This window comes from Nitrospirota bacterium, assembly GCA_040754395.1.
Classification (GTDB): Bacteria; Nitrospirota; Thermodesulfovibrionia; order Thermodesulfovibrionales; family SM23-35; genus JBFMCL01.
Genome location: JBFMCL010000015.1, coordinates 1 through 57,671 on the forward strand (window position 1 = coordinate 1; position 57,671 = coordinate 57,671).

The 57,671-nt window shown below is 50.5% G+C and carries 45 protein-coding genes, 1 tRNA gene, 1 other RNA gene and 1 riboswitch (1 of these 48 running past the window's edge); of the genes, 24 read left to right on the forward strand and 23 right to left on the reverse strand.

Annotation, left to right across the window (positions count from 1 at the left end; translation table 11 throughout):
• Positions 1-235 precede the first annotated feature (235 nt).
• Positions 236-958, forward strand: coding sequence for a response regulator (locus AB1552_08695; protein MEW6053849.1), 723 nt, complete (start codon positions 236-238; stop codon positions 956-958).
• Between the two features lie 15 nt (positions 959-973).
• Here AB1552_08695 and AB1552_08700 read toward each other — a convergent pair whose 3' ends face one another.
• The 18 genes from AB1552_08700 to gatA all read right to left on the reverse strand — a co-directional run bounded on the left by AB1552_08700 (position 974) and on the right by gatA (position 17,617).
• Positions 974-1,222 carry a DUF1232 domain-containing protein gene (locus AB1552_08700; GenBank protein ID MEW6053850.1) on the reverse strand — a complete coding sequence of 83 codons (249 nt, stop codon included), beginning with the start codon at positions 1,220-1,222 and terminating at the stop codon, positions 974-976.
• A complete protein-coding gene (gene thiD / locus AB1552_08705) occupies positions 1,219-1,980 on the reverse strand; it encodes a bifunctional hydroxymethylpyrimidine kinase/phosphomethylpyrimidine kinase (GenBank protein ID MEW6053851.1) in 762 nt (253 codons plus the stop codon). Before thiD ends, AB1552_08700 begins: the two co-directional genes overlap by 4 nt.
• Positions 1,949-3,262: a phosphomethylpyrimidine synthase ThiC gene (thiC, locus tag AB1552_08710; protein ID MEW6053852.1), complete on the reverse strand. Its 1,314-nt coding sequence runs from the start codon at positions 3,260-3,262 to the stop codon at positions 1,949-1,951. The genes thiD and thiC overlap by 32 nt, the downstream gene beginning before the upstream one ends.
• Complete coding sequence (thiE, locus tag AB1552_08715) at positions 3,259-3,960, reverse strand: thiamine phosphate synthase (GenBank protein MEW6053853.1); 702 nt, start codon at positions 3,958-3,960, stop codon at positions 3,259-3,261. The genes thiC and thiE overlap by 4 nt, the downstream gene beginning before the upstream one ends.
• Positions 3,957-4,727 (reverse strand): thiazole synthase, encoded by a 771-nt coding sequence (locus AB1552_08720; GenBank protein MEW6053854.1) that lies wholly within the window; start codon positions 4,725-4,727, stop codon positions 3,957-3,959. Before AB1552_08720 ends, thiE begins: the two co-directional genes overlap by 4 nt.
• Positions 4,728-4,808: 81 nt before the next feature.
• Positions 4,809-5,009, reverse strand: a complete 201-nt coding sequence (gene thiS, locus AB1552_08725; protein ID MEW6053855.1) for a sulfur carrier protein ThiS — start codon at positions 5,007-5,009, stop codon at positions 4,809-4,811.
• Between the two features lie 28 nt (positions 5,010-5,037).
• A riboswitch (TPP riboswitch) is annotated at positions 5,038-5,150 on the reverse strand.
• A gap of 78 nt (positions 5,151-5,228) precedes the next feature.
• Positions 5,229-5,972: a nickel pincer cofactor biosynthesis protein LarB gene (gene larB, locus AB1552_08730; GenBank protein ID MEW6053856.1), complete on the reverse strand. Its 744-nt coding sequence runs from the start codon at positions 5,970-5,972 to the stop codon at positions 5,229-5,231.
• 36 nt (positions 5,973-6,008) lie between these two features.
• Entirely contained in the window at positions 6,009-7,004 is a 996-nt protein-coding gene (locus AB1552_08735) for an NAD(P)H-dependent glycerol-3-phosphate dehydrogenase (GenBank protein ID MEW6053857.1), read from the reverse strand.
• Positions 7,005-7,107: 103 nt separating this feature from the next.
• The gene (locus AB1552_08740) at positions 7,108-8,844 is read right to left on the reverse strand and encodes a glutamine--tRNA ligase/YqeY domain fusion protein (GenBank protein MEW6053858.1); all 1,737 of its coding nucleotides are present in this window, start codon (positions 8,842-8,844) and stop codon (positions 7,108-7,110) included.
• The gene (gene gltX, locus AB1552_08745) at positions 8,841-10,262 is read right to left on the reverse strand and encodes a glutamate--tRNA ligase (GenBank protein MEW6053859.1); all 1,422 of its coding nucleotides are present in this window, start codon (positions 10,260-10,262) and stop codon (positions 8,841-8,843) included. Before gltX ends, AB1552_08740 begins: the two co-directional genes overlap by 4 nt.
• A gap of 97 nt (positions 10,263-10,359) precedes the next feature.
• Entirely contained in the window at positions 10,360-11,754 is a 1,395-nt protein-coding gene (tilS, locus tag AB1552_08750) for a tRNA lysidine(34) synthetase TilS (GenBank protein ID MEW6053860.1), read from the reverse strand.
• 8 nt (positions 11,755-11,762) lie between these two features.
• Positions 11,763-12,068, reverse strand: a complete 306-nt coding sequence (locus tag AB1552_08755) for an HNH endonuclease (GenBank protein ID MEW6053861.1) — start codon at positions 12,066-12,068, stop codon at positions 11,763-11,765.
• Positions 12,069-12,114: 46 nt separating this feature from the next.
• The gene (locus tag AB1552_08760; protein MEW6053862.1) at positions 12,115-12,450 is read right to left on the reverse strand and encodes a YbaB/EbfC family nucleoid-associated protein; all 336 of its coding nucleotides are present in this window, start codon (positions 12,448-12,450) and stop codon (positions 12,115-12,117) included.
• Positions 12,451-12,509: 59 nt separating this feature from the next.
• Positions 12,510-14,183, reverse strand: a complete 1,674-nt coding sequence (gene dnaX / locus AB1552_08765) for a DNA polymerase III subunit gamma/tau (GenBank protein MEW6053863.1) — start codon at positions 14,181-14,183, stop codon at positions 12,510-12,512.
• Between the two features lie 25 nt (positions 14,184-14,208).
• An RNA gene (gene ffs, locus AB1552_08770) (signal recognition particle sRNA small type) lies at positions 14,209-14,306 on the reverse strand.
• A 20-nt stretch (positions 14,307-14,326) separates the two neighbouring features.
• Positions 14,327-14,417 (reverse strand) — tRNA-Ser (locus AB1552_08775).
• A gap of 258 nt (positions 14,418-14,675) precedes the next feature.
• Positions 14,676-16,157 (reverse strand): Asp-tRNA(Asn)/Glu-tRNA(Gln) amidotransferase subunit GatB, encoded by a 1,482-nt coding sequence (gene gatB / locus AB1552_08780; GenBank protein MEW6053864.1) that lies wholly within the window; start codon positions 16,155-16,157, stop codon positions 14,676-14,678.
• A complete protein-coding gene (gene gatA / locus AB1552_08785; GenBank protein MEW6053865.1) occupies positions 16,154-17,617 on the reverse strand; it encodes an Asp-tRNA(Asn)/Glu-tRNA(Gln) amidotransferase subunit GatA in 1,464 nt (487 codons plus the stop codon). The genes gatB and gatA overlap by 4 nt, the downstream gene beginning before the upstream one ends.
• Positions 17,618-17,731: 114 nt before the next feature.
• Between gatA and AB1552_08790 the strand changes: the two genes are divergently transcribed.
• From AB1552_08790 to AB1552_08865, 16 genes are all read left to right on the forward strand, one after another.
• Entirely contained in the window at positions 17,732-20,179 is a 2,448-nt protein-coding gene (locus tag AB1552_08790) for a glycosyltransferase (protein MEW6053866.1), read from the forward strand.
• Positions 20,180-20,181: 2 nt separating this feature from the next.
• The gene (locus tag AB1552_08795) at positions 20,182-21,420 is read left to right on the forward strand and encodes a glycosyltransferase (GenBank protein ID MEW6053867.1); all 1,239 of its coding nucleotides are present in this window, start codon (positions 20,182-20,184) and stop codon (positions 21,418-21,420) included.
• Positions 21,421-21,436: 16 nt separating this feature from the next.
• Positions 21,437-22,291, forward strand: coding sequence for a glycosyltransferase (locus tag AB1552_08800; GenBank protein MEW6053868.1), 855 nt, complete (start codon positions 21,437-21,439; stop codon positions 22,289-22,291).
• Between the two features lie 31 nt (positions 22,292-22,322).
• Positions 22,323-24,629, forward strand: a complete 2,307-nt coding sequence (locus AB1552_08805) for a glycosyltransferase family 2 protein (protein ID MEW6053869.1) — start codon at positions 22,323-22,325, stop codon at positions 24,627-24,629.
• Positions 24,630-25,874, forward strand: coding sequence for a glycosyltransferase family 4 protein (locus AB1552_08810; protein MEW6053870.1), 1,245 nt, complete (start codon positions 24,630-24,632; stop codon positions 25,872-25,874).
• Entirely contained in the window at positions 25,871-26,737 is an 867-nt protein-coding gene (locus tag AB1552_08815) for a glycosyltransferase (protein ID MEW6053871.1), read from the forward strand. Before AB1552_08810 ends, AB1552_08815 begins: the two co-directional genes overlap by 4 nt.
• The gene (locus AB1552_08820; protein ID MEW6053872.1) at positions 26,730-28,154 is read left to right on the forward strand and encodes a glycosyltransferase; all 1,425 of its coding nucleotides are present in this window, start codon (positions 26,730-26,732) and stop codon (positions 28,152-28,154) included. Before AB1552_08815 ends, AB1552_08820 begins: the two co-directional genes overlap by 8 nt.
• Before the next feature lie 41 nt (positions 28,155-28,195).
• Positions 28,196-28,960, forward strand: a complete 765-nt coding sequence (locus AB1552_08825) for a class I SAM-dependent methyltransferase (GenBank protein ID MEW6053873.1) — start codon at positions 28,196-28,198, stop codon at positions 28,958-28,960.
• Positions 28,961-29,191: 231 nt separating this feature from the next.
• The gene (locus AB1552_08830) at positions 29,192-31,336 is read left to right on the forward strand and encodes a glycosyltransferase (protein MEW6053874.1); all 2,145 of its coding nucleotides are present in this window, start codon (positions 29,192-29,194) and stop codon (positions 31,334-31,336) included.
• On the forward strand, positions 31,302-32,522 hold the full coding sequence (locus tag AB1552_08835; protein ID MEW6053875.1) for a glycosyltransferase: 1,221 nt from the start codon (positions 31,302-31,304) through the stop codon (positions 32,520-32,522). Before AB1552_08830 ends, AB1552_08835 begins: the two co-directional genes overlap by 35 nt.
• Before the next feature lie 21 nt (positions 32,523-32,543).
• Entirely contained in the window at positions 32,544-33,395 is an 852-nt protein-coding gene (locus AB1552_08840; GenBank protein MEW6053876.1) for a class I SAM-dependent methyltransferase, read from the forward strand.
• 23 nt (positions 33,396-33,418) lie between these two features.
• Positions 33,419-34,510 (forward strand): class I SAM-dependent methyltransferase, encoded by a 1,092-nt coding sequence (locus AB1552_08845; GenBank protein ID MEW6053877.1) that lies wholly within the window; start codon positions 33,419-33,421, stop codon positions 34,508-34,510.
• Between the two features lie 120 nt (positions 34,511-34,630).
• Positions 34,631-36,760 (forward strand): type II secretion system secretin GspD, encoded by a 2,130-nt coding sequence (gene gspD, locus AB1552_08850; GenBank protein ID MEW6053878.1) that lies wholly within the window; start codon positions 34,631-34,633, stop codon positions 36,758-36,760.
• A gap of 60 nt (positions 36,761-36,820) precedes the next feature.
• Positions 36,821-37,705 (forward strand): PIG-L deacetylase family protein, encoded by an 885-nt coding sequence (locus AB1552_08855; protein MEW6053879.1) that lies wholly within the window; start codon positions 36,821-36,823, stop codon positions 37,703-37,705.
• A 683-nt stretch (positions 37,706-38,388) separates the two neighbouring features.
• A complete protein-coding gene (locus AB1552_08860; GenBank protein ID MEW6053880.1) occupies positions 38,389-39,696 on the forward strand; it encodes a hypothetical protein in 1,308 nt (435 codons plus the stop codon).
• Between the two features lie 334 nt (positions 39,697-40,030).
• Entirely contained in the window at positions 40,031-40,489 is a 459-nt protein-coding gene (locus AB1552_08865) for a hypothetical protein (protein MEW6053881.1), read from the forward strand.
• A 285-nt stretch (positions 40,490-40,774) separates the two neighbouring features.
• Here AB1552_08865 and AB1552_08870 read toward each other — a convergent pair whose 3' ends face one another.
• Complete coding sequence (locus AB1552_08870) at positions 40,775-42,283, reverse strand: VCBS repeat-containing protein (GenBank protein MEW6053882.1); 1,509 nt, start codon at positions 42,281-42,283, stop codon at positions 40,775-40,777.
• Positions 42,284-42,464: 181 nt separating this feature from the next.
• Here AB1552_08870 and AB1552_08875 point away from each other — a divergent pair, with 181 nt between their 5' ends.
• Positions 42,465-43,355 carry a hypothetical protein gene (locus AB1552_08875; GenBank protein ID MEW6053883.1) on the forward strand — a complete coding sequence of 297 codons (891 nt, stop codon included), beginning with the start codon at positions 42,465-42,467 and terminating at the stop codon, positions 43,353-43,355.
• Between the two features lie 77 nt (positions 43,356-43,432).
• Here AB1552_08875 and AB1552_08880 read toward each other — a convergent pair whose 3' ends face one another.
• Complete coding sequence (locus tag AB1552_08880; protein ID MEW6053884.1) at positions 43,433-46,048, reverse strand: PKD domain-containing protein; 2,616 nt, start codon at positions 46,046-46,048, stop codon at positions 43,433-43,435.
• A 368-nt stretch (positions 46,049-46,416) separates the two neighbouring features.
• Between AB1552_08880 and AB1552_08885 the strand changes: the two genes are divergently transcribed.
• The gene (locus tag AB1552_08885; GenBank protein ID MEW6053885.1) at positions 46,417-47,247 is read left to right on the forward strand and encodes a hypothetical protein; all 831 of its coding nucleotides are present in this window, start codon (positions 46,417-46,419) and stop codon (positions 47,245-47,247) included.
• 51 nt (positions 47,248-47,298) lie between these two features.
• Here AB1552_08885 and AB1552_08890 read toward each other — a convergent pair whose 3' ends face one another.
• On the reverse strand, positions 47,299-48,231 hold the full coding sequence (locus AB1552_08890; protein ID MEW6053886.1) for a glycosyltransferase family 2 protein: 933 nt from the start codon (positions 48,229-48,231) through the stop codon (positions 47,299-47,301).
• A gap of 66 nt (positions 48,232-48,297) precedes the next feature.
• Between AB1552_08890 and AB1552_08895 the strand changes: the two genes are divergently transcribed.
• The 3 genes from AB1552_08895 to AB1552_08905 are packed head-to-tail and all read left to right on the forward strand — an operon-like array spanning position 48,298 to position 52,258.
• Positions 48,298-50,049: a hypothetical protein gene (locus AB1552_08895; protein MEW6053887.1), complete on the forward strand. Its 1,752-nt coding sequence runs from the start codon at positions 48,298-48,300 to the stop codon at positions 50,047-50,049.
• Complete coding sequence (locus AB1552_08900) at positions 50,036-51,163, forward strand: acyltransferase (GenBank protein ID MEW6053888.1); 1,128 nt, start codon at positions 50,036-50,038, stop codon at positions 51,161-51,163. Before AB1552_08895 ends, AB1552_08900 begins: the two co-directional genes overlap by 14 nt.
• A 21-nt stretch (positions 51,164-51,184) precedes the next feature.
• Positions 51,185-52,258 carry a methyltransferase domain-containing protein gene (locus AB1552_08905; protein MEW6053889.1) on the forward strand — a complete coding sequence of 358 codons (1,074 nt, stop codon included), beginning with the start codon at positions 51,185-51,187 and terminating at the stop codon, positions 52,256-52,258.
• Positions 52,259-52,324: 66 nt separating this feature from the next.
• Here AB1552_08905 and AB1552_08910 read toward each other — a convergent pair whose 3' ends face one another.
• Positions 52,325-54,052 carry a hypothetical protein gene (locus AB1552_08910; GenBank protein MEW6053890.1) on the reverse strand — a complete coding sequence of 576 codons (1,728 nt, stop codon included), beginning with the start codon at positions 54,050-54,052 and terminating at the stop codon, positions 52,325-52,327.
• Positions 54,053-54,254: 202 nt separating this feature from the next.
• Here AB1552_08910 and AB1552_08915 point away from each other — a divergent pair, with 202 nt between their 5' ends.
• Positions 54,255-55,220 (forward strand): GNAT family N-acetyltransferase, encoded by a 966-nt coding sequence (locus AB1552_08915; GenBank protein ID MEW6053891.1) that lies wholly within the window; start codon positions 54,255-54,257, stop codon positions 55,218-55,220.
• Between the two features lie 5 nt (positions 55,221-55,225).
• Here the strand turns inward: AB1552_08915 and AB1552_08920 are convergent, their stop codons facing one another.
• Complete coding sequence (locus AB1552_08920) at positions 55,226-56,539, reverse strand: radical SAM/SPASM domain-containing protein (protein MEW6053892.1); 1,314 nt, start codon at positions 56,537-56,539, stop codon at positions 55,226-55,228.
• A gap of 2 nt (positions 56,540-56,541) precedes the next feature.
• Between AB1552_08920 and AB1552_08925 the strand changes: the two genes are divergently transcribed.
• Positions 56,542-57,671: the 5' portion of a radical SAM protein gene (locus tag AB1552_08925; protein ID MEW6053893.1), read on the forward strand. It continues 283 nt past the right edge of the window; the window shows 1,130 of its 1,413 coding nt (coding positions 1-1,130); the start codon lies at positions 56,542-56,544; the stop codon falls past the right edge of the window.

Consider the following 57,671-nt stretch of genomic DNA (forward strand, 5'->3'; position numbering starts at 1 on the left):
TCCCTTTTGGCGTTTGAACTCATAATGCAGTCCCTTTCTATGCATGTTTTTTCGGTAACATGCATTATGAGTCAACGATGTCTCCCTAGTCTTTACTTCGGTAACATTTTTTGTGATGCAATTCGCGGGTAGCAGTTCCTCAGTGCAGACAGGTCCGGGTGTGATATAATGCTTCAAAAAGTACTGTTTTCAGGTTGGGGTTGCAGGACCCCTGAAAGGATGTGTTCGAAGATCTATGGAAAAGATACGACTCCTGATAGTTGATGAAACAGCCAAAGCCCGGGAAATTATCCGGTACGCCCTTGAAAACAGTTTTTCGAAAATCGAAATCGATGAAGCATGCAGCAACACGGAAGCAAGGGAGAAGCTGGAAAGCAGATATTACGACCTTATCCTGTGTGACTGGGAAAGCAGGAGCATCAGCGGAAGTGAATTGCTCAAGTGGATGAGGGAACATCCGGAACTGAAGAAGACTTCGTTCATCATGGTGACCGTCAGCAACGACAGGGCCTCTCTCGTTGATGCACTTCAGGCCGGGGCGACTTCGTATCTCATAAAACCGTTCAGTGTTGTCGGACTGGTCCACCGGGTCATTTCAGTGGTCTCACGGCTCGACCGGAGGGTAGCTGAGCGGTTTGTCTCGGACAGTCCCGTCTCGCTTGCTTTTCAGGATCGCCGCCTGGACGGTGCACTCATCGATATAAGCATGAGCGGCTTCCTGGGAACATTCAAAAGAGAGGGTATTTTCCCCCAGATACTTGAAAGAATTGTTATGAGCCTGAGACCTGAGGGCAGTGCAGAAATTGCAGGAATTCACGGGGTTGTTGTGAGAATTCAGTCGGCAGAGACGGACGCCGCATCGCAGTATATCAATATCGCGGTGAAATTCATGCATATCAGTTCTGAAAACGAGAAGGCGCTGCTGCGTTTTTTCGATATGCTGAAACTGAAACTTTAGCGTTCCTGTGACCGGTCACCGGATATTTTTTTCTTTTGCCCTGCATTCCCTGATAACCTCTTCGGGTATCATTTTCAGTGCCAGAACGATCAGCGCCGGCACGATGATAAGGTCGTCGAGGTGACCGATAACGGGAATAAAGTCCGGAATCAGGTCAAAGGGAAACAGTGTGTATCCGACTGCAAGTGCCAGCAGGAATTTTGCCGCCCTCGGTGTCCGTGCATCTCTTCTGCTCTTCCACGCTTCATGAATAATCTGGGTCAGATATTGAGCAACCCCATCCCCCTGCCGGGATGATACGCTTTCCTTATTGCGGTATGGACAAACTCCTTCGCACGCCGTGCTGCTTCGAGGGGACTGTGGCCAAGTGCAAGGAGAGCAGTGGCGGCAGCCGAAAAGGCACATCCGGTGCCATGGTATTCGCCGTGAATTTTTTCGTCTTCGAGGTCATGAAACCCACCGTCATAATAAAGATCATTCGCCATGTCCCGGAGGTGACCACCGGTGATGACGACAGTTTCAGGCCCCATGTCCTTGAGAGCTCTTGCGGCTTCTTCAATGCTGTTCCTGTCTTCAATCGGAATGCCTGTGATGACCGCTGCCTCGTAAATATTCGGGGATATCAGACGCGCCAGAGGGAAAAGCTTTTCCCTGATCGCATCCAGGGTTCCGTCATCGACGAGACTTCTTCCGGATGAAGAGACGGCAACAGGGTCGATCACGAGATTGACGAGGGAATATTTTCTGACTGCATCTGCGATGAGATCAACTACCCACCTGCTGTAAATCATCCCTGTTTTTATCCCGTCAGGCCTGATATCGGCAAGGAGAACATGCAGCTGCTTTTCGAATATCTCCTTTTCCACAGGAAAGATTGCGTCGACAGAGGTGCTGTTCTGGGCTGTAATGGCTGCAACCACAGACAGGCCGTGAATTCCGAATGCCCTGAATACTTTCAGATCTGCCTGCAGCCCCGCACCCCCGGTGGGATCAGAGCCTGCGATGGTCAGAACTGTTTTCATCCTTTTTCCTCAGCGCACGCTCAACTGTCCTGATCGCGCAGAACTCACCGCACATGCTGCACACATCCTGTTCCGAAGGGGGAACCTCGGAACGCAGCCTGCGGATTTTTTCGGGATCGAGGCTCAGTTCGATCTGCCCTTTCCAGTCGAGTTTTTTTCTGTACAGAGCCATGTTGCGGTCACGCTCCCGTGCCCCGGGAACGCCTTTGGCAATGTCTGCTGCATGCGCGGCAATTTTGGAAGCGATTAGGCCTTCCTTCACATCATTAAGATCCGGAAGCCTGACATGCTCTGCCGGTGTCACATAGCAGAGAAAATCAGCTCCTGCAGCCCCGGCAATTGCGCCTCCTATGGCTGCAGTGATATGGTCGTAACCAACGCCGATATCAGTGACCAGGGGCCCAAGAACATAAAAAGGGGCGCCTTTGCAAATCTCTTTCTGGATTTTAATGTTGAGTTCGATCTGGTTAAGCGGAACATGCCCCGGGCCTTCAATGATTACCTGCACTCCTGATTCAAGCGCCCGGTCCCTGAGTTCTCCGATAGTGAGCAGTTCCTCGATCTGGCTCCTGTCTGTTGCATCCTCAAGACATCCCGGCCGCAGACCATCTCCGAGACTGAGGGTAAGGTCGAATTTCCTTGAGACCTCGATGAGCCTGTCGAAATGCTCAAACAGGGGGTTTTCCCTGTCGTTATAAATCATCCATTCAAGCAGGAACGACCCGCCCCGGCTTACAATATCAAGGACCCTGCCTTCATCTCTCAGCCTTTCTACTGCTCTTCTTGTCAGCCCGGAGTGAACAGTGACGAAATCCACGCCTTCTTCCGCATGCCTCTCGATGGCATGGAAAAGGTCATCGACCGTCATCTTCGCGATTGTGCCATAGGTTTCGGCTGCTGCGACAGCCGCTTCATAAATGGGAACGGTTCCGACCGCAATGGGTGATTTCTGCATAAGAAGCCTTCTCATGTCCCGAATGGGGCCTCCGGTAGAAAGATCCATGACAGCATCTGCACCAAACTGAACGAGGAGATCGAGTTTCTTCAGCTCGTCATCAAAAGAAACCTTGTCTTTTGACGTGCCGATATTTGCGTTGACCTTGGTCCTGAGCCCTTTGCCGATACCGGTAGGTCTGATATCATGAAGTATGTTTCTCGGAATAACAGTCAGTCCTTCCGCAATGTCACCGGCGAGCCTTTCAGGGGCTATTCCTTCGGAGAGGGCTGCCTCTTTGATCTCGTCAGTAATGATGCCTTTTTTTGCTGTTTCGATTCTGGTCATTTCAGCACCTTCAGAAATTCTTTTGTTGTTTTCCTGATATCGGCTGATGTGAGGATTGCGGATATCAGGGCGATTCCGTCAGCCCCTGCATCTCTCACTTCTTCTGCCCTGTCAGGCGTAATCCCGCCGATCGCAAAAACCGGCAGGGATGTGCGGGATTTGATCTCACTGATGATCTCGGTTCCAAGGGGCTTCCCGTATTTTTCCTTGGATGCGGTTTTAAACACCGGTCCGAAAGTGATGAAATCTGCCCCGTCTCTCTCTGCGCCTTCGGCTTCATCGATGCGGTGAGTGGAGACCCCTATCAGGAGCCGGTCGCCTGCTATCTTTCTGGCAGCCCGGACAGGCATGCTGTGCTGACCGAGATGCACGCCATCAGCATCGACTGAAAGCGCGATGTCAACCCGGTCGTTAATAAACAGCCGTGCCCTGTATTCCCGTGTAAGGTCTCGTATCCAGACCGCCATGTCCAAGAGTTCTCTCCCTGACAAGTCCCTTTCCCGCAACTGGATACACCGAACACCTGCCTCGAGCGCGGTTTCGAGTGCAAAGTACATTGAGCACTGTGCGCTGAACAGTTTTCTGTTGGTAATAAGATACAGCCTGAAATCGAGGGGAGTATTTTTTGTCCTGAGCAGTTGAGGTGCCCTCTCGGCAATCCGATGCGCGGCTTCTGCTTTACTGCTATATGTCTTCACAGCATACCTTCAATGGGACTGCTCGCTGTAGCGTACAGCTTCCTGGGAATCCTGCCTGCTCTGTATGCAAGCCTCCCTGCAATGACCGCATGTTTCATCGCCTCTGCCATTGCGATCGGATCTTTTGCACCGGCTATTCCGGTGTTTATCAGTACCGCATCGCACCCGAGTTCCATGGCAACGGTTGCATCGGATGCGGTGCCGACACCTGCGTCAACGATTACCGGAGTATTCACGGTTTCCATGATTATCTTTATGTTGTATGGATTGCGGATGCCGAGACCTGAACCGATGGGAGCACCAAGGGGCATGACTGCTGCTGCGCCTGCATCCTCAAGCCTCTTTGCCATGATAGGGTCATCATTGGTATAGGGCAGAACGATGAAACCTTCGCGGACAAGAATCTCGGTGGCTTTCAGGAGCCCCCAGGTATCAGGGAATAGGGTTTTTTCATCTCCGATAACCTCAAGTTTAATGAGGTCAGAAATGCCGGCCTCTCTCGCAAGCCTTGCGTACCTGACAGCGTCGTCTACTGTATAGCATCCGGCGGTATTCGGCAGTATCTTGTATTTTTTCGGATCGAGATAGTCAAGGAGATTTTCTGTTTTCCTGTCCGTAATATTTACCCTCCTGACCGCTACCGTAACGACATCACTTCCCGAGGCCTCGACCGCTTTTTTTGTCTCCTCAAAGTCCCTGTACTTGCCTGTCCCTACCCAGAGCCGTGACCGGAATTCTATGCCTTTGATTATCAGCTTGTCATCCATGTGTTTGCTTCCTTTCTTTTTTCACCATATTCAGGTACATATAACATCATATCGCCTGAATTACTGATCGCGCAGCCTGTTTCAGCCACCTCCCACAAAATTGACGATCTCAACCTTATCCCCTTCATTGAGGCTGAATGTAGAATAGTCTGCTTTCTTTATGATCGAATAGTTCACCTCAACCGCAACACGCCCCGGTTCGATACCGAGCTCATGGAGAAGCCGTGCTATCGTTCCTGCGTCTGCTGATTCAAATATCTCACCGTTGACCGTAAGCCGCATAAAAACAAAAAACCGTATCCCCTGAAGGATACGGCATCCTTCCCATTCCCTACGCCGGCATTACCCGTCTCAGGTTCAAGGGGTCTTTCCTCATGCAAATCAGGAAACTCTCAGGCGTTTAAGCCTCCCCCAGGGTACTGAATTAAGTATAATTCAAGCGTCAGGGAATGTCAAACAACGATAATAATCGGTGAAAAAAACCATGAAAGTCCATAAGGGTTATCCGGCAGCAATAAGGTTGATTTTATGCGCGAGGCAGCCGGCGCCGAACCCGTTATCGATATTCATTACCGCGATTCCCGGGACGCAGGAATTGAGCATTGCAAAGAGTGCGGTCAGTCCCCCGAGATTGGTCCCGTAGCCAACAGAAGTAGGCACCGCAACAATAGGCTTGTCAACAAGCCCTCCCACAACAGAAGGAAGCGCGCCTTCCATCCCTGCAACAACGATAATGACCTTTGCCGAATCAAGCGATTTCCTTGCATCAATAAGCCGGTGAATCCCTGCGACTCCCACGTCGAACACGGTTTCGGTCCTGTTTCCGAGAAAAGACGAGGTTACCGCAGCTTCTTCCGCAACAGGGATATCCGATGTGCCTGCCGAGATGATGAGGATATGTCCCCTTTCTTCCCTGCTGCCATTGACTTCTATCACCCCTGATGAGGGATGAAACGATGCTTTTCTTATCTTCAGCATGCCGAAGATCTCTCGTGTGGCCTTCGTGATCAGCAATCTGCCGTTTTTTTTGTATATCGTCCGGGCAATCGCTGCCACGTCAGACGGTTTTTTCCCGGTTGCAAAGACCACTTCCGGTATCCCCTGCCTCAAATGCCTGTGATGGTCGATCTTCGCGATGGATATGTCTTCATACGGGAGATGCCTTAACCGGTCAAGCGCTTTCTCAGGGCTTATCTTCCCTGAACTGACCGAGTCGAGAAGTTTTCTGATTTTCCTGTTATCCATCGCGGGACCTGAAGTTATGCCCGGTAAGCAGTGCGGTTACCCATAAAACTCGGATTTCAGCGAGCGTTCAAGCAGATCCTTTGCAGCGAAAAACGGATCCTTTTCTTCATGAAGGACTTTGTAGATCTGCTCGATGATCGGCATTTCGACCCAGTATTTCAAGGACAATGCATACGCAGACTCTGCGGTCGCAACCCCTTCCGCAACGCTGTGTGTCTGGCTCAGGATTTCTCTGAGTTTCATGCCCTGACCGAGTTTCATCCCGACCGTGTAATTTCTCGAAAGAGGACTTGTACAGGTGAGCACAAGATCTCCGATCCCGCTGAGTCCCGAGAATGTCCTTTCCTTCGCTCCCATTGCCAGTCCCAGCCTCGTCATCTCGGCGAGCCCCCTCGTAATGAGGGATGCGCGGGCGTTGTTGCCAAACCCAAGACTGTCGGATATCCCCGCCGCAATCGCCATAACATTTTTCAGGGCGCCTCCTATTTCGACGCCGATGATATCATCATGGGTGTATACTCTGAAACTGTTTGTATTGAATATTTCCTGCAGAATGATGCCGGTATTGTTCTGATCTGTTGCCACCGTTACTGCGGTGGGTGATTTCTTTATCACCTCTTTTGCAAAACTCGGACCCGAGAGGACCGCAACGGGATGATCAGACAGCTCTTTCAGTATGGAGGAGACTGTGAGGAGAGTGCCCCGTTCGATACCCTTTGACACGCTGATGATGACCGACTCTTTGCCGATATTCTGCACAGCTTCCCTGAATACCGCACGTGTGTACTGGGCAGGAACCGCATTGATGATATAGCGGGATTTGTTCAGGGCGTCTTTCAGATTGCTCACAGCCCTGATTTCATCCGGCAGTCTGAAGTCCGGCAGGTAGAGACTGTTTACCCGTGTGGCATTGATTTCATCCGCAAGGCCTGTGTCGTGAGCCCAGAGCGTCACTTCATAGCCTTTATCTGCGAGAAGATACGCGAGTGTCGTTCCCCAGCTGCCGGCACCTATGACAGAGATATAGCTCATGACTTCACGTTGTGCTTTGTGCACGGAGCACCGCAAAGGGTGGCAGCCATATGCGGATTCCTGCTGAATGCCATATATTCTCCTGTATTCAGTTTTCTGTGATTTACCCTTGTTTTGATTTTTCTATTTTTGCCCATATATCCCTCAGTGTGACCGTCCGGTTGAATACAGGTCTGCCACCGGATGAATCCGGGTCAGCACAGAAATATCCGAGCCTCTCGAACTGGTAGCGGTTTCCGGCAACAGCATCCGCCAGCGATGGTTCGGCACGGCATCCCTGCAGCGCTACCAGGGATTCAGGATTCATTGCGGACTTGAAGTCCTGCCCTTCTTCCATATCATCCGGATCAGCCTTCACGAAAAGATGGTCATACAGGCGCACCTCTGCTTCCACGGCATGGGCTGCGGAAACCCAATGGAGAGTCGCCTTTACTTTCCTCCCGTCAGGTGCGTCTCCTCCGCGCGTGGACGGATCATAGATGCATCTCAGTTCACGTATCTCCCCTGTAACCTCGTCCTTTACCACGCTGACGCATTTGATGAAATATGCATACCGCAGTCTCACTTCGCGGCCGGGAGCGAGACGGAAAAACTGCTTTGGCGGATCTTCCCTGAAATCATCCTGTTCAATGTAGAGAATACGCGAAAACGGGACTTTGCGCGTACCCATCGCGGGATCCTCAGGATTGTTGATTGCATCGAGTTCCTCAACAAGCCCTTCCGGATAATTTTCGATGACCACTTTCAGAGGCCGGAGTACCGCCATTACACGCGGGACATGTTTATTCAGATCCTCGCGCAGGCAGTATTCAAGAAGCGCCACGTCAACAACGCTTTCCCGTTTGGCGACACCTATCCGTTCGCAGAAGTTCCTGATCGATGCGGGAGTGTATCCCCGCCTTCTCATTCCGGACAATGTGGGCATGCGGGGATCGTCCCATCCGTTTACATAACCGTGTCCCACAAGCTCGTTAAGCTTCCGCTTGCTTAATATGGTATAGCTGAGATTAAGCCGGGCAAACTCGATCTGCTTCGGGTGATAGACCTCAAGCTCAGTCAGAAACCAGTCGTACAGAGGCCGGTGGTCCTCAAATTCGAGTGTGCAGATCGAATGCGTGATCCCCTCGATCGAATCAGAAAAGCCGTGGGCGAAGTCGTACATGGGATATATGCACCATTGGTCGCCGGTCCTGTGGTGCCGGGCTTTAAGAATGCGGTAGAGTACAGGGTCCCTCATATTGATATTCCCGGACGTCATGTCGATTTTAGCCCTGAGGGTCCGTGTGCCGTCGTCGAATTCACCGGCTCTCATGCGCGCGAACAGATCGAGGTTTTCTTCTATCGGCCGATAGCGATAGGGGCTTTCCCTGCCGGGTTCCGTAAGTGTTCCCCGGTAGTCCCTCATTTGCTCTGGGGTCAGGTCGCAGACATATGCCCTGCCTTTTTTTATCAGCTGAACGGCATACTCATACAGTTGCTCGAAATAGTCGGATGCGTAATATATCCTTTCACCCCAGTCAAACCCCAGCCATCTGACATCCTCTATGATCGATTCGACATATTCCGCCTCTTCCTTTGTCGGATTGGTGTCATCGAATCTCAGGTTGCAGAGTCCCCCGAACTCTGCCGCGATCCCGAAGTTGAGGCAGATTGACTTTGCATGTCCGATATGCAGATACCCGTTCGGCTCGGGGGGAAAGCGGGTGTGTACCCTTCTGCCGTAGATGCCGGTTTCGAGGTCCTGTTTTACGATGTCCCTGATGAAATCAGAGGGTTGTGATATGTCCGGCGGGAGTGGATCTGTTTCTTTCTGATCCGTTGTTCCGTTGGCCTTTTTCATGTCCTGATGCGTATCTCCTTTATTGCTTTCTCGAGTCTCCGCAGGGTTTTTTCCTTGCCGAGTATCTCAAGGACTTCAAATATTCCGGGACTTTCTGTCCTGCCGGTCACCGCAACCCTCACAGGCTGCGCAATATTCCCGAGTTTCGTATCCAGCTTTTCCCCGGTTGACACGAACGCCTTTTCTATTTCCTGCGCGGTAAAATAATCCAGGGCCGCGAGAGATTCCCTTATCTGAACCAGATTCGCAAGATATTTCTCGTTCAGGAATTTTGTCCGGGCTTTTTCATTATACTCAATGTCATCCGCAATATAATACCTCAATGAATCTGCGAGTTCTGTCAACGTCTTTGCGCGTTCCCTGAGAGTATTCACCGCCCTTGAAAGCCATTGTGCCTCCATGTCCTGTCCCTCTTCGATAATGTGTTCTCTTATGAGGAACGGCGTTACAAGCGTTGACAGTTTTTCAGGTGAGGAATTCATTATATACTGGCTGTTGAGCCACAGGAGCTTTTCGGGATTGAATACCGCCGAGGATTTCCCGACATTTTCGAACGAGAAATGGCTGATCAGTTCTTCCCTTGAGAACACCTCCTGATCGCCGTAAGACCAGCCGAGCCGCACAAGATAATTGACGAGCGCATCCGGCAGATACCCCGAATCCCTGTACGCGATGACCGATGTCGCCCCATGCCGTTTGCTCAAACGTGCCTTATCAGATCCAAGGATCATCGGGAGATGCGCAAATGAAGGAATCCCGTAGCCGAGTGCCCTGTAGATATGGATCTGTTTCGGGGTATTGTTCAGATGGTCGTCCCCCCTAATGACATGGGTGATTTTCATGTCAACGTCATCGACGACCACCGTAAAATTGTAGGTAGGGGTACCATCAGACCGCATAATGATAAGATCGTCAAGATGGGTGTTTTCGAACACTGCCGTGCCCTTTATCATGTCTTCCACAACAGTCTCTCCCTCCTGCGGCATGCGGAAGCGGACCGCCGGGGTCCTCCCGGGCACCGGTTCCTGCAGGTGCCTGCACCGGCCGTCATATTTCGGCGACTGCCCCTGAGCCAGTGCATCCTGCCTTCTCTGTTCGAGTTCTTCCGGGGTGCAGTAACAGTGGTATGCGTTTCCCTCCTTCAGGAGCTTTTCACAATACAGGCGGTAGACATCAAACCGTTCAGTCTGTCTGTACGGGCCCTCATCCCAGTCGAGCGCAAGCCACTTCATCCCCTCAAGAATCGAATCGATGTATTCGTCGGTCGAGCGTGTCCTGTCCGTATCTTCGATTCTTATGATAAAAGTGCCTTTGTTATGCCGTGCAAAAAGCCAGTTGAAGAGGGCAGTCCTTGCCCCGCCCACATGAAGATGCCCTGTGGGACTTGGTGCAAAACGAACTCTCACGCTATTGAACACAGTTAATCCTCCGCCGTGTAACTGAGTATTACTGCTGCATAGATTATAATCGATACCCGTGCTGTTTTGCCGGCCCGGTGATATACGTGTGAAAGGACTAATCCCTGATTCTCTTTACCTCAAAGGTCAGTACATTTGCGGTTTTTTCTGTTGCCCTGAACCGCTCGTCTCCCCGGTAACCGACAACCCAGATGATATCCTCCCCGGATACCACGAGGGGAACCCTGTCACGCTCGTCTCTCGGGATTTTCATATCGACAAAAAAGTCCTGCAGCTTCTTCCTCTTCCCGAACCCTGCGGGGTAGAAAAAATCGCCGTTTTTTCTCGGCCTCGCTGTCAGGGGGAGGGCCAGTCTGTCGAGATCAAAGATGCCGAAAGACGACCAGAGCCCCTGACGGGCAGACATTTCCTGCACATCTTTTTCCGTGGAGGCATCAAGAAGGATGCCAGCCTCTTTCAGTATGGTTTCTCCCGGGATTGTCAGGGGATAGGTATCCAGTCTGGCAGGGGGTTCGGATGTCAGCACAAGCATCGAGTATTCCTTTATCGCCCTGATGCCTCCGGGCAGATAAAGCCTGTCACCGGGATTTCCATGCTTTATCATCTCAACCATGTCTTCGATATGGATGAAGCTTATGCCCCTCAGGCTCCTTGTTTCATCTACGGCCCTGCGCAGTACCCGCCTCATGATTGCCGTATCCATGATCTCGAATGGCGCAAGGAAAAGCTCAATTCGCGAGGCCGTCTTCCTGCTGATGAGTTTCATCAGTGTTTTGGTGACGATAATCTCAAAGTACCTCTCTTCATCCCTGAATATGGCAGCAGTTTTTGCAAGAGTGCTGATTATATCCTGATTGAATTCCCTGATGACGGGAAGGAGCGAGAGGCGTATTCTGTTCCGCAGGTAGTCGCTCCTGAGGTTCGAAGAGTCGATGACATACTCTATGCCCTGCTGGTCCAGAAATTCTTCCACCTCTTTCCTTTCGACGTCAATCAGCGGCCGGATGATGCTTTTCCGGACCGGGGGAATTCCCGCAAGTCCTGTCGGACCAGCTCCCCTCAGCAGGCGCATCAGGAGTGTCTCTGCCTGGTCATCTGCCGTGTGTCCCAGAGAGATTCTGTCTGCCCTGAGTTCATATGCGGTCTCATCGTATGTTGCATACCGCAGCTGCCGGGCGGCTTCCTGCATGTTGAGCCCCTGAGTTTTTGCGAATGATTTTACCTCGACGGATTTTGCAACAAACTGCAGGTTGAGCGAATCGCAGAGTTTTTTGCAGAACTCTCTCTCTTGCACTGTCTCACCCGGCCTTAAGCCGTGGTCAATGTATACCGCATGCAATGTGAGCTTGTACCGCTCCCTGAGGCCGTTCAGAATATGGAGCATGCATACAGAATCGGGACCGCCAGAAAGCCCTGCGAGGACGGTTTCTCCGCCTGAAAGCATGGAGAATTTCTTTATGGTCGCAGTGATCTTATTGGCGAGGGCCGGCATACGCACTGTTAACACCAGGTGTCGTTATGCAATTCTCTGAGGTATTCCTCCCACTCGATCGGGAGGAGATATTTTTTTTTGTTGTTGCATTCCTTGCAGGCGGGGACAACATTCCCTTTGGAGGATTTGCCTCCGCGGATTATCGGCACCACATGCTCCATGGTGAGTTCCCGGGGATGAAATTTTTTCCGGCAGAAATAGCATATCCCCCCGGCACATTTCCGTTTCCACCACTGCGTTTTCCTTAAACGCTGTGCCAGCAATTTTTCTTTCTTAATCTCTTCCTCGGTGACAGAGGAAATAAACGATCCCATGGAATCAGTCCTGCAACCCTGCATGAAGCATTTCTGATGAGGTCAGCTAAAAGAGTTTCCCCAGGTTGCCGAGCCCGGGCATCTGCAGTCCTCCCGTAAGTTTGGACATCTCGCTGTTCACCATCTCCTGAGCACGCCGCAGCGCCTCATTGACGGCTGCCATGACGAGATCCTGAAGCATTTCGAGATCCTCCGGATTGACCACGTCCTTTTCAATCTTTATCGAGACAATCTCGCCGGCCCCGCTTGCCACCACGCTTACCATGCCGCCGCCGGCAGTTGCCTCAACGGTTTTTTTCTTTGCCTCTTCCTGCATCTCTGCCATTTTAGCCTGAAGCTTTTGCGCCTCACGCATGATATCGCCGAGCATTTTCTTTGACATGTCATCCTCCGTTCACCCCTGACAATCCCACACAAAAAAGCAGGATTCACGGGGATACTCTATTTTGTTCCGTCTGTTATCGGTCCAACATCAACGATTCTGCCGTCGAAAAGATGGAGGACCTCTTTAATTACCGGATCAGCCATCGCCTCTTCCTTGAGATCCTTTTTCCTGATGGTTTTTTTGCCTTCTGTTTCAATACTCAGTGTGACCTGTGTCCCGATTTCTTCAGAGACAAGCTGTTCGATCCGTTTTTTATTTTTTTTCAGCGAATCGGAAAAAACTGCATATCCGCCGTTCAGCGTAAGCACCAGTTTGCTCCCCTGAAGGCTGCACCCTGCCATCGAAAGTTTTGAGGCAAGAGGCGGATCCATTTTTTTCACTACCCTTTCCCATATCTCATCGGTAAGGGATACGTGACATGGCGCATCAGTCGCTGTTGCGTTTGTGTCCCGGCCGGACAAGGGGATGTTCCCGGGTTGTTCAGCCTGCGCTGTCTCCCTGGTCACCGGCTCTTTTCCGGCAGGAGCTGGAGCTGCATCAGCCTTTTTTTTTGCCCCTGAGGGATCTCCGGGCGGCTTCCTTGTGCCTGACCCGGGTTGCAGATATTCATTCAGGTTTTCGAGTATCTCCTTGAGCGGTGTCATTTCCCTGAGAAAACTTGCCTTTAAAAGCAGCATTTCGAAGGCAAGACGTGACGACGAGGCGTTCCTGATGTCAACCTCTGCCCTCAGCAGTTCGGCAAGCAGCAGGGTCAGATGGTCTTCGGATGTCGTGGCAAGAATTTTCCGGATAGTGTCTATTTCCTCTGTGCCCAGATCCAGCACCTCATCCGGTTTCCTGACAATGCTGACCACCAGCATGTTCCTGAGGAACTGGATGAGTTCCCTTGTAAATGACCTGATATCGGTTCCTTTTTCTATGAGTTCGCCTGTAATGGTGATGATTTCCTCCCTTTTACCCTCAATGAGTGCCAGTGAGAGCTGAGCAAGAAGACTGAAGTCAGTAATGCCGAGCAGGTCCTTCACCTCTGTTTCGCTGATATCTGAAGAGAAGGAGATTATCTGGTCGAGTATTGTGAGTGAATCCCTGAGACTGCCGTCTGCGGCCCGGGCGACCATCTCGATAGCCGGACCGGTAATGGTTATTCCTTCGGATTCCGCGATTCTTTTCAGTCTTTCCTTAATCCGGGAGCTGTGTATCCTCCTGAAGGGAAGGTGCTGGCAGCGGGAAAGCACTGTCGACGGGATCTTGCGCGGCGCAGTTGTTGCCAGAACGAACACAACGTGAGGGGGAGGTTCCTCGAGGGTCTTCAGCAATGCATTGAATGCTGCATCTGACAGCATATGCGTTTCGTCAATAATATATACCTTGTACCTTCCTCCGGAAGGGACATATTTGACCCTCTCCCTGAGATCCCGTATATCATTTACACTGTTGTTTGAAGCCCCGTCGATCTCGATGACATCAACAGAAGAGCCGTCTGTAATTGAGGTGCAGAACGAGCATGCGCCGCACGGAGCAGATGTCGGGCCATCCTTGCAGTTCAGCGCCTTTGCGAGTATCCGTGCAGTTGAAGTCTTTCCGACTCCCCGTGGTCCGGAGAACAGGTATGCATGGGCGATTCTCCCCTGATCAATGGAATTTTTCAGGACACGCGTGATAGGTTCCTGACCAATGAGATCATCGAATACCTGGGGTCTCCATTTTCTTGCAAGGACCAAATAGCTCATATCTTCTCCCCTGTCCCTCTTCAGCCTGGGAACGGCTGTCTCCGGCACCCAGGAAAAATGCTTACCGCTGCTTCCTCCCGGATCTGACGGGATTCACATCCACCTGCTGCGAAGGGCCGTCCCCAGGCTGCAGAAAGACAGGATGGCGGAGAGAGTGGGAGTCGAACCCACGGTACGGGTTTAGCGTACACACGATTTCCAGTCGTGCTCCTTCGGCCTCTCGGACATCTCTCCATACACTTCAGTTATATGTCAATAGTACACAGTCAACAGTCAGAACGCGAATAAATAACAGGACACTGTCTGCAGTATCCCAAATCCAGCGGTAAGGAACTCACACGTCTGATACCCAGTTCATTGCGAGTTCCGAAAGCATTCGGGACGTGGCAATCTCACATGAGAAGGCAAGATTACTCCGATACACTCGCAATGCCCGTTCTTATCAGTGGATTTGAGCGTATCTAATACGTTAATGAAAAGGCTGCGATAAAATCAAGGCTGCGACGAAAGCTTTTTCCTGAGCAGATCGTTGACCATCTGGGGATTTGCCTTGCCTTTCATCAGTTTCATCACCTGGCCGACAAAGAAGCCTATCAGTTTTTCTTCTCCTGACTTAAACCTTTCTGCCTCTTTTGGATTTTTTGCAATCACATCGTCAACCGCCTTTTCTATCTCTCCCGTATCGCTTATCTGTACTAAACCCTTTTCTTTTACAATTGCGTCTGCAGTTATTTCCAATGCTGGTAGTTCCAACTTAGCTATTCCTATATTTTCAGCTGTTGTTCTATACATCTCATCTAAAACAGTTTTAGCCATTGTCCAGCTAATTATTTTATTTTCTATTAAGTTGAGTATGCCAACAAGCTGTTTAGGCTTTAAAGGACACTCTTCAATTGATTTATTTTCTGCATTTAATAGTCTTAATAGGTCACCCGTTATCAAATTAGAAACAGCTTTTGGTTGACCTCCGAGTTTCACTGTCTCTTCAAACAAATCTGCAAGTGGTTTTTCTGATATAAGGAAATCAGTATCGTATTCAGAAAGACCATAAAATGAGACAAAGCGCGCTCTTTTTACATCCGGGAGTTCGGGGAGGGCCGACCTTATCTCCTCGATCCATTGCTGATTTACCGTAATAGGGACAAGATCGGGTTCGGGAAAGTACCGGTAATCATGCGCTTCTTCCTTTCCGCGCATCGATTCCGTGATACCTCTCGCCGAGTCCCACAGCCTTGTTTCCTGCAAGATCCTGCCGCCGCTGTCCAGAACCTTTATCTGTCGTTTGATTTCATAGTCAAGCGCCTTTTCCACAAACCTGAACGAATTGATGTTCTTGATCTCTGCCTTCACTCCCAGCTCTTTCTGACCGGCCGGGCGGAGGGATATATTTGCGTCACACCGCAGCGAACCCTGCTCCATATTTCCGTCGCAAACCCCAAGGTACCTGAGGATGGCCCTGAGTTTTTTCATGTATTCGACAGCTTCCAGAGGACTCCTGATATCAGGCTCGGACACGATTTCCATCAGGGGAACCCCGGCCCTGTTCAGATCGACAAAGCTGTAATTGCCGGCGCCTTCATGAATGTTTTTTCCTGCATCCTCTTCCATATGAATCCGCGTGATGCCGATTCTCCTGGATTTCCCGTCTGCGATTATTTTGACATGCCCGTCCTCACAAATCGGCAACTCGTACTGGCTTATCTGATATCCTTTCGGAAGGTCGGGATAAAAGTAATTCTTCCTCGCGAACCTGCTGTACGGCGATATTCTGCAGTGTGTGGCAAGTCCGGTCCTGATCGCGAATTCAAGCGCCTTTCTGTTCAGCACGGGAAGCACGCCCGGCATCCCGATGCATACAGGGCAGGTCTGGGTATTCGGCCCGGCGCCGAATGCAGTAGGACATCCGCAGAAGATTTTGGTGGCGGTGAGCATCTGCGCATGCACTTCGAGGCCGATTATTGTTTCATATTTCATAGGGAAGGCTTTCTCCTGTGCCAGACGGTGCTCTGCTCATAGGCAAAGGCAAGCTTTATGATGGACTCCTCGTCAAAATGCTTCCCGATAAACTGGAGCCCTACCGGCAGATTGTCTGAGGTGAATCCGCACGGAATGGAGATGGCGGGTACCCCCGCAAGATTCACCGATATCGTGAAAATGTCGGACAGGTACATCTGGAGGGGGTCAGAGGTCTTTTCGCCGATTCTGAATGCAGCGGTAGGGGTTGTCGGGGTCACGATTGCATCGACATCCCTGAAGACAGCCCCGAAATCATCTTTTATGCGCGTCCTCACCTGCTGCGCCTTCCTGTAATAGGCGTCATAATATCCTGATGACAGTGCGTATGTGCCGAGCATTATCCTTCTTTTTACCTCTGCGCCGAAACCCTCTGCCCTTGTATTCATGTACATCTCCATGAGGTCTTTCCCTTCAGACCGGAGACCGTATTTTACCCCGTCGTAGCGTGCAAGATTCGATGAAGCCTCTGACATCGCAAGGACGTAATACGTTGCCACGGCATATCCGGTATGCGGCAATGATACCTTCACGGGAACAGCCCCGAGCGATTCGAGCTGCTTTACCGCTTCCCTGACAGCTTCTTCAACTTCCCTGTCCATCCCGTCAATAAAATATTCTTCAGGTATCCCGATCTTCATTCCCCTGATATCCTTTCCGAGGACTGCGGTAAAATCCGGGACCGGGACGGGAGCAGACGTTGAGTCACAGGGGTCATGACCGGAGATGATGTTCATTAACACCGCTGAATCCCTGACATTCTTTGTAATCGGGCCGATCTGGTCGAGTGAGGATGCAAAGGCAACGAGACCATACCGTGAAACGCGTCCATAGGTCGGTTTCATGCCGACAACCCCGCATAGCGCTGCAGGCTGCCTGATCGATCCACCTGTATCCGATCCGAGTGCCGCGATGCATTCGTCAGCTGCGACTGCTGCCGCAGAACCGCCGCTCGACCCTCCCGGAATCCTCTCAGGGTCCCACGGGTTCTTTGTCACATGCAGACCGGAATTTTCTGTTGATGAGCCCATCGCGAACTCATCCATGTTCGTCTTCCCGATCAGGATGTACCCTTCCCCGGCAAGCCGTGATGTTGCCGTGCTTTCGTAGGGAGGGACAAACGTATGCAGTATTTTCGATGCGCATGTTGTTGGTATGCCTTTTGTACACATGTTGTCTTTGATGGCAAGGGGAATGCCTGTCAGCTGTTTGCTGTTCAGTGCCCCGGACTGAATCGCGTCCTGGGCTTTTTGTGCCGTTTCCATCGCTTTTTCTCTTGTGAGGGTAACGAACGCACGGACCCGGTCTTCAACAGTATCGATTCTCCTGTAGACGGAAGCAACAATATCGGGAACCGATATTTCCTTCCTGTCGAGCAGATCCTTCAGTTCAGTGATAGTAAGTGTGCACGCCTCATGCATACCTGTCTTCCTTGAAAGGTTATTTTTGATCTTGCTATTATAGTGCATATGGTATGCCAATGTGTATTTACGTTGCTGCAGAATGTCTGCAGCAACTTATGAAGAAGTCATTCCATGCATACTGAACAGCCTTCAGTCTCGATTATCGTAAGGATAAAACACAGTCCGAAACTCCTTCAAAGGGCCTTAAAAAGTATTGCGGCACAGACGTTCAGGAAGATAGAGGTCGTGCTTGTTGATGACGGGTCCTTTATGCTTGCTGAGGATGAGATGCAGGGGATCCTTGGGCATATTCCGCTCAGCCGTGTCAGATGTGAAAAGGACACCGGGAACACTCATTCGGGGAATACCGGTATCCGGCGTGCCAGAGGGAAATACATCGGTTTCCTTGATGATAAAGACGCGTTATACCCTGAACATGTTGAAGTGCTGAGAAACCTTCTGGCCGGCAGTGATTACAAGGTAGTCTATGCAAACTGCGAGGCGGTATCTCTCTCGTGCGTTCCCGGTACAGATGCGTTTGATGAGATATCCGAGGGGAGCCAGGGAATGTGGGGGCCTTCATCCGATGTGAGACTGTTTGAGGATGCGGTTCCATTGTCATCGATACTCTTTGACAATGATATTCTCAGGAGCAGCGGCGGGTTCGATGCAACGCTCGGAATGTTCGAAGACTGGGACCTGATTATCCGCATTTTTTCCCTGACGCCTTTCTATCATGTAGCGGCAGTCACTTCCAGATATACGCGGGAGATCAGGGATTGCGGGCTTCCCGCGACAGATCCGGACCAGCTCAGGTCCGCGTATATCAGGGTGCTGGAGAAGCATACAGAGAAGATCACGCCGCACACAATATATTCTTATCTGACGTGCAAGGAAGAGTTCAGGCGTGAACAGGAGAGGCTCATCAGAAGCCTTGAGGACGAGCTGTTACGGCAGAAGAAATATCTCGGCCATGCAGGAAGTGCACCGGCGGATTCCGGACCTCCCGGTGATCAGATGTCTGCTGTCGGACACCTCACCGATATCAGGAAGCAGCTGGATGAAAAAAACAGCTATATTGAAGAGATCCACCGGAGCCTCGGATGGAAGATGCTGATGTTTTACCGGCAGAAAATAAAGACTTTTGTGGCTCCTGAAGGGACAAAGCGGCAGAAATTCTACCGTCTTGCGCTTGCCAGCATGCCCCTGCTCAGGGAAAAGGGGGCCCCCTTTGTCTTCAGAAAAGCGAAGAACGTGCTGCGCCGGCTGAGGGCTGAAAAAAATATAGAAAAGGAACAGTACCATATCCCCGCGATTCATGATGAAATACCCGGCACGGCAGATGTCAGGGTATCTGTGGTGATTCCGACAAGAAATGCAGGCAGAGACTTCCGTTATACCCTCGAAAAAATATCGGGGCAGAAAGGCATCAGGGAGATTGAACTGATCATCGTCGACTCAGGCTCTGAGGACGGCACCCTTGCGCTGGCAGAGAGGTATGGCGCACGTGTCTTTTCGGTGAACCCGTTTGACTTCAATCACGGGGCTACCAGGAATTTCGGAGCTGAAAAAGCGTCGGGGGATTTTCTGGTATTCATGTCGCAGGATGCGATACCGATTGGTGACCTCTGCCTTTTCAATCTGATCAGCAAAATGCATCAGGACATGGGGATCGCCGCCGCGACCTTAAAACAGGTCCCGAGAAGCGACGCAGATCTGTTTTCATGCTGGCAGCTCTGGTTTTATAACGACAGGCTGCTCAGATATTCGGAAGACTTTGTTGCGGCCCTGAACACCGCATATCCTGAAGGCGTTTCCCCCGAAGAGAAAAGGAGACTCATGCAGATAGACAATGTCTTTTCCTGTTTCCGGAGAGAGGTGTTCAACAGGTTCAGATTCAGGGAGATTGCATATGCAGAGGATCTGGACCTCGGCAGGAGACTGATCGAAGGCGGGCATAAAATACTGTTCATGATTTCATCGGGCGTGATCCATTCCCACAACAGGCCTGCTGAATATTTTTTCAGGAGAGGATATATTGACACAAGGACACTGCTTCAGCTTCTCCGCCATGAACCGATCAATTGGGAAAATGTCGGGATTACCTCGGTCGAGCAGATGCTGGCATATCTCTATTCACTGTACAAGAGGGTGAACTACTCGATGGAGGAATTTGCATTTTCCTCCGGGGACGGATATCCGCTTGACCAGTTGATATCAGCAATCAAAAGCCAGATTCAGGATACCCGGAATCCCCTCGTTCTTCGCGGAGAACCGGGGATCGACAGGCTTTTCACAAGATTCTTCTCGGGGAGTTTCCATCAGAACGGAAAAAGCATGCCGGCAGGGGATGATATCCTTATGCATCAGTATTTCATGTTTCTGGACAGTTTCTCTGAATATCTCACCGGAAGCAATATGCGAGTTGTTCCGGGAAACATGAAAAAGGAACTGATCGAGACATTGTATAAACTCTTTGCCTGGACATCCGGTGCAACTATCGGGAATTTCATCGCCTTTTCGGAAAGCAGGGGGGAGTCCTACCGGAACTCCTATGTGGAAACGATACTGGGGAACTGAGCATGAACATACTTTATGTAGTCAATGATTTCTTCCCGATGTATTACGGAGGCGTTGAAAGATATGTCCTGAATATCAGCAAACAGATGCAGAAATCAGGACATGCCGTAAAAGTCCTCACCTACGGGATGGATGACAGAACCCGGGGATACGCCTCGAAAGGGAAGATACTGCATAAACAGTATACATATGAAAATATCCCGGTGATATCAGTCAGACATCCGGATATCCCTCCTGATATCGGATTCAGAATCGGTGACGACATGATTGAACATGACCTCTTCGGGATCATTCAGCAGGAAAACGCGGACGTCATTCATGTTGCCCATCCCATGAAACTGAATCCGGTGGTCAATATCGCTTCAGAGCTGCATATCCCGTCAGTGCTGACGCTGACTGATTTCTGGCTCCTCTGCCCAAGGGGGAGGTTTTTCAAGCCGGACTATTCCGCCTGCAATTCCCCCATGAACGGCGTGAAATGCATCAGGGAATGCGGGATAGACTCCTCGGTCACCGAGCGGTACAAAAAGGCCGGGGAGATATTCCGGAAGGCTGCAAAAATAATCGCCCCTTCACGGTTCATTATCAGGGTTTTTGAAAACAACGGCTGGGACAAGGAGATCGCCCTGGTCAGGCATGGTTTTGCGCATGGCTGTGCTCGGGAAGCTGCAAAGAAACGCACGCGTGAAAACGGGTCCGTTGTGTTCGGGTATACAGGGCTGATCACAAAATTCAAGGGGCTTGACCTTCTGGTCGAATCGTTCCGGAACATCAGGAACAGGAACATCTCTTTGTATATCTACGGGGATATTTATCAGGAATGGGTGTGGGAACGGACTTTTTACGAGGATCTGGTGCAATCCGCTCAGGGGGACAGCCGGGTAAGGTTTATGGGGAGATATACCCATAACGACCTGCCGGAAATATTCAGTACGATAGATATCAACGTAATCCCGTCCACCACACTCGAAAGCTACGGGCTTGTCGTTACCGAAAGCATCTCGTACAATGTCCCGGTAATCGTCTCTGATATTGTGGGAAGCGCATATGAATATGTGTCAGACGGCCTGAACGGATTCATTTTCCCTGTGAATTCTCCCGGGCAGCTCGGGCAGATCATGCAGCGCATTGCAGATAATCCGCGGCTGATCGATTCATTGCGGGATAATATTGTGCTTCCGCCCCGGATCGAAGAGGAGGCCTTCATGCTTGAAGGTATTTACAAGGAATTGGTCCGTTGATTCATTACGCAGGATTATGCCACAGATATCAATTATAATCAGGACAAAGAATGAAGAGGATTCCGTCGGGATGACCCTGCAGGGCATTTTCCGTCAAAAGGGAGACCTTTCTCCCGAGGTGCTCGTCATAGACTCGGGTTCTACGGACAGGACGCTTGAAATCGCGGGCACCTATCCGGTAAAGATCATCACCATCCCACCTTCAGATTTCACTTACGGGCATGCGCTCAACCGGGGCATCAGGGAATCTTCAGGGAAGATTGCCTGTCTTCTTTCCGCGCATTCCGTTCCCGAGGGAACAGAATGGCTTGCTGAACTGGTGAAGCCGATAACAGGTGGAACTGCCCATGCCACGTATGGCAGGCAGATTCCTGTGAAGGGGGTAAATCCTTTTGAGGAAGTATCCCTCAGCAGGCATTTCCCTGAGACCGAACGTGCTGCGGGCAGGGTGCCGTTCTCGAATGCAAACTGTGCCTTTCTCCGGCAGATGTGGGAGAAGGTGCAGTTCGATGAGAAACTGACGAGCTGGGAGGATTACCTCTGGTATATTCTCCTGAAAGATTCCTATACGTTCAGGTACTGTCCGAGGGCGGCTGTTTCCCATTCGCATCCTTTCTCTGTCAGGGATATTGTGCAAAGAAGGTATAATGACGGCATGGCATTCAGGATGATAAAGGATACCTACGGGATAGATGTCGTGGAAGACCTGTATCCGGGCATGACCGCCAAACTCAGGATGTTTCTCTCAGACATGGCAAGTCATGCAGTTTTTTTCAGTAAGAAGGGGTACAAAAAATATATTCTATTGATACCCGTTGTGAGGATATGCGCATATTTTACTTATTGGAGGGGCTTCAGATCGGCAGGATGAAAAATCCGGACAACTTCAGGATGCAGAGATAATGCAGCAGGAAAACCTTCTGGTTTCCATCATAGTAAGGACAAAGGACCGGCCGGCACTGCTCAGGCGGGCACTGAAGAGCATCGCTGCGCAGACATACCGTCCGATAGAGGTTGTCCTTGTGAACGACGGCGGATGCGATCTCGATGTCGAAGAACTGGGGCGAATCCTCGGCAATGCTTCGCTGAACTATATCAGGCTCCGCGAGAACAGGGGAAGGGCGCGTGCAGGGAATACGGGCATCGAAAACGCCCGGGGAGACTATATAGGCTTCCTGGACGACGACGACGAATTCTACCCGGAACATATTTCGACACTCATGTCTTTTCTGAAAGACAGCGAGTATCGTATTGCGTATACGGATTCACTCATGGTGTACGCAAGATATCACGACTCTACCGGTGAGATGGAGGTGATGCGGAAGGAAGTAATGTTCTCTCACGATTTTGATTTTGACCTCCTTGTCTTTGAAAATTATATCCCCCTGCTGTGCCTGCTGTTTGCGCGTGAGACTGTCCTGAGCGTGTCTGGTTTCGATGAATCGTTCGATCTCTATGAGGATTGGGACATGCTTATTCGGTTGGGGGAGATTCAGCCCTTTCATCATATCAGGAAGACAACAGCAGAATACAGCCAGTGGAGTCTGACGTCCCAGATATCACAGTGGAACATGGATTCGGATCTCCTGAAACAGGCCTGTCTCAGGGTCCTGAACAAGCATCTTCACAAATTCACTGCATTGAGGATTCATGATCATCTCTCAAGGAGCCTCGTCGTGAAAAAGCTCGAGCAGAGGATCAACCAGTTACGCGAAACAGAAAAAGAGGGGCAAAGGCTTGAGGAGTTGCTGCAGGCAAAGGAACAGCTTGTCAGCGAGATAATGAATACCAGAGGCTGGAGGCTGTTGCAGCACTACAGGCATATCAGGGATGGGTTCCGTGCCCTGTATTCCGGGAAGACGCAGGGAAATCTCCTGCTGAAAGGGCTGAAAACCCTGAAAACGCAGGGACTGAAAGCACTGGTGTTCAAGATGAACAAGAAACTGCTCTTCTCCCAGTCGATAAAACAGCCGAATCCGGTCGATTTCTCTTCCCTGCCGGTCCGCAGTGTTTCCGGGTCCGATATCGTACACCCGCTTGAGTCAAGGATATCAGTCATCATTCCTACGAAAAATGCAGGCAGGGACTTTGAATATATTCTCCAGAAAATATCCCGGCAGGAGGGAATCAGGGAGATAGAACTTCTTATCATTGACTCAGGTTCCGGGGACGGGACTGTAGACATCGCGAAAAAATATACTGAACACGTCTTTCAGGTCAGCCCTGATGAGTTCCACCATGCGAAGACCCGCAATTTCGGCGCTGAGATGGCAACAGGCGAATTCCTCGTATTTACCGTGCAGGATGCCATTCCTGCAGGGGCACAGTGGCTGTATAAACTTGTCTCTCCTTTGTCCGCTGGAGAGGCATCTGCGGTTTCTGCGCGGCAGATTCCACGCTCGGACGCGGACCTCTTTGCAGGCTGGTCATACTGGGACCACGACCTCCGGTATCTTGGAAATGACCGTGAAAGAATCTCTCAGGTTACACCTGAAGCATTCCTGAAACTCTCTCTTCAGGAGAAAAGATCGCTCGCCTGTCTGGATAATGTATGTTTGGGGATTGCGAAAAAAACATTTGATACATATCGGTTCCGTGCCGGGTATGCGGAAGATTTTGAACTCGGCATGCGGATGATCAGCGAAGGGCACCCTCTCATGTTTCAGTCATCGAATGCGGTCATCCATTCCCACAGCAGGCCGCCTGTCTATTATTTCAGGCGAAGCTGTGCAGATACGCTCATCATGGCGGACATTCTGCAGACAGAGCATGAGGAGATCGATGAAGAATCAGTTACGGGGGCGATCAGCTATTGCTATGCAATACTGAAAGCGGCTATCGACGAATTACACAGAGACCGGAATCTTCCGACCAATCCCGAGAAACTGGTTCATGTCCTGCTGAATCTCCTCTATGACAAGATGACCTGGTTCAATCCTTCATGGCAGAACATCTGTGGAGATCAGCTTCTTGATGAATATTTCAGAAATATCAGGCCTGGATCAAGGAAAGAGATCGTGTCTGAACTGTATTCAGAAATGGCGGGCAAGCTGTACCGCTTCTCTCAATTCATGAGGGCGTATGCAGACATTCAGCCTTTCGGGGAAGACTTCACTGCCTGTCTTTACAAGATATTCAGTGTTACAGCCGGAAATTTTCTCGGCAGACATTCTCAGATACAGAGCAAATCCCTCTGCGGGGGTATTTAAATGAGGATACTTCTTGGTGTGCACCAGTTCTTCCCAAAATATTACGCAGGTACGGAACGATATGTGCTGAATCTCGCACGGCAGTTCCAGAGGTTTGGCCACCAGGTAAAGGTTCTGACTTATGCGTTCAACGAAGACGGGCACTTCCAGAAAGGCTATTCCCCGAAGATGTACAGGAAGGAATATTCATACCAGGGAGTACCTGTTGTCGCGTTAAAGCATGCGCATCAGCCGGATGACCACAGTTTTCTTTTCAATTTTTTCGATGACGAGATATACAGGGAAGTGAAGATGATGCTCGAACGCGATGATCCCTATGATATCTTCCATTGTGCCCATCCGTTCCGTATCGCTTCTTCTGTCCCCGCTGCCAGGGAGACAGGGTGCAAGGTTGTTGCCATGATTACGGATTATTTCCTGATGTGTCCGCACGGAATCATGCTCCGTCTCGACAACACCCTCTGCACCGGTCCGGAAGAAGGAAGGAATTGCAGAAAATACTGTTTCAGCAGGGTGACTGCACACACCTGGCAGAAAAGGATGGCCCAGGCCCGTGATGTGGTAAGTCTCTGTGATTGCATGCTTTCGCCTTCCCGTTTTCTCATCGGGCTTTTTGACTATTCCGGTGTCATCCCTGCCAGCCACTTTGCTCTGTCGCGGCACGGGTTTGACTATGCACTGAAGCAAAACTGGGTGTTAAAGGAACCGGGAAAGACGATTACCTTCGGCTACATCGGTACGATACAGTATCATAAAGGGGTACATATCATGCTTGAAGGTTTCAGCAAGTGCAGTGCACCACAGATCAGGCTGCAGGTCTGGGGCGGTTGTTACGGAGATGAAGGCTACCAGAAACGAATCACGAAAATGGCGAAAAAGGACCCGCGCATCGAAATCAAGGGCCCTTACGACTATGAACGGATCGGAGAAACGCTCAGGGAAATCGACGCTGTTGTTGTTCCCTCCATATGGTATGAGAACGCGCCGCTTACCATTCTCTCAGGGCTTGCCTTCGGTATCCCGGTAATCACCTCTGACATCGGGGGAATGCGCGAGATGGTTGAGGATGGCAAGAACGGATTTATCTTTAGGGTTGGCAGCCCTGACAGCCTCGCAGAAAAAATGAAGCTGATTGCGGAAGAGCCCGGGGTCCTCTCCTCAATACGAAAAACCGCCGGTTTCCCGATCCGGATTGAAGAAGAAGCGCTGAATGCTGAGATGGTGTTCAGGGGGCTGCTGCAGTGACAGATATCCGTAATCCCTCACTGTCGGTCGTGATCCGTACAAAAAATGAAGAGAAACATATCGGCGAAGTTCTCGCACGTTTGGGCGAGCAGGTCTATGAAGGCCGTACAGAAGTAGTACTCGTGGATTCTGGTTCCTCTGACGAAACCGTGACTGTTGCAGACCGTTTTGGCTGCCGAATCATACATATGAAACCCCGGGAGTTTTCTTTCGGCCGTGCATTGAACAGGGGGATCATGCAGGCAGCGGGAGAAATTATTATCTTCCTCAGCGGCCATTCTGTTCCTGCAGGAAAAGACTACTTCAGTAAGATGGTAAAACCTTTTGCGGATCCTGAGATGGCAGCGACATTCGGCAGGGATATCCCCTGGCCCGATGCCTGTCCTTCGCAGGCGAGGGACATTCTCAACCACTTTCCAGACTCTGACCTTGAGGGAAGCAAATTCTCGAATGCGAATGCAGCGGTGAGAAGGAAAATATGGGAGCAGGTACCCTTCGACGAACAGCTGACTGCGTGTGAAGATCTGCTCTGGGCACAAAAAGTGATGGGTCTCGGGTACAGGATTACATATGTTCCCGGGGCAAGTGTCTATCATTCACATACTGCATCACCTTACTATATCTTCAGGCGATATCTCAGGGAAAGGAGTTCGGTCAGGAAGATACTCGATCTTCCGGGCCTTGCGATCAAAGACATTCTGAAGAACAGCTTCTGGCATATCAAATGCGATTTCCGGTTCGTAAGGGAAAGATCTTATGGGTTCCGCTGGTATTTCCACATACCGCTCTACAGGCTGTCCCAGGAGATCGGGCTCTATATAGGAAGCAGACGCGCAGAGCAGGGGAGGGGGTCGGTTGGATAGCACGCGCAAGAAAATCCTGATGGTCATTCATTGTTTCCTTCCCGAATGTGTGGGAGGTACGGAGTTTTACACCTATAATCTGTCCAGGGAACTGAAAGCGCGGGGATTTGACGTATGCATCCTTACTGCGTTTGACGACGGCAAAGCCGGGAGGTACGAGCTGCAAAAAACAGAATTTGAGGAATTAAAGGTCATTAGGGTGATGAATTCCCCTTACCTTGCAAAGACTTTTCTCGATTATTTCATAGATCCTAACATCGATAGTATTTTCAGGAGGATACTGAGTGAGGAAAAGCCCGATATTATCCATTTCCAGCATATTCCCTATCTCTCCGGCAATCTGCCCGAAATAGCTCATCAGATGGGTGTCCCCGGCGTGTTTACCCTGCACGATTACTGGTACATGTGTTACAGAAGCCAGCTGATACGTCCGGGCCTCGGTACGTGTCCTGGTCCGTCGGGAGGACTGTTTTGCGCCTCTTGCCTCGATGCCGCGCCGAACGGCGCCGCCCCGGACTTCCGGTTACCGCTTCTGCAGAGGGTCCTTGAATGGCCAATGGTGAGGAAACTGAACCTGAAGGATAAAATCCCTCCTGACATGAAGGCAAAACTGAAAAAACTCCTGCTGCGGCAGACCCCTTCTGTTACGCACGAAACAATCCAGAATCCTTACATTGTGACTATCCTTGAAAACAAATACCGCCTCGATTTCTTTAAGAGGCAGCTTGTATTCCCGGATTTTGTGTTAAGCCCTTCTGTCCACCTGAAAAGAAGGTATGAGAGCGAGGGGTTCAGGGAGATTGTGCATCTGCCACTCGGGTTCTACCGCGTGAAAAAGGTGGAGATTCTCCCTTTCGCCGGAAAGCTCAGAATTGCCTATCTCGGGAATCTCATGCCGTTCAAGGGGCCGGACGTGATACTCCGGGAACTTTCGGGACTCGAAGGGGAAAAACAGAAAATGCTCGAACTCAATTTCCACGGCAGAATGAACGATAAGGAGTATTTCAAAAGCATAGAGGAACTGGCAGACAGATTTCCGCAGGGTGTCGTAACCTTCCATGGGGGATACAGAAGTGATACGGATCTGCATGGAATTTTTTCACACAATCACCTTGTCATTTTTCCCTCTCTCTGGGAGGAAAACTACCCGCTGGTGGTGAGAGAGGCGTTGCTGCACGGGGTTCCTGTCATTGGTTCGAAGCTCGGAGGGGTGCCCGAGGCGATCGAAGAGGGCATCAACGGGTTTGTCTTTGATCCCTATAAGGAAGGAGATCTCCGAGAAAAAATCTCCGTTATCCTCGGAAATCCCGGCATGATTGAAACACTCACCAGAGGGGCGAGAGATACAAGGATCGAGAGCATGGAAGATCATGTGGAGAAGATGCTCGGGATTTATGTAAAGCTTATATCATCGTAAATAGGGAGTCTTTCTCTTTTATTGCGTAGGGGAGTTTCTTGATGGCGAATGAGGAATCAGTCGTGAAGAGAGTAATGAAGTATTTCAGGAAGACTGTGCCCGGGTCTACTTTAGAAGATATTGGCGAAGAAATAACAGACGAGCAAAGGGCCATATGGGAAAGAAGCCAGGAATTCGAATTCAACTTTTGGGTAAACCAGTGGACAACCACACATGCTCAGCGAGACGGACAACAGTTAAGTATTGAAGAAATTATATCCGCACGGCAGAAAGCGGGAATTTGGTTGCTGCAGAACTTTCATATCCCAATTTCAGATGACTTGACCAGCGAGATATTCGCCGGGACTGTCCTTGAAGTTGGTTGTGGACCGATCGGATTCTTTGAACAGTTCCCCGCGGTCAAGGTGCTTGGAATAGATCCTTTAATGGGACAGTTCGCTGCGCACCTTTACTATTCTGTACTCGGAGCCCGGAATAACTATCTGTATGATGAAACTCATATAAAGGAGCTGAGAGATAATGAATTTGATTGGATTGTATGTTCAAATGTGCTAGATCATACCGAGAACTATAAGTTTATGTTACGAGAGATGATAAGAGTCGCAGATAAGAGAGGAGTGATTCTTCTTGTAACGGATTGCCGAAACAAAGGTGAGCTTGGTCATGCACAAGCTTTTAGTGCTGGCCAGATACTTGATTATGTAGTAAGGCATGGATTTTTTGTTGAATTCTGCAAAATTGTTTATCCATTGCATGCCGGGGAAGATGCTGTTAGTCTGTTTGCAAAAATTAGACAAAGAAATTAATCGGGAACTTTTGACATAAAAAAATATATTATGTTAAGGAAAGTTCTTTATACATTGTTTCCTGACAAAATCTTAAGAATCCTTATGACGCATGAAATAGACAATTCTTGTCTTGTAAAGTAACGATTGCATATCGCTTCTCTCCTCACAAGGCATTACTTAAGAAAGCGATTAATTCAGGCATTTAATGAATAGACGGTGGAAGTACTAAAGAATTAAGATAAAGAAATTATGCAAAAAGACAATCCCCTTGTTTCCATCATAGTCAGAACCAAAGACAGGCCGGTGCTTCTGAAACGCGCGATATCAAGCATCGCGCATCAGACATACAGGCCGGTTGAGGTAGTGCTGGTCAACGACGGCGGATGCGATCTCGATATAACTGAGCTGAAGTACCTCCTTGGCGATATCGCACTGAACTATGTGAGGCTGGAAGAAAATACCGGCAGGTCTCATGCTGCCAATGTGGGCATAGAGAACGCACATGGTGCACATATCGGATTCCTCGATGATGACGACGAGCTTTATCCGGAGCATATCAGGGTGCTGATCGACACGCTTGCAGATGACGAACTGAAGATCGCCTATACCGACGCCGAGATGGTCTTCACCTCGCTTGAAGACGACAGGATAGTCGAAGTATTCAAGTATGTCTACTATTCGCACGACTTCTCGCCCTCTGCGCTGCTCCTGCAAAATTATATCCCATTAATGTGCCTTCTCTTCCCGAGGGAAGTGTTTAGTGAGATAAGGTTTGATGAGACGTTTGACATCTTTGAAGACTGGGTCTTCCTGGCAGATCTTTCGCGAAAATACTGGTTCAGGCATATCCCAAAGGCGACTGCAAAATATATCCAGTGGAGCGACGATTCACAGATCAACAGAAGGGCACTGTCGGAGGATTTCAGCCGGGATGCGTATATCAGGGTTCTTGACCGGAACTTTCAGCAGATTTCCTCTGAAGCAATCTATACCTACTGCGTGCATAATGCAACAGAGCGACAGAAATGCCTTGATGCGCTTATCCGGAAGGAAGCAGACTATTTCAGGGCAAAGATGGAACTTACCGATGAACTCATGAAGCTGAAGTCCGAAAAAATAAAGCTTGAACTCCGGATACAGAATCTTGTGCGTGATATAAAGCAGGCAGAGGCAGAGAAAACACATGCCCTGAAGGAACTGGCCGGGGCCAGGGACCGTCTCGGGGAAATATCCGGGAGCCTTAGCTGGAAGATGATCGAGCGTTATAGACGCCTCAAGGAAAGGATTGCTCCCTTCGGCACCATGAGAAGAGGAGCCTACGACCTGCTGCTCAAGAGCGTGAAGGTGCTCAGGACTGAAGGCATCCCCGGCTTTTTGATGCGCGCGGGAAGAAAAAACCGCAAAATGCTGAACAAGGCCAGATTCCGCCTCGGAATCAAGAGAAGACGACCGCTTCATGCTTCAGCAGACCCGGGTGCATATGAGATGTGTGATTTCGGGCAGAAGCCTGTGCAGATAATCATGCCGGTGTATAACGGCTATGACTGCCTTGTGGACTGCATCGACAGTGTGGTAAGAAATACGGATCTTAACCTGCACAGTCTGGTGCTTATTGATGACAGGAGCCCTGATGAACGGGTGCGGGAGTATCTCCGGCAGATTCGCCGCGAAAGGAACGGCAGAAATATCCATGTCATGCATAACCGGAAAAATCTGGGGTTTACGAGAACTGTGAACAGGGGGATGGAACTGACGTATGAAGACGTGATTCTCCTGAATTCCGATACGATTGTGACAAAAAACTGGGTTGAGAAGCTGCAGCGGGCTGCGTATTCAACGCCTCGCATCGCTACCGCAACGCCTCTTTCGAACTATGTGACGATCAACGGCATCCCTGAGCCTTTCAGATACAATGTAATCCCACAGGGAATGAATATTGATGACTTTGCCGCCTTTCTGGAATCGGTTTCTCTCCGCTATTATCCTGAAATCCCTGCCGGGGTGGGTTTCTGCATGTACATCAAGCGCTCGGTGCTCGATGTGATGGGATATTTCGATGAGAAGAAGTTCGGAAGAGGCTATGCAGAGGAAACGGATTTCTGCATGAGGGCGATGAAAAAAGGCTATGCCCATGTTATTGACGATGCCACGTATATTTATCACATCGGCGGCGTGTCCTTCGAATCAGTGAAAGACCCGGAGATTCTCAGACAGAAGAACATGATGATAGAAAAGAACCTGGAAACCCTCAGAGAACTCCATCCGGAATATTCAGGCCTTGTTGCACGCGCGCTGAATGAAAGTCTTCTGCCGATGCATGCATATATCAGATTAAGAATGAAATTAACGGAGGAGATGAGTGAAGCTGCTCTACGTGATAGATCAGAAGCCTGACGGATATCCGGGAGGGATTGAATATCACCAGCTCGATCTGATCGGATATTGCGCCGGCAGGGGTATCCCGGTCTCTCTGCTGTTCCCTGAGCAGAAATCCTTATGCCTCAGGAGTTACAGGGATGGCGGGGTTGAGGAAACACGGTATAAGGGCGGAAAGCGCGATGATCACAGGCTCAGGGACCGGGAAACAGAAGAAATATTCAGAAAAATATTACATGAGACAGATACGGATATCGTCCACTTCCAGAGCATCCGGACACTGCCGCTGTCTCTTATCGAGGCCGCAAAACACGCCGGGAAAAAAGTCCTTGTCAGCATCCACGAATATTATTTCTGGTGTATCAACTGCATCATGCTTGCACCCGATTTCTGCTGGTTTGAAAAGGACACGAAAAAATGTGCCGAATGCCTTGCGAGAGAAGGTCCCACGGTTACGGAAGGCTATATTGAGGAAAGACGACAGTATATTAACGCCCTTTTCGGGATGATCGACAGGGTTATCACTCCGTCTTTTTATGTCCGGGATGTCTTTCTCTGGCTGTACGGGGGGCTGACGGAAGACAAATGTTCGGTCATACAGTTCGGCGTTGACAGGGGAATCCTGCAGGACGGCAGAGAAAAACCGGCAAGGCCGGCAAACGGCATCCTGAATCTCGCTTTTCTGGGGAATTTTCTGCACTACAAGGGAAATAAGGCTTTTCTCGCACTCGCAAATCATTACCAACATTCTGATTCGCTGCGGTTCAGCATCATCGGCAATATTTTTGATTTCGGTTTGATCCCTTCCCATGCCAACCTTTCGGTTGCCGGGGGGTATACCAGAAACAATGTGGTCAGGAAAATACAGAAGGTCGATCCGGACGTGATCCTTCTTTTTTCGAACTGGCCGGAGACGTTCTCATATACTCTCTCGGAAGCGATAGCGGCGGGAGTCCCTGTGATTGCCACGGACGGTGGAGCGCTCAGGGAAAGGGTATCACGGGAATCAGTCGGTTTTCTTGTGCCGGTCGAAAATCCTGTCCCGAGGACTGTCGAAATCATCGAGGATCTGAGGCTGAATCCCGGTGTGATCGACTTTTTTAAAGAAAAGGTGAACACCGCAAGGACGAGACTGAAGACAGTGGAGGACATGGCTGAAGAGATGTTCAGGATATACCAGTCACTGCTTCAGCGGACACTGTAAAAAATCTGACGGAGATTCTGTATGGACCACGATCCGAAAGGTGAGTTTTCTTTTCCGCCGGGGCATTACTATTCGCCTGTCCCCTCGCTGGAAGAAATACGGATGCGGGAAAAAGAGATATTTTCCCCGCTGCCGGCCGAGATTCCCGGCATTGACCTGAATGTCGAAGATCAGCTCCGGCTGCTTGCCGGGTTCAGGACCTATTGCAGGGAGTTCCCGTTCGGGTTTCAGAAGAAGGAAGACCTGCGGTTTTATCTCGAAAATCCGAGCTATGGCTATTCCGATGCGGTAATCCTGTATTGCATGATCCGTCACTTGAAGCCAAAGAGGATAATCGAAATCGGCTCAGGTTTTTCGTCATGCATCATGCTGGATACCAATGAGATCTTCATGGGGAATGAGGTCTCCTTTACCTTCATTGAGCCATATCCCCAGTTGCTGATGTCGCTCGTGAGGGAAAGGGACAGGATGAGGTTTCAGGTAATTCCAAGAAGACTCCAGGAGATCGATACAGAGATATTTGCGGAGTTGTCCGCTTCAGATATCCTTTTCATAGACTCCACGCATGTCTGCAAAATAGACAGCGATGTCAACCATATCTTTTTCAGGGTTTTGCCGCATCTCAAATCCGGGGTATACGTTCATTTCCATGACATCTTTTACCCTTTTGAATATCCCAAAGACTGGGTCTATCAGGGGCTGGCATGGAACGAGGCCTATGTATTGCGGTCATTCCTCCAGTACAATCAGATTTTCAGGATAAAGTTTTTCAACACATATATGGCGATTTTTTATAATAAGGAATTTGTTGATGCCATGCCGATTCCGCTGAATCATATCGGAGGGAGTATCTGGCTTGAGAAGGTGAGATGAAATGAAAAATTGGATGCCCGGGTATGATGGGTAAGGCAGGGTCCGCGCTTTACCATGCGCTGCGCAGGTTCGCAGGCCGTCAGGATCAGAAGAAAAACAGCCATGAAAAGGATAATGCTCCGCGTCCGCATTCTTCCCTGGAGGGAAATGCATCCCGTGAGCCGCAGAAGACAGGATGCGCATTTCATGACGCGGCAAAAAGGTGGCTGACCGGCAGGCGCGGAAATTTCAGCAATCCGTTTTTTATCCTCCTCAGCTACCTTGTCTCAATGGAAGAACGCTTGCGGGATATTGCCCCTGTCTCATGTGACGAGTATGAAAACTATTTCAAAAAACGGTGCACAGTCAGGGAGTTCCCTTTCGAGATTCCCTTTGGCCCGGTCGAACAAACCGGAGACATCATGCAGTTCATCAGCAGATTCGATCACGCATATCTTTCCAGAATGGTGCAGTCGGTTTTCATAGGGCTTATTGCCTTCCTGGTTCGCAGCAGGGGACGAATCGACCTCCTCGACTTCGGTGCGGGCCAGACCTGCGGCATGTACGGCGAGAGCGGGAGATTTCTGTTTACGGAGGGGAAGGTAAATACCGATGCCGTCTCTTTCTGGGCTATCGACGACCTTCATGAGCCAAAGGGGTCTGTCTTCAGGAAATCACGGTACAGGCAGTGCAACATCCTCTCGTTCGATCCGAGGGAAAAATTTGATCTTATCACAGGACATCACGTCCTCGAGCACTGTCATGACTGGAGTGCCGTTGTCGGGCATGTGGCAGGACTTCTGAAGAAAGACGGATATCTGTACCTTTCATTCCCGCGTTTCGGCGGGTTCTATGATACCGTCTACCGGCTGATGTCGCCACTTGACCACTGCGCCGATTTCGATCTGCACGCATTGGAAGCTGTTGCCGGACGCGCCGGACTCGAACCCTGCCTTTCCGATGTCTATGTGGACCCCAACGGCAAGTTCGACTGGATCTGCAGCTTCTATCCGGAACTGGTGGACAAGCAGATCGCCGACTGTTTCTATGACCTGTGCGTGGGTATTGATGCGAAGCTGCTTCTCGGATATCATCATTACGGACATTATGTGGTTTTCAGGAAGGTTTCCGGTTGAGCACGAAAGCCTGCAGGAGGATGTTATTGCAGGAGAAAATGTGTTAAGCTATGACGTTGACAATACCTCATAAATGCTTTAATGTTACTTAGATTACTGCAGGTCCGGAAGGAGGCGTGTTTGAGACTCAGGGCATACATGGTGTTCCTGTGTATTTGCATGGTGTTCGCAATGGGTATGGTGATTCCTGCTTTCGCACAGGATGTGGGGCAGGGAGCAGGAGAAGCCATCAGCGATGAACAGCGAAGAATAATCCAGGACAAACAAAGACAGATAGAGTCTACAATCCAGGAAAAACTGAAGAAACGGCCGCTTGGCAAGGAAACCCGGCAGGGGGCACCGGGTTCAAAACCGGTTACCAGCATTCCTACAGAAACGGAAATGCAGGAAGTTCCTGTTGCAGAACCGCAAGAACTTGAGCAGCAGGAAGAACAGCCTTCGCCTTCAGTCCGGGTTGAGACCAACGAGGAACCTGCTCCACCGGTAAAGGAACAGAAGCAGCCAGGGAGGCCGACCGTCAGTTTTTTCTTCGACGATGCGGATGTATTTGAGGTCGCACAGACCATTTTTGCCGACGTGCTCAGGGTGAATTACCTTATCGATCCCCAGGTCAAGGGCAGGGTGAATTTCCGTACTGTTACCCCGATACCGAAAGAGGAGGTCCTCCCTGTCATGGAAATAATCTTCAGGCTCAACGGGATCGGGTTTGTGGAAGAAGGCGGGCTCTACCGGATAATTCCGTTGACCGAGGTATCGAGGGAGCTGATCTATTCCCAGATAGGCAAAGTTCCTGAAAAAGTCGCGATCGAGATGTTCACCTTCAAGAACCTCGACCTCAAGGAATCCATGCCTGATATCGAGAACGCACTGGGGTTGCACCTCAAAGGCGGAACTGTCAGGATCGTCCCTATTTACCGGCTGAATTCCCTAATTGTCGTTGCATCAGCCAAGGAGCATCTTGAATACATACGGAAGTGGGTCGAGGTATTCGACAGCATGTTTGCGGTGGCAAGGCCCAAGATATTCGTGTACCCCCTCCAGAACAGCAAGGCAACGCATATCGCCTCGCTCCTGCAATCTATTTTTACCGGCAGCGCGCCTGCGCAGACCTCAACGACATCATCAGCAAAGACAGAACAGCCAAAATCGCCTGGCCAGCCGGCAGCACCTGCCCCGGCGCCTGCAGCACCCAGAACCGGCGCTGCAGCCACTGTGACGGGAGGGGGGGCATTTGTCGGAGCAGAGACACGGGTTTTCGCCGATGAAATTACGAATTCGCTTATCATCCTTGCAACACCGGCTGATTATTCGTTCATAGAGGAGACAGTCAGGAAACTGGATATCCTGCCGAGGCAGGTCATGATCGAGGCGCTTGTGGCAGAGATCAAACTTACCGATGACATGAGTTTCGGGCTTGCATGGTCGCTGAAGACCGATGTCAACATCAGCGATCTGAAGCCTTTTAATAAAGATATCAACCTTAGCGGGCAAATGGGGCAGAGGCCGTCTGTACTGTCCGGTGACGGCGCTGCAACCCTGTCCGGCTCAGGCTTTACATTCCTTGCAACCGATCCGTCAGGCATTGTACGTGCGCGCCTCGAAGCCCTTGCAAATGACTCGAAGGCAAAGGTGCTGGCGTCACCGCATATCCTTGTGCTTGACAACCGCGAAGCACGTATTCAGATAGGCGACCAGGTCCCGATCGCAACGTCGGAGTATCAGGTTTCAGGCTCTGACACTTTTCAGAGGACGATCCAGTACAAGGACACCGGCGTGATTCTCAGGGTGAAACCGCAAATCAATGAGGGTGGCCTGGTAACGCTCGACATATCCCAGGAGGTGTCGAACTTTTCCCTGCAGACTATTCTGGGATCCGATCAGGTCGTGATCAGCAAACGTGAAGCTGACACAAACCTTATTGCCCAGGACGGCCAGACGATCGTGATCGGTGGGCTGATACAGGAAGACAGCTCAAAATCAAAAGAAGGCATTCCTTTCTTGAGCAAGATCCCGATTCTCGGCTATCTTTTCGGGAATACCACGGACAAATATACCCGGAGAGAACTCGTCATCCTTCTTACCCCGCATGTCATCAGGAATCAGAAAGAGGCGCATGAAATCACCAAGGGGTATGTCAAGCGGCTCAAGGGGGCTTCCGGGGAAATTCAGAAAGAGGACCTGATTAAGGAGCAGCTTACCAGAGACGGATTGCTCCTCGAAAGAGGAAAGAAAGAACAGGGCGCCAATTAACACGCGCAGGTATCCTTTCAGCGTTGTCTCTTCGTATCGGATGATTATCCTGTCCTGAACATGCTGCTTGAGCAAGACCTTATTCCTTATGATGTAGCTGCACCACCCGGACAGCGGTCGATTGTCCTCGCGCCGCATCCTGACGATGAATCTATCGGCTGCGGGGGCACTATCAGGCTTCTCGTGAATGCGAAAAAATCCGTCAAAGTAGTGTTCCTTACGAGCGGAGACAAGGCAGACCCGTCACACAAGCTGTCACGCATTGTCCACCACGGGATGCCAGGTGCAAGGAACACCGGAGGGCTGACGGAAAGTGATCACCTCCCGCGGTCGCCCTTTCACGGAGAAGGGACGGAAGGGTCTGCGCCGATATCGCATCTGACCGGGTATGCCCTGCTGAGAGAACAGGAAGCAGAAAAGGCGCTGCACGTCCTCGGCGTGTCTGATTATGAATTCCTGCGATTCCCCGACCGCGAACTTCACCGGCATTATCATGATGCAGAAGACAGGCTGTCCCGGATTTCTGCGGAATACAGGCCGGATGCTGTGTACAGTCCCTCCGTGATCGAGCTGAACCCCGACCACCGGACAACCGCCTCGCTTGCGATTGCAATGCACGGCAGGATGGCATCGGAAAAAGTGCCCGCGCATTCCCTCCCGGTGAGACTTCTGTTCTATGAGGTGACATCTCCGCTCAGGCCGAACCTGCTGGTTGACATTTCATCCGCATACCGTGCGAAGAAAAAAGCGATCAGGAAATATGCATCGCAAATGAAACTCATGAATTATCTCGATTACATCACCGCACTGAACATGTTCAGGACCCTTACCGTTCAGGGAGTGCGGTATGCTGAGGCGTTCTGGGTCTCGGACCTGCCGCTGACCGGTGAAGCAATCGCCGGCTGGCTTACGTATCAGAAGAAGACAGAATACCGTGCTCCCTGACGGGACACGGGCATTTCATGCTCCACGCAGCGGGACATAGCCGAAGCAAACACGGAGCCAGATTCCTCACTTTGTTCGGAACAAGCTTCGCGCAATCTCGTCTTATCATCTGAGATTGCCACGCACCTTTCAGGTGCTCGCAATGACTTTGTTATCAACCGTTTGAGTTACTTATAGCTGGATCTGTGAGATGTGCGCATCTTCACCGCTTCAGGATGAGCGTGAAGAAATGTAGCAAAAAATCCACAACATGAGCCGCAAAAACTACAACACAGACGCCATGCACGCGGTAAGTTCACGGAAATCAAGCGATCTCTGTCTGGCGCATTTTTTGCTTATCATCTTTAATACATTTGTTTTTTCGAAAAAACTTGACAGTTCTCAAATGATGAGTTTATACTTCATAACTACAGTATGAGTAAGGAAAAGTTAATAAAAAAATGCTTGACAAAGGCAACTCCTTTATTTACAATTTACGCAAAAGAAAAAAGTTCTTTGAGCACAGGGAGTTAATTCATAGTTATTAGCTATCATTGATAGCACTTAAAATTGTCGAGATACTACGAAAGTGAAGGAGGTGATAGGTAACGGCAACATAGCAAAAGATTGTATGTTTTTCGTTTTGCTGGTCTTAGCCCTTGGCTAAAAAAAATTAATCGCGGTTATAAAAAGGAGGTTTAAAAGTGAGAAAACTGATTTTAGCATTAATGCTCAGTGTTCTGCTCTTAGGGTTCGGTTCAGCAATGGCTGCAACGTCATCCATTGACAATGTTCCCGGGGGCGGCGGATTCAACTACTTCCATGCATCAGCAGCAGGTGACACAACACTGTTCAACCTTCAGAACGTTGACACCACTGCAATTCGCGTACACCTCACCCTGTATGACACAAACAGCAACAAAATCATCGACTTCAGCATCCCGCTTTCAAACTGGGACAACTGGGGCTGCTCAATCACCGGTGACGGCACCAACATCACCATCACCCCGCAGACACCGTGCTATTATGTAGGCGCAAACAACGGCTGCTTCCCGCCGGTTACCGTTGCATTACCGGCAGGCGCTGACGGACTTCAGGCCGGTTACATGAGCTTCGTGGTTTCCGCTGGTGACTCAGCATTTTATGGTGGTAACCTGAACGGAGATCCGAGGGATGAGCTTATTCTCCCGTTTGCCGCAACAAGATTATATGATGTAATCGCAGGCAGGGTTGCACTTCTCAACCCGACCGCGGGCAGCGCAATCGCCATGAATTCAACAATGCTTCAGGGCTATGTGAACATCTTCAACGCTCCGGGTCTTGTTGAAGCAGCCGCGGGTGTCGCAGGCGGCTGGGATTCAATCGCTGATGTCGGCGTTCCGTTCTTCTGGAACTGCGATGCAGACATTGCAGACACATTCCCGTCTCATGACGATCCGCTGATCGGTGTCAACATCGATTCATGGGAAATCATGCTCACCAACTGGGCAACATGGTCACTTATCGCTGATGACACCAACGCAGGTGGCGTCGGTGACACACTCTATCAGGCAGTCGGTTCCCCGACCTGGTATGTCGGAAGGTACAATGAAACCCCGGGCACTTCCACAACCGTGCTCATCACCGTATTCCCTGCCAACAGCGGCGGATTACCGGTTGCGTTCAGCCCGGCATGCGGATTCAGCTCAAGGACCATTACCTCATTCTGCTATGATGACAACGAGCTTCCGCTTTCAGACGCAGTAACACCGCCTGAGGTGGGAAGAATCGCATTCGGCCCGGCAGTCAACGCGATCATCGTCCCCGGGACATCGGGTGAGTGCAGACTCCTCGTAGACGCTCCGCTTCTCGGTTTCACCTACACAGAGGCTGGAAACTATGCTGACCTGTATCCTCTCTACAAAGTGGATCAGCTGATCAACGCAGCAGACAGCTTCTTCCTCGTGACCGGTCATGCACTTGATCCAACGACCACAGAGGTTATCGAGATCGGCGTACAGGAAACCTACTAAACCGTAATCTCATACTGAATAAAAAGCCCCCGGCAACGGGGGCTTTTTTTATGGCCTGAACCGTGCTGAAAGAAAAAAAGAAATTTTCGTCACCGGGGCAAACTTCTTCTTTCAGCCATTTTCGGGGTACCGGTTGTTTCACCACAGACACGGATGCAGACTCGGTATCTCCTTGAAAACGCGCACTGCGTTCCTGATATAATAATTACAGCAGGATCCGTACCTGTGAATATTGTGTATGCCCCGGCCTGACGATGAGGCCGATACTGAAAAATTTTTCTGTCGCATTGCCGGAATACTTATACTGAAACGATGCGGAGTATCGTCAAGCAATATGAATCACGCAAAAGAGGAGGAAAAAGACTTGAGGAAAATACTATTGATGGTGGTGTCGGTTGTATTCCTTTTTTCATGTGCAACGACAGCAAAAAATCCGCAGGGTATCTCGAACCTCAGGGAAAGGGTTGAGGCATTCTACAAGGCAAGGGTGGCAGGTGATTTCAGGGAAGCATTCAGGTACGAGCATATGCATATCACGAACTTCCCGGAAAAAAACTATATCGCCAATGCTGCAAGATCTCCCATGGAATACCTCGAGGCAGAGATACTCTCGATCGATCTGAAGGAGAGCCAAGACGAGGCAATGGTGAAGATGAGAATAAAATTCAGGCTTATGCCGATGCAGGGCTTCGAGAAGTTCAACCAGATACAGGACCGCACGATAGAGGAGAAGTGGGTATTTAAAGAGGGAAACTGGTACCACGTGATAAAAGGTGTGGCGAAAGAGTGGTAAATGCCATCATGTATTGTATTGATACGTGAGATTGCATGCTGCGTGCGCGGGCGGAATATTCCATGCGCCTGAACGTGGAACACGACAAGACTGTTTCGGGTATCACCCCGCATTGACAGCAAAAAGAGAATGAACGGGAGGACCTGCTTCTTTACCGCATTCCTTGCCAAAAAAACGCCGGAGTCTTTTCATGAGCATATCTATTGTTTCGGCAATTATACATATGAAACTTCTTGAATGCGGTCATCCCCCGGCTTGACCGGACAATGACGACTTATTACGTATTTACTTGCCGGGCGAATTATGAATCGGCGAGAAAATTGTGAGGGATTCCTCATGTACGTTCGATATGATGATGGACGGGTGTTCCTCCGGCGAGAACCGGCAGGTGTCCAGATATATGCCCTGACCTTCTGACTGCAGGGTTTCCTTGAGGAAGAAACCCTCCCTGCTGTTCAACCATATCTGAATCATGCTTCTCTTCTCGACCGGAAGTTCTGCGGCAAACGCAACAACGATGTCCGGGAGGCCGTCTCCGTTTAAATCATCTGATACGATACGAACGGGGACTTTCCGCCGGGTTTCAAGGTGACCTTTCTGGATCAGCATTCCTTCCCTGTTCTCGAAGAGATAGATATTGCCGTCGCGCTCACTCGATACGGCGACATCAGGGAGCTTGCGGTCAGGATACCGTAATACCGCAATCGAAGAGAGTGCATAGCCGAGCTCATAGGGCAATTCCGGCTCAACCGGGACTGATACAAAATCAAATTCTCCCTTCCCGTTGTTTATGCCGAAGAAAATGGAATCGAAGACATATGAAGGTGAGAGGATGTCAGGGTGCCCATCTCCGTTCATATCCGTGATGACTGCGTCCTTGAATCCATTGTCGAGGGCCTTAATGCGTCTTGCATACCGCCATTTCTGTGAACCGGGAATATATTTCCCTGAACCAGGTGAAGTATCTTCCATCTGCTTCAGCTGATCAGGAGAAATCGTGGTAACTTCCTCTGTCGGAGGCGGAACGCTTCTGAGGTCTTCCCTGTTGGGCCTTGCAGGCTTCTCTGCGCCTGGCTTCTTGACCGCTTCTGCAGGGGATTTTTCTTTCTCGAGGACTTTCCTGTCTGTTGCGCCGACAGGCGGTGTAGTATCAGGTGATGCCGTGACGTCCAGTCTGTGGCGGGGATCTTCAATTCCGGGCATAAGATTGATGCGGTGGGCGGCAAATTGCAGATCCCCCCTGTTCATGACAATGCTGATGAACGGTTTCTGGAGAGAAGTGATTACGAGATCAGGAAGTGCATCGCCGTTGAGGTCCTGGCTTTCGATATGCCATGAATACAGCAGCGCCTGGATATCGAGGTCATGCCGCGAAAAAGTTCCCCTGCCGTCATTCAGAAATACCGGGCCAACCTTCAGCTCAGTCAGGGGGATAAGGTCAAGGTCACCATCTCCGTCAATATCGGCGGCAGTGAGAGAGGTATTATGCGGGAATGTGGCATAGGTTGCAGGGGCTGTAAACCCGCCGCTCCTGTTGTTCAGGAGCACTGCAAGCGCCTGCTTTTTGAGCGCCACCGCGATGTCATTGAACCCGTCGCTGTTCAGGTCGGCACAGACAGGATCAGTCGGCCTTGCTCCTATATGATAGTTTTTCATGGTATACTGCGAACCCGCTGCAGGCAAGGGTTGAGCACCGGGTGCAGGCTCAGGGGAAGTCCCTGTGGTGCGGAGTGCGCAGGATGCAGCAGGGAGCAGCATGAAGACAAGCAGCAACAGCAGCAGAATATTTTTCATGATTTTTTTCATAACGTTTTAGTATAATTTCAAAAGAGACATTTGTCAATTAACTTCTGCATAACGTCAACGCGCACGAATTGCCGTTTCCCGCGGGGGAAGACCCATGGAACCTCCGTAAAAAAACACTGTCACCCCGGGGTTGCCCCGGGTATTTTATTGTGAATGAAGGAGGACATTAATGTTCAGATTCAAGTTTTCGTTGTCTGCTGCATCTGTGCTGTCCGTTCTGCTGATGGTATGCTGTTTTTCGATTGCGGGTGCGGAAGAATCCCGCATTGCGGCAAAGGTGGGAGATGAAATAATCACAGAAGATCAGTTGAGGGAATATATGGCTGCTACGAATATGGGCAGCTCGAAACCGGCGACCGAAAAAGAAGCCCTTGAAGACCTGATCACCAGAAGCATCATGTATCAGGAAGCGAAGAAAAAGGGGATAGACAGGAAGAAGGACGTACAGGAACAGCTCGCGAAAGTCGGGAGGAATATTATTATCCAGGCACTCATGAAGGAGGAGGCGGTCTTTACCCAGCCGGTCACCGAAGAGACTGCGCGGGAACTGTATGAAAAGAACTGGATGGATTCACGGTATCCGAGATGGGTGAAGCTGACCATATTCAAGATAACCTACAAGGACAACAAATTGGCGAAGACGGCAGAGGAATATGCAGGGAGCATCCGCACCCAAATAAAGAGCGAGGAGTTTGACAGGGACCCTGAAGAGGCCATAAAGAAGCTCAGGGAGAAAGCCCCTCCCCCTGACGGTATCGCCATCACCGCTACACAGTACAAGAAGATATTCCTGCTGAAATTCAGGCAGGTCCCCGTGGTAATCGAACAGGAACCGCTGAAGATGAAGGTGGGCGAGACGAGTGATCCTCTCCCCGTCCCCCAGCATCCTGAGGTCGTGCTGATCAATCTTACCCATGAATATCCGCAAGAGGAACTGCCGTTCGAGAAAGTGAAAAGCGATCTCGTGTTCTCAGGGGCATGGCTGCTTCAGAAGGAACGCATGAAGCAATACCTGGAGACGCACCGGAATGAGTATAACATCGAGTACCTGCTGAAATAGCTATTTCTGTCGATCAGTAGAGAGGAAGAAGGGAAAAGTGAAGGACTTTTCCCTTCTTCTTTTTTTGAATACAGACACTAAGGGGTAACGGTAAAAGGCTTTTCGTTGCTCCTGCAGCCGATCGGCCCTTCAACCCAGACCGGTCCGCTCGTTGCCCCTGCAGGCACCTTTGCCACCAGCTGCCACGGACTGGTGTACGTTACGGTTGCCTGGACACCGTTAAAGAATACCAGATATGGTGAGGCAAAAGATCTCCCGTAAATCGTAATGGTCTGATTTACCTTGCCTGATGTCGGATTCAGAAGTGTAATAAGAGGAGGGTTCGGACAGGTCTGTGGAGCCTGCACGGTGATGTAATTGGTTCTTGTTAAGGTATTCGACCCGTTCGCATTGGTAGCGGTAAGGGAGACGGTATAGGTGCCGGGATTGTTGTAGGTATGGGACGGGTTCCGGAGCGTTGAGGAGCCACCGTCACCGAAGGCCCATGCCCATGAGGTCGGACTGCCGGTCGAGGTGTCGGTGAAGTTTACTGTAAGCGGCGCGGTTCCGGTAGTAGGACTTCCCGTGAAATTGGCCACAGGAGCAGCCGGAGATGAAACCGTAATGTACCCGATCTTGGTCTCTGTGTCAGACCCGTTCGCATTGGTAGCGGTAAGGGAGACGGTATAGGTGCCGGGATTGTTGTAGGTATGGGACGGGTTCTGGAGCGTTGAGGAGCCACCGTCACCGAAGGCCCATGCCCATGAGGTCGGACTGCCGGTCGAGGTGTCGGTGAAGTTCACTGTAAGCGGCGCGGTTCCGGAGGTCGGGCTAGCGGTGAAATTGGCCACAGGAGCGGGCAGAGTACCGATGACGGTGAAGGGCTTTTCATTACTGATACACCCTGCCGGCCCTTCAACCCAGACCGGTCCGCTCGTTGCCCCTGCAGGCACCTTTGCCACCAGCTGCCACGGACTGGTGTACGTTACGGTTGCCTGGACACCGTTAAAGAATACCAGATATGGTGAGGCAAAAGATCTCCCGTAAATCATGATGCTCTGGTCCACATTGCCTGAGGACGGATTTAAAAAGCTTATGTATGGTGGTTGCGCACATGCAAGCACCGTAATGTACCCGGTCTTGGTCTCCGGGTCAGACCCATACGCATTGGTGGCGGTAAGGGAGACGGTATAGGTGCCGGGATTGTTGTAGGTATGGGACGGGTTCCGGAGCGTCGAGGAGCCTCCGTCACCGAAGGTCCATGCCCATGAGGTCGGACTGCCGGTCGAGGTGTCGGTGAAGTTCACTGTAAGCGGCGCGGTTCCGGAGGTCGGGCTGCCGGTGAAATTGGCCACCGGCGGAGTCTCTGTACCGGCCGCAGCAAGCAGGTCTATCCTCGGTTTGATGATCGCATTCCGCCAGTCTGTGATTGGCACACCCGAACTCGTCATCCTGTTGACGATCTGGTCAGGGGTCTCGGAAGGATAGGCGCCTGCACCTTTCAGTACCGCAATCGCTCCCGCGATATGGGGTGCTGCCTGAGAAGTTCCGCACATGGATATCCCTGCTGCAGAGATGCTGCATCCGGGCGCCAGCATGGTGAGAAACGATGCGCTGTTAGAGAAACACGTCACCTTATCAGCGGCAGTCGTAAAATCGGTGCAGTTTGACCAGAATTGCGGTCCCACGTTTGCGTCATATACTGCTCCGACAGATACTGCTGCAGGTACACAGCCGGGAGATGCGATTTGGTTTGTGTATGCATTATTTCCCGAGGCGATGGAGGATAAAATCCCTGCAGACCTCGCGCTCGCGACCGGGGCCGCAAACACATCGCTACCGCAGGGGGTGGTCGATCCCCCGCCGCCCAAACTCATGTTAATCGCCACGATATTGTAGGTCGCCTTATTTGCGATGCACCAGTTAATCGCGTTGATAATGTGATTCGACCATGCGCTGTTCCCGCTGAACACATCAAGTGCGATAATGCGGGTGTCAGGCGCCACGCCAAGGCTTATCCCTGCCACATTTGTACCATGATAGGGAAATACATCACGCTGCCCGTCATTCGGGGCAAAATCCTGCGCATACACGACCTTGCAGGTCGACGGTACCCCCGGGCTGGTGCAGCTTCCAAAGGCTGTGCGGGTATAGTCAACCCCGGTGTCAAGAATTGCCACTGCGGTTCCTGTACCGACACGACCGGATGCGGCTACCTGCGGCTGGTTAATTAAGGGCAGGCTTTGTGACAAAAAATGTCGGTAGGGCTGATTTTCATATGCCCGTATCACATCAGGGTTACTGAGAAGCTGATTCAGACTCTGCAGAGACCTGAACTTCAGGAACATCATCGGCAGATGGCTGTAATCCATGAGGACTTCCACGTCCCCGGGCGGCAGGGAACTCAGAACTCCCTGTTTTATTTGATCAAAATTCGATGCCTTAAAGGCGAGTATCTCGGGGATGTCCTCTGAAACGCCATATGCCTCCTTCAAGAACGCTGACTGCTTCAGGACCGGCGCTTCATTGAAAAGCACAATAAGGTCCTGGCTGCTCCCGAATGCAAGACTGTCAACTGCCGACTGGGGCACCTTTTCAGGGTTCTCCAGGGGATGAGCCGTCACATTCGATGAGAGAAACATGCAGGCGATCATCATGACAAGGACGACCAAATACCGTATGCCGCACTGTTTCGCAAATTCTCCTGATCTCATCGTGTACCTCCTTTGAGTGAATGATAAATATCCGTGACCGGAATTTCTCTTATTAGTATAGCAATAAGCATTCCACTTCTTCTGAATATTTTTGCACACAGTGTGACAGAAAAAGCACCTCCGGCATCACCCGCTGTAATGACATTGTGCAGTTTTTTTGTTGACAGTGGATGCGTTTGTTAATACAATTTTTATAGAAGTACGGCATTGCAATAAATTCCGGTTATCATGGCAGAGATCTTATGCAGAGGTTTTCTCATCTTAAATGTGCAGGGAGGTGATAAGAACATCGTAATCTTCTGAAGTTCAGACAGGGCGGGGGTCTTTTCCACACACTATACCAACCAACAATAACAAGGAGGGGAATAATGGTCAAGAAAATCTTTTTGCTGATTTCTGTTGTGTGCGTAATGTCCTGTATCATGGCGCTGCCGTCTCAGGTTTTGGCAAATGGTAATGGTTTCTGTAACGGGGATTTCGAATACGGGGATCTTGATTGCTGGTCCGGGCAAGGTGATATCGGGGTTGCTGACTTCAATGTCATCACCGGTGCATATTCCGCGTATATGACGACTGCACCCGGTGAAATGAATAATGGCTTCAGTGCACAGGCCCTCCTGTCAGGAAATCCTGCCTACAACTTTCTCTGCAGCTGGATGGAGAGCGGTCACGCATATCCGGTGAACGTTCCCCAGGCAGTGAACGTGAGCTTCAAGGTCCGCTACAAGACGGATGAAAGTCCATGGAATACCGGGTGCACTGATCCGTTTGAGGTGAAGCTGGCGACCCCGGACGGCACAATCGAACTGGTCGATATCCAGACAGACGGCATTTCGCCCGGCCCGGGAGCGACAGTGAAAAATCTCGCGACAGGCGGGTTTATCAGACCGCCAGTGCTGCCGCCGTTTACCTGTGAAGAAGAGCCGGTGGGAGCATTGCAGAATGGTCTTTTTGCCTGCGAGACACCTGTGTTCGAGGTGAAGAAACGGCTTGCCTACTCGAGCTGTGAACCCGTATTCCTTACCCTTACCATTTGCGACCGCTGTGATGACATTGTCGACAGTGCCGCGTTTATCGATGATGTCCAGATTACCTTCGAGGACAAGCCCGGAATTCTCTTTACCTCACCCAGTTTGACCGGGGGGCAGCCGATTCCCTGCGAGATGTACGATTCCACCTGGATCAAGAAGGGCCGGTAACGACCGTTCAATCGCTGAAAATTGAAGAGGCCGCTTCATGCGGCCTCTTTTTTATTCCCCTGATCTTATTTCTTCCGCAATAACAAAGGAAGGACGGTGCTTTACCTCTTCGAATATCCTCGCGATATATTCTCCGATGATACCGAGGCCGATCATAAGGATGCTGCCTATGAAAAGCATAATGAGGATTACTGTGGTGAACCCTTCAACAGCCCTTCCGCTCAGCTTCACATAGACCGTTTGGGCCCCGAGCAGGAAACTGAAGATGAACGTGAATATGCCGAGCAGGGTCACGATATGCAGGGGGAGTGAGGAAAACGAGGTGAGCGCGGTGACTGCGAGGTCAAAACGCTTGAGGAAAGAAAAGCGGGGTTTGCCGGTCTCTCTCTCATCAGGGCTGAAAGAAATCCGGGCGGTTCTGAATCCCAGATACGGAATAAGAGTCCGGAAAAACCTTCCCTTTTCGTGCAGTGACAGGTAGGCGTTGATCACCTTTCTGTCAAGCAGTTTGAAATCGGTGTCTTGTCTGAGGTCGAACCCCGAGACCATCCTCAGTGTGCGATAAAACAGCATGCTGCCGAATCTGTTCAGCGCCGACTCCCGCTGGCGCCTGATCTTGACACCCTCAACAACCTCATACCCGCCATTTTCCCACTGGGAAAGCATCTGCGGCAGAAGGTCAGGCGGATGCTGGAGGTCTGCATCCATGACGATGGCAGCGTCTCCCCTGGCACAGCTCAGGCCTGCCTGAATAGCCGCCTCCTTTCCGAAATTGCGGGTGAAACGTATCGCTCTGATAAGAGAGCGGGTAGATGAATACTGTTTCAGAAGTTCCCATGTGTTGTCCCGTGAACCATCGTCAATAAGGATGAGTTCATGAGAGTACCCTGTTGCAGAGAGGATTCTGGAGGTATTTTCCATCACATCCCGGATGGATGCCGCCTCATTGAAGACTGGAATTATGACCGATATTTTGATTACCATAGCATTGACTGTGTGTACCCATTATATCACAGCAAAACAGCACTGGACACATGAGAAGCAATTGAGATGAGAGGTGAAACAGGGAGAACCGGAAAACTGCTCCGCGGGGGCGCGGGTATTCTTCTCGCATCTTCGGTAATCGGGATGTTGTATGTCCCCCTGCTGTCCGGATATTTCTCTTCAGACGATATGTCATGGATCTGGTTTGCCGCAACGAAGTCGGTCGGCGAAATTTTGTTCAGCCCTGAAGATTACCGGGCAATAGGCTCAAGTAATTTCACTCCCATGCTCGGGCTGTCGTTCAAGCTCGACTGGATTCTTTCCGGAATCGATCCCCGCGGATACCTGCTCCATAATCTCTTCGCGGTGGTCGCTGCAGGGACTGCCCTCTTTATGGTGTTGCGGCTGTATGCCGGGCAGCTGACCGCGTTTGCCGGAGCAGTACTGTATCTGCTCAATCCTGTCGTGCTGTCGGTATACAGCTGGTCTTCGACGAGGCATTATAGTGAGGGCATGTTCTTCGCCCTCCTCGCAGTATATGTTGCCATCAGGGCGGAAAGGGTCGGCAAAGTCTCTGCTGCCGGCGGGATTCTGTACCTGCTGGCAGCATTATGCAAGGAAATATACATCCTGCTGCCCGCAGTGATATTCATCGTCTGCAGGGGCGGGTTCATGCAGAGGGTGAAAGCGACACTTCCGATGTGGACCGGCCTTGGCGTATACGCGGTATGGAGGGTGGTGATGCTCGGCGGAACCGGAGGCTATCCGTTTGGGGGCGTTACCGGTATCAGGGATGTGGCCGAAGGCATGGGGAATTCCGTGCATGTCCTTTCCGTGTTTCTCTTCGGGAATTTCTCTCTCCTGTTTTTTCCGTTGATCGGGATTATTCTGATAACTGCCGGCCGGAAACAGCTCCTGCAATCTGCCGGTATCGCCGCGGTTCTTTTTCTCCCGATCGTGCCGGTGCTCAGCCTTATCGATCTGAACCACTCATGGGCAAGATACTTTTTCCATCTCTCCGTGTTTCTCACGGTCTCCGGTCTGCTCTGGGGCAATACCATGCTTCGGCAGCGCGGATGGAAAGGCATCATGGTCGTCATTCTGCTCATCATTACGGTCCCGGTTTTTTTGCTAAGAGGTTTTCATTTGAAAAACCTCCTGAGCGAAGGGAGCAGCATTTCGAGAGCTGCGGCGGAAGAGTTTATCTTTTCGGAAAAACCGTATGTCGTATCGCGTCAGCCGGTATGGTTTTATGACGGGCTGAGAGATATCTATCAGTACCTGTTTCACAGGACAATACTTACGAAGGTTATCCCCGAAGAGAATCTGCAGAGCTATCTGTCTGAGGAGAGAAAAGAAGAAATTGCGCTGTCCGGTTATTCTCTGCCTGTGACAAAGGCGCAGGATGTCAGGCCTGATGCCATAGGCGGCAGAATGAGTGTGGAGGGATATCGATTCACCTGGGACTTTGATGGATATGGGGACGGAACGTATCTCATTATCATGGGAAAGGAAAGCGGTCTTTATACGTTTGGGACACCCGTAAAACGCAGAGGGACATATCTGTTTGGCAGGTATTATCCCGGAGACAGACCACAGGTCTTCTATCTGAGGGCCGTGTACAGGTCACCGGACGGGTGGGAAGCACTCTCCCCCGAATTCAGCATTGAGATACCGGGAGACCGCAGTATCAGACTGCAACGGAACGAACAGATGGGCAGTCTGCCGGATACCATGACAGGACGGCATCCTCTGGCATGCCTCCTTTTTCTGCAGTATCATTCTGTGCAGGAAGCGGGTCAATATGGCGGCGTCTGAGCAGCAGAGCAGAAAACTCTACTCTCTGGACTATGCGAGAGGTGTTGCGGTGTTACTGGTTTCGACCGGCCATTTCTTCGATCTGCATCCATCTGCGTATGAGTCTGTGAATATCATAAGAAGATCCATCTCATTTTCCGGACTCCCCCTGTTTTTCGTCCTGAGCGGTTTCCTGCTGACACGACAGATGGTGTTTTACCGGGAAAAGTATGCCGGGACAGGCCGCGCGGGTCTCTGGAAGATGTTCTTTATGAATCGGCTGCTGAGGATATACCCGGCATATCTTGTTTCCCTGCTCGTCCTGGGAATGCTCAACGCACATTCCCCCTTCGATATCCTTACCCATGCCTTCAACATCCACAATTTTTTTGTGGACCATATCATGTCCATCAATCCCGTGTACTGGACTCTTGCGGTCGAATTTCAATGGTATCTTGCATTCCCTTTTCTCTTCATCATGTTTTCGGCGAAAAGGAGTCTGTTCAGGGATATGATGCTGCTGCTGTTTCTGTTCTCTCTCGGGTTTCTGTGGAGGCAATATATGATCAGTCAGTTCCTGCACGGACTTATTTCGTATGATGAGCTTTTTCTGTTCGGACACGGCCAGCTTATCGCTCATGCCTTTGCCTTTTGTCTCGGGATCGCACTCTTCTATTTCTTCATGCATACGGAAAATCGTGCGCACCGTTCTGACGGGATCGCATTGTCCGCAGGTATCGTGCTTTGTCTGATCGGCGGATCCATCACCCTGTGGGGACTCGAAAGTCCTTCAACTATGTACGGTGTGCACCTGAACCTCGGTTCTTTCTTTTTTCTGCCCCTCGGCTCTTGTCTCATGCTGTACTATATGGTGATGAATGAACCCCGGTTCACCGGAGGGAAAAAATATTTCACTTCTTTTGTGAAATGGATAGGGATAATAAGTTACAGCTTATACTTATGGCATTATCCGGTCATACTGAAGCTCCATGGCACGTCGCAGAATGTGGTACTCGACTTTATGGTCGCGTTTTCTGCCGCAATCGGGTTGTCAGCGGTTTCGTATTTGGTGATCGAAAAGTATTTTATACAGTTCAAGCGGGTTTTTATGCGCAGGCTTTTGGCGAAAGATTGAGATTGCTGGTATCGTGACGATATGGGAAAAGATATTGGGGAACTGAATAGGGGCACGGGGATTCTTCTCCTGTGTCCTTCCTGTCATGCGCACCTTTCCAGGGACGAAAGTGTTCTTGAGTGCGGCGGATGCAGGCGAAAATACCATATTTCTGAGGGTATCCCGAATTTTCTGAAGGACTCTGAACAGGAGGCGGTCATTTTCTATGAGAACTGGCACAGAGATCCGCATAAGGTATACAACCTGAGCGGGATAGGCAGGGTGATAAAGGAATCTCCATGTATCAAAAAATATTCCCGGTTTTTCAAGTATCTGCTTTATACCCAGTTCAAACGCGAGAGATTCTTCGGGACAGTAGCAAATATGCTCAGGAGGAGGTATCGTGAACCCCGTATACTTGATCTGGGATGCGGCGGCGGTAACCCCGAGTTGCTGAACGCAGGCGTTCTTTACGGAGTAGATTATTCTCCGACCAGCTTGAAATACAGTCTTGCAAGGCAGTCGTATGCGATGCTGATAAACTGCAATGCAGCGCAACTTCCATTCGAGGCAGAAACATTTGATTGTCTGGTGAGCAGCGATTTCATCGGGCATGTCCCCCCGCAGGAGAAGGAGAAATTGTTCTCCGAGATGAGCCGGGTACTGAAAAAGGGGGGACTATGCGCCCATGTGATTGAGACCGACAGCGACAATTTCGTAAAGGAGTTTGCAAAGAAATATCCTGATTTGTATCACAGGTATTTCATCGAAGGCATAGGGGGACATTATGGTCTCGAGATGCCAGCCGTCGTCCTGCAGAGATTTCGTGCGGCGGGGCTCCAGCCGCTGAAGGTCAGAAAATACTATAGCTATATATGGGATATCGAATCATTTATCGCACTCTTTGACAATGAATACCGGAAAAACTCCTTTCTTTTGCGGGGTGTTCTCTCCTGCTACAAACTCCTCTGCAAAAACATCACTACGAAGGTAATCGCGACCATGTTCCTGGGGTTCTTCTCTTATCTGACGGATCTCGTAAGCCCTCTGAATAAAGCGGAGGGAATAATGGTCATATGCACGAAAATAACCAAAGATACTCTGTCCTCAGGATAATCAGAAAAAATCATGAATACTATGGGATAGGGCGGAACTTTCCGGGGGGATACTCTCCTGATCGGGTCAGGGCCGACCATGCTGCTGCAGCTGAAGTTCTGTGTGGTGAAGGTGCTGGCCCATCCTGAAGACCGTTTCCTCCTTGAAGCGATAGAAATCACTGACGTTTTCCCGGTAGATGTCCATCATCTCCCTCGCATATTCCGTACGGAGGTTGATATACAGATTAAAAAGCTGGAGGAGAACCCGGGGATTCGCAATTCCCCTGAACCTGCCGGTCCCGAGATCCAGCCTGAGCGAATCAGGGTTCATGGCGTCAAAGACGGTTCTGTGTACAATAACGACCGCAGCCTTGTCAAAATAGGCAAGCTTCCAGTCAGGAGACTTCAGCAACCATGAGATGATCTCGATCTCCTCCAGCCCGATGAGGGCAGTCCTGAAGGGATATGCGGAGGAGAATCTTTTCAGGTTCTCAGGGGTCAGATCACTCCTGATGCGGAGCCAGACCGGCAATACCGTATTGACATATGGCCCGTAGCGGGGATCGATAAATACCTTGTAGTCTGGGTGCATGGTCCATATCATATACCCTCCGGTAAGGTAATCATTGAATACAGGCCCCGGGAGTTTATTATTTTTGATGAACATAACCTCTTTTGCGGGGATAAATTCTTCCATACGGGAACCAAACCATGACCTGCTGCTGTATGCCGCATAGTAGCTGAAAAAGATTCCCGACAGACACATCACCAGGAGAAGTACGGTCGCCTGAGATCTCTTCCCGCAATCATCAGGACAGGATTTCTTCAGCAGGAATACCATCGAAAAGACCCACAGCAGAGGAAAGAAGATGCTCGCACGGGCTCTGCCCATGCCGATAAAAAAAAATGTGAGATTGGTAATCAGGAGCGAAAACTCAAAATGCCTCTGCTTCCTGCACTCCTGTATGAACGCGAGCAGAAAAAAGGCAAGCATCGTCAGCATGGACCATGCGCTTATCATAGGTCTGAAGGCATGGATCTTCGGAAAGAGCACCTGCCAGAGATCAGAATACGCCTGCAGGTGCGCTGCAAGGCCTATGTATTCATCTGATGTCAGGTAATGAAACAGGGCAGCATGATACGAGATGCCGTGGGGATTTGCGAGTGTTGCAAGGTAAGAGAGGATCACTGTGATCCCGAAGCACTGCAGCAAACTTTTCGGCAGGGCTTCTTTTTTTGTGAGGAAATAGCTGAACAATTCCCCGCACAGCGTCAGGGTGATGAAGAACAGGCCAAAGATGAACCCGCCGTGGGTATTCACCCATATCAGAAAAAGCACAGGGTACACCGGGAAGAGATTCTTCCTCCCTGACCTGGAATAGAAATAGACAAATACGGCGAACGAGAAAAACAGTATGGTGAACAGTTCAGGCTTGATGATGGTGACTGTTGGTGCCATGACCGCAGCAACGAGCATCAGACCGGCAACATGACGAATATCGGGGGCGCTGCCGATTGCCTTTGCATAGGAGAGAACAAGTCCTGAGACAAGAAAGAGGATCAGCCACATCATGATATACAGTCCTGTTACCGAACCAGCCTGATAAACAATATACAGGAGAGAACTGCCGATCCAGGTGACATACTTCCAGCCGGTATCCACAGGTGTCCAGGAAAACTGCGTGTGGTCGATATGCCAGGTGCGGTCTTGCATATATTGTTCCCCGTATTTCAGATGAAACCAGAGGTCGTAGTCGTAATCGATTGAAGCATAGTAGAATAATACGGACAGCAGCAGCAGTAAGGCCGCCATCCGGGTTATGCCTTTGGTATGAAAAACAGAGAAGAATTTGTGTGGCAGTGTTTGTCGAGGTTCCGCAGGACTTTTGCCTTCAACAGGAGATGAGGTGTCTGCAGAAAGCGAACGGACCCGCTTGCTTTTTTTCGACATGAACTAGTATAAAGAAAAGGCCCGCAATTGTCATGTAATTTAAAGCAGTTGCAGAACGTATAAGATGCTCAACAGGAAATTTGTCATAAAAAAATATGGTGAGGAGGATATCCCCGGTATCCTCGAACTCTTTTCCCTGTCTTTCGGGAAGGAGGCATCGGAGGAGTGGTTTGTATGGAAGTACGCGAGGGCTCCATGGTCTTCAAGGGGGTATGTGGTGCGGCATAATGGCATGGTAGCCGCGTTTTACGGGGGACTGCGGTTCAGATTCATGTTTCGCAACAGGGAACTGTGGGCATACCAGTTCTGCGATGTGATGACGCACCGGAAATACAGGACGAAACTCTTCGGAAGAAATCCGCTTGTAATCGAAATTGCAAAAGTCTTCGATAAGGAGAATGCCATGGACTTTGCCTTCGGGTTCCCCTCCGAAAGGCATGCCCGCCTGCAGACAATGATGATGGGCGCGACTTCCTACCGGCGTCTGACGGTGTTCAGAAAAGAATTGTCCGTCGTCAGCCGTTTCTCCCGGGTGCGGTGCAGGGTCAGGATTGGATGGGATACCATCAATGATGCCGAAACAGACGCATTGTGGGAAAGGTCTGCACGCGCCACGGAACTCTCGATAGTAAAGGACAGCGCGTTCCTGCGATGGAGATACAGGGAAAATCCGGCCGGGGAATATCAGGCGGTTGTCTTTAAAGGGCTGTTGTCCCGGAGCATAAAGGCGTTGGCGGTGATAAAAATTACCGGGGAAGAACTGCAGATCGCGGACTTCCTGCTGCCGGAGCAGGGCATGCACGGGATTTTCCTGAAAGCGGTGGAAAGAATCGCCGCAGACCGGCAGGTGAAAGCCATTGTCACATGGGCGAACAGCAGTGAACCGGTAGCCCGCTCCCTTATTGCATCAGGATACCGCGCACAGGAGGGGATTCCCTTCGGCGTAAGGATTATTGATGAAGCGAAGATGCGGGAACAGGATTTCTATGAAAAGTACTCTTACCGGATGGGGGACTATGATGCTTCCTGACAGTCTTACTCTTCCAGGAACCCGAATTGCACGCATTTTGCACAGATCAATCCCTCATATTCGGATTTCATGAGAAGCCCGGTTCTGTGTCTCGAATCTTTCATATGCGCTGACACCAGCTTCCGGGCCAGCCGGTAACGCGGGCTGTTCCATGCCTGGCGGAAGGTCAGCGATTTCCCCTTCGGATCAGGACGGCATATCGCAAAATCCCACGTTTTTTCGAAGACGCCGCAGCACGGAGAGACAGAACCGTCCCAGTTGACCACGGTGGAGTTCCAGAGCCACCTGCATGTCTCCTGGCGCGTTCTTGACTCCGGAGTTATTTCGTATGCATACCTGTTATATTCCGGATTTCCGGGAAGCCATTCTTTCATCTCCGTTACCCGTTCATGCAAGGGAAGCAGTAATTCCTTTCCCATTGAAGTCCTCATCGGGGACGGGAAAAACTGCATGCCCAGTTGTGCGGCCATGTCACGGGCCTTGCCGATCTCCGCTTCATTATAGCGGTTGACCAGAAATTGCCAGATAAGCAAAGGTGAGTCCTGATCGTTTTCCCTGTATGCGTTCAGCTTTTCGATGTTGCGCAATACTTCCTGAAGGTTCCCATCCCTCCGGTACCGTTCATAGCTTTCCTGGGTCGCCCCGTCCAGAGATACGATGATTATGTCTGTCCCGGATTCAACCAGTTCCCGCGCAGTCTCATCAGGAAGATAATTCAGGTTGGTGCTGAGGCCGGTAACGGTATTGTAGTGTTTCGCATATCTGATCATGGACGGAAGGTCGGGGTTCAGAAGGGGTTCTCCCCAGTTGCAGAGGTTTACGGCAAACAGGTATGGACCGGCTTCATCCAGAAGCTTCCGGAATGTCCCGATGCCCATCCTTCCTTTAGGACGGGACTTCGTATCCTGCCAGGTGGGGCAGAGGGGACATTTGAGATTGCAGACATTGGTCGGGTCAATGACCATATAATACGGATAACTTCTCAGGATACTCCTGTGCATCTTCATCTCGAATTCATTAAGCAGAAAGTTGTTTACCTTCCTGTGCAGATACGCGTTGTTGCCTAGTACTTTCTCCAGCAAGGGATGAATCACCGGAGGGAATTTCGCGAAGATATTTTTTTCAAATAGTGATGTCAGCACCGTCATTCCAGGGATTCCTTTTTTGCTCCCAAGAGATTTGCCCGTCAGCAATTCGCTCTGCATGCCTTTCATGCACAGGCTGAGCGCGGGGCATTTTTTAAGGTAGCTGTTACGGACATATTTGTCAACGACAGCGGGTTTGATTATGATGAAATCCGTTAGGTAGAATAAAAGCAAATATGAAGATACTCCTGATAAACCCCCCGCCCTTCGATCACGGGGAAAACAGCCGTTTTCTTGAGAAGACGCCGATACAGACATATACCATGCCCCTCGGCCTGGGATATATCGCCTCATACCTTGAAAGAGGGGGCTGCGATGTGGAGCTTGTCGATGCATATGCGAAGAACTATTCCCATGAAACACTCGGAAAGATCATCAGCGACCGGAAACCCCGCATCATTGGCATAACCTGCCTCAGCGACCAGCGCGCAAGCTGGTTCAGGCTGGTCGGTCTCATCAGGGATATAGACAGTTCCGTGAAGATCGTCCTTGGAGGTCCGCACCCGACGCTGATGCTCAGGCAGGTGCTGGGCACTCTGCGTCCTGATGCTGTGGTTATCGGGGAGGGCGAAGAAACCATGCTGGAACTCGTGAGGGCATGGGGAGAGAACAGGGATATCCGCAGCGTGAAGGGAATCGCGTACATGAAGGGTGACGAGATCATTGTCACGGAACCCCGTGAGCGGATACCCGACCTCGACAGCCTCCCTTTCCCGGCATATCACATGGTGGACCTCGACGATTACCGTGGGTGGGATTTCATGAGCGGAATATACCACATGTTCGGGCTCGAGAAACCTCCGAAATATGCAACGATATCGACCTCGAGGGGATGTGTCGGTAACTGCGGGTACTGTTCTGCCCCGCTCATCTGGAAACGGAGGTGGACAAAACGAAGCGCGGTCAATGTGGTTGACGAGATGGAGATGCTCAGCAGAACGTATGGCGTTGAATTCATAATCCTGACTGATGACATCTTTTCGGTGAACCAGGAGAGGGTTATCGAGATCTGCAAAGAGATCCTGAAGAGGAACCTGAAGATCCTGTGGGGGTTCGAGACCGCTGTGCATTATGTCTCTCCGGAGATGTTGTCGCATGCGAAACAGGCCGGATGCTGCTGCATACTGTACGGGGTTGAGTCTGCTTCAGGCAGGGTGCTGGAGAACGTCAACAAACGCATCAGGGAAGAAGACGTGATCAATGCATTCAGGATGACGAAACAGGAGGGAATTGTCTCGGGGGCGTTTCTCATGGTCGGCAATCCGGGAGAGAGCGAAGGAAGTATTAATAAAACTATCCGTCTCCT

Excerpts from the sequence above, each read along its gene's own strand:
- AB1552_08695 (MEW6053849.1), top strand. The coding sequence starts at position 236 with ATGGAAAAGATACGACTCCTGATAGTTGATGAAACAGCCAAAGCCCGG.
- thiD (MEW6053851.1), bottom strand. The coding sequence starts at position 1,980 with ATGAAAACAGTTCTGACCATCGCAGGCTCTGATCCCACCGGGGGTGCG.
- thiC (MEW6053852.1), bottom strand. The coding sequence starts at position 3,262 with ATGACCAGAATCGAAACAGCAAAAAAAGGCATCATTACTGACGAGATC.
- AB1552_08720 (MEW6053854.1), bottom strand. The coding sequence starts at position 4,727 with ATGGATGACAAGCTGATAATCAAAGGCATAGAATTCCGGTCACGGCTC.
- thiS (MEW6053855.1), bottom strand. The coding sequence starts at position 5,009 with ATGCGGCTTACGGTCAACGGTGAGATATTTGAATCAGCAGACGCAGGA.
- larB (MEW6053856.1), bottom strand. The coding sequence starts at position 5,972 with ATGGATAACAGGAAAATCAGAAAACTTCTCGACTCGGTCAGTTCAGGG.
- AB1552_08735 (MEW6053857.1), bottom strand. The coding sequence starts at position 7,004 with ATGAGCTATATCTCTGTCATAGGTGCCGGCAGCTGGGGAACGACACTC.
- AB1552_08740 (MEW6053858.1), bottom strand. The coding sequence starts at position 8,844 with ATGAAAAAGGCCAACGGAACAACGGATCAGAAAGAAACAGATCCACTC.
- tilS (MEW6053860.1), bottom strand. The coding sequence starts at position 11,754 with ATGCCGGCCCTCGCCAATAAGATCACTGCGACCATAAAGAAATTCTCC.
- AB1552_08755 (MEW6053861.1), bottom strand. The coding sequence starts at position 12,068 with ATGGGATCGTTTATTTCCTCTGTCACCGAGGAAGAGATTAAGAAAGAA.
- AB1552_08760 (MEW6053862.1), bottom strand. The coding sequence starts at position 12,450 with ATGTCAAAGAAAATGCTCGGCGATATCATGCGTGAGGCGCAAAAGCTT.
- dnaX (MEW6053863.1), bottom strand. The coding sequence starts at position 14,183 with ATGAGCTATTTGGTCCTTGCAAGAAAATGGAGACCCCAGGTATTCGAT.
- gatB (MEW6053864.1), bottom strand. The coding sequence starts at position 16,157 with ATGAAATATGAAACAATAATCGGCCTCGAAGTGCATGCGCAGATGCTC.
- gatA (MEW6053865.1), bottom strand. The coding sequence starts at position 17,617 with ATGCATGAGGCGTGCACACTTACTATCACTGAACTGAAGGATCTGCTC.
- AB1552_08790 (MEW6053866.1), top strand. The coding sequence starts at position 17,732 with ATGCATACTGAACAGCCTTCAGTCTCGATTATCGTAAGGATAAAACAC.
- AB1552_08795 (MEW6053867.1), top strand. The coding sequence starts at position 20,182 with ATGAACATACTTTATGTAGTCAATGATTTCTTCCCGATGTATTACGGA.
- AB1552_08800 (MEW6053868.1), top strand. The coding sequence starts at position 21,437 with ATGCCACAGATATCAATTATAATCAGGACAAAGAATGAAGAGGATTCC.
- AB1552_08805 (MEW6053869.1), top strand. The coding sequence starts at position 22,323 with ATGCAGCAGGAAAACCTTCTGGTTTCCATCATAGTAAGGACAAAGGAC.
- AB1552_08810 (MEW6053870.1), top strand. The coding sequence starts at position 24,630 with ATGAGGATACTTCTTGGTGTGCACCAGTTCTTCCCAAAATATTACGCA.
- AB1552_08825 (MEW6053873.1), top strand. The coding sequence starts at position 28,196 with ATGGCGAATGAGGAATCAGTCGTGAAGAGAGTAATGAAGTATTTCAGG.
- AB1552_08830 (MEW6053874.1), top strand. The coding sequence starts at position 29,192 with ATGCAAAAAGACAATCCCCTTGTTTCCATCATAGTCAGAACCAAAGAC.
- AB1552_08840 (MEW6053876.1), top strand. The coding sequence starts at position 32,544 with ATGGACCACGATCCGAAAGGTGAGTTTTCTTTTCCGCCGGGGCATTAC.
- AB1552_08845 (MEW6053877.1), top strand. The coding sequence starts at position 33,419 with ATGATGGGTAAGGCAGGGTCCGCGCTTTACCATGCGCTGCGCAGGTTC.
- AB1552_08855 (MEW6053879.1), top strand. The coding sequence starts at position 36,821 with ATGCTGCTTGAGCAAGACCTTATTCCTTATGATGTAGCTGCACCACCC.
- AB1552_08865 (MEW6053881.1), top strand. The coding sequence starts at position 40,031 with ATGAATCACGCAAAAGAGGAGGAAAAAGACTTGAGGAAAATACTATTG.
- AB1552_08870 (MEW6053882.1), bottom strand. The coding sequence starts at position 42,283 with ATGAAAAATATTCTGCTGCTGTTGCTGCTTGTCTTCATGCTGCTCCCT.
- AB1552_08875 (MEW6053883.1), top strand. The coding sequence starts at position 42,465 with ATGTTCAGATTCAAGTTTTCGTTGTCTGCTGCATCTGTGCTGTCCGTT.
- AB1552_08880 (MEW6053884.1), bottom strand. The coding sequence starts at position 46,048 with ATGAGATCAGGAGAATTTGCGAAACAGTGCGGCATACGGTATTTGGTC.
- AB1552_08885 (MEW6053885.1), top strand. The coding sequence starts at position 46,417 with ATGGTCAAGAAAATCTTTTTGCTGATTTCTGTTGTGTGCGTAATGTCC.
- AB1552_08890 (MEW6053886.1), bottom strand. The coding sequence starts at position 48,231 with ATGGTAATCAAAATATCGGTCATAATTCCAGTCTTCAATGAGGCGGCA.
- AB1552_08895 (MEW6053887.1), top strand. The coding sequence starts at position 48,298 with ATGAGAGGTGAAACAGGGAGAACCGGAAAACTGCTCCGCGGGGGCGCG.
- AB1552_08900 (MEW6053888.1), top strand. The coding sequence starts at position 50,036 with ATGGCGGCGTCTGAGCAGCAGAGCAGAAAACTCTACTCTCTGGACTAT.
- AB1552_08905 (MEW6053889.1), top strand. The coding sequence starts at position 51,185 with ATGGGAAAAGATATTGGGGAACTGAATAGGGGCACGGGGATTCTTCTC.
- AB1552_08910 (MEW6053890.1), bottom strand. The coding sequence starts at position 54,052 with ATGGCGGCCTTACTGCTGCTGCTGTCCGTATTATTCTACTATGCTTCA.
- AB1552_08915 (MEW6053891.1), top strand. The coding sequence starts at position 54,255 with ATGCTCAACAGGAAATTTGTCATAAAAAAATATGGTGAGGAGGATATC.